This is a genomic window from Stenotrophomonas sp. 85239_Sma, from assembly GCF_056481725.1.
In genome coordinates, this window is record NZ_CM151163.1 from 3,335,904 (window position 1) to 3,393,443 (window position 57,540).

The 57,540-nt window shown below is 66.9% G+C and carries 46 protein-coding genes and 1 riboswitch (2 of these 47 running past the window's edge); of the genes, 19 read left to right on the forward strand and 27 right to left on the reverse strand.

Annotated elements, in window-relative coordinates; translation table 11 throughout:
- Both ACYKG1_RS15645 and ACYKG1_RS15650 read left to right on the forward strand, forming a co-directional pair.
- Positions 1–2,004: the 3' portion of a carbon starvation CstA family protein gene (locus ACYKG1_RS15645; RefSeq protein ID WP_088026772.1), read on the forward strand. 78 nt of this gene lie to the left of the window's left edge; the window shows 2,004 of its 2,082 coding nt (coding positions 79–2,082); its start codon lies beyond the left edge, outside the window; it ends in the stop codon at positions 2,002–2,004.
- Positions 2,004–2,228: a YbdD/YjiX family protein gene (locus ACYKG1_RS15650; RefSeq protein ID WP_005410613.1), complete on the forward strand. Its 225-nt coding sequence runs from the start codon at positions 2,004–2,006 to the stop codon at positions 2,226–2,228. Before ACYKG1_RS15645 ends, ACYKG1_RS15650 begins: the two co-directional genes overlap by 1 nt.
- A gap of 426 nt (positions 2,229–2,654) precedes the next feature.
- On the opposite strand, the gene ACYKG1_RS15655 is transcribed toward ACYKG1_RS15650, so the two are convergent.
- Positions 2,655–3,905: a DUF819 family protein gene (locus ACYKG1_RS15655; RefSeq protein WP_262227514.1), complete on the reverse strand. Its 1,251-nt coding sequence runs from the start codon at positions 3,903–3,905 to the stop codon at positions 2,655–2,657.
- A gap of 134 nt (positions 3,906–4,039) precedes the next feature.
- On the opposite strand from ACYKG1_RS15655, the gene ACYKG1_RS15660 reads away from it, so the two are divergent.
- Positions 4,040–4,432, forward strand: a complete 393-nt coding sequence (locus ACYKG1_RS15660; RefSeq protein ID WP_478470870.1) for a VOC family protein — start codon at positions 4,040–4,042, stop codon at positions 4,430–4,432.
- A gap of 33 nt (positions 4,433–4,465) precedes the next feature.
- On the opposite strand, the gene ACYKG1_RS15665 is transcribed toward ACYKG1_RS15660, so the two are convergent.
- Positions 4,466–5,752, reverse strand: coding sequence for a sensor histidine kinase (locus ACYKG1_RS15665; protein WP_100473579.1), 1,287 nt, complete (start codon positions 5,750–5,752; stop codon positions 4,466–4,468).
- Positions 5,739–6,452 (reverse strand): response regulator transcription factor, encoded by a 714-nt coding sequence (locus ACYKG1_RS15670; protein ID WP_100473580.1) that lies wholly within the window; start codon positions 6,450–6,452, stop codon positions 5,739–5,741. Before ACYKG1_RS15670 ends, ACYKG1_RS15665 begins: the two co-directional genes overlap by 14 nt.
- 113 nt (positions 6,453–6,565) lie before the next feature.
- Here ACYKG1_RS15670 and ACYKG1_RS15675 point away from each other — a divergent pair, with 113 nt between their 5' ends.
- From ACYKG1_RS15675 to ACYKG1_RS15690, 4 genes are all read left to right on the forward strand, one after another.
- The gene (locus ACYKG1_RS15675; RefSeq protein WP_478472758.1) at positions 6,566–8,287 is read left to right on the forward strand and encodes an ArnT family glycosyltransferase; all 1,722 of its coding nucleotides are present in this window, start codon (positions 6,566–6,568) and stop codon (positions 8,285–8,287) included.
- 111 nt (positions 8,288–8,398) lie between these two features.
- Complete coding sequence (locus tag ACYKG1_RS15680; protein WP_478470871.1) at positions 8,399–9,166, forward strand: phosphatase PAP2 family protein; 768 nt, start codon at positions 8,399–8,401, stop codon at positions 9,164–9,166.
- Entirely contained in the window at positions 9,163–10,812 is a 1,650-nt protein-coding gene (locus tag ACYKG1_RS15685; RefSeq protein ID WP_478470872.1) for a phosphoethanolamine transferase, read from the forward strand. The genes ACYKG1_RS15680 and ACYKG1_RS15685 overlap by 4 nt, the downstream gene beginning before the upstream one ends.
- Positions 10,813–11,411: 599 nt before the next feature.
- A complete protein-coding gene (locus tag ACYKG1_RS15690) occupies positions 11,412–13,376 on the forward strand; it encodes a M2 family metallopeptidase (RefSeq protein WP_100473585.1) in 1,965 nt (654 codons plus the stop codon).
- An 82-nt stretch (positions 13,377–13,458) separates the two neighbouring features.
- Here the strand turns inward: ACYKG1_RS15690 and ACYKG1_RS15695 are convergent, their stop codons facing one another.
- The 3 genes from ACYKG1_RS15695 to ACYKG1_RS15705 all read right to left on the reverse strand — a co-directional run bounded on the left by ACYKG1_RS15695 (position 13,459) and on the right by ACYKG1_RS15705 (position 16,184).
- The gene (locus tag ACYKG1_RS15695) at positions 13,459–13,851 is read right to left on the reverse strand and encodes a hypothetical protein (RefSeq protein WP_478470873.1); all 393 of its coding nucleotides are present in this window, start codon (positions 13,849–13,851) and stop codon (positions 13,459–13,461) included.
- A gap of 68 nt (positions 13,852–13,919) precedes the next feature.
- Entirely contained in the window at positions 13,920–14,816 is an 897-nt protein-coding gene (locus ACYKG1_RS15700; protein ID WP_478470874.1) for a siderophore-interacting protein, read from the reverse strand.
- 141 nt (positions 14,817–14,957) lie between these two features.
- A complete protein-coding gene (locus tag ACYKG1_RS15705; protein ID WP_478470875.1) occupies positions 14,958–16,184 on the reverse strand; it encodes a multidrug effflux MFS transporter in 1,227 nt (408 codons plus the stop codon).
- Positions 16,185–16,483: 299 nt separating this feature from the next.
- A riboswitch (glycine riboswitch) is annotated at positions 16,484–16,586 on the forward strand.
- 62 nt (positions 16,587–16,648) lie between these two features.
- On the opposite strand from ACYKG1_RS15705, the gene gcvP reads away from it, so the two are divergent.
- Positions 16,649–19,516 carry an aminomethyl-transferring glycine dehydrogenase gene (gene gcvP, locus ACYKG1_RS15710; protein WP_100473588.1) on the forward strand — a complete coding sequence of 956 codons (2,868 nt, stop codon included), beginning with the start codon at positions 16,649–16,651 and terminating at the stop codon, positions 19,514–19,516.
- 92 nt (positions 19,517–19,608) lie between these two features.
- Here gcvP and ACYKG1_RS15715 read toward each other — a convergent pair whose 3' ends face one another.
- The 3 genes from ACYKG1_RS15715 to ACYKG1_RS15725 all read right to left on the reverse strand — a co-directional run bounded on the left by ACYKG1_RS15715 (position 19,609) and on the right by ACYKG1_RS15725 (position 22,295).
- Positions 19,609–20,019, reverse strand: coding sequence for a VOC family protein (locus ACYKG1_RS15715; protein WP_005418291.1), 411 nt, complete (start codon positions 20,017–20,019; stop codon positions 19,609–19,611).
- 103 nt (positions 20,020–20,122) lie between these two features.
- Positions 20,123–21,490 carry an amino acid permease gene (locus ACYKG1_RS15720; RefSeq protein WP_100473589.1) on the reverse strand — a complete coding sequence of 456 codons (1,368 nt, stop codon included), beginning with the start codon at positions 21,488–21,490 and terminating at the stop codon, positions 20,123–20,125.
- An 82-nt stretch (positions 21,491–21,572) separates the two neighbouring features.
- Complete coding sequence (locus ACYKG1_RS15725; RefSeq protein ID WP_014038112.1) at positions 21,573–22,295, reverse strand: AraC family transcriptional regulator; 723 nt, start codon at positions 22,293–22,295, stop codon at positions 21,573–21,575.
- A 114-nt stretch (positions 22,296–22,409) separates the two neighbouring features.
- Between ACYKG1_RS15725 and ACYKG1_RS15730 the strand changes: the two genes are divergently transcribed.
- Together ACYKG1_RS15730 and ACYKG1_RS15735 are read left to right on the forward strand one after the other, a co-directional pair.
- The gene (locus tag ACYKG1_RS15730; protein WP_262082830.1) at positions 22,410–24,500 is read left to right on the forward strand and encodes a catalase; all 2,091 of its coding nucleotides are present in this window, start codon (positions 22,410–22,412) and stop codon (positions 24,498–24,500) included.
- Positions 24,501–24,521: 21 nt separating this feature from the next.
- Positions 24,522–25,010, forward strand: coding sequence for a hypothetical protein (locus tag ACYKG1_RS15735; protein ID WP_478470876.1), 489 nt, complete (start codon positions 24,522–24,524; stop codon positions 25,008–25,010).
- Between the two features lie 9 nt (positions 25,011–25,019).
- Here the strand turns inward: ACYKG1_RS15735 and ACYKG1_RS15740 are convergent, their stop codons facing one another.
- Complete coding sequence (locus ACYKG1_RS15740; protein WP_478470877.1) at positions 25,020–25,721, reverse strand: serine aminopeptidase domain-containing protein; 702 nt, start codon at positions 25,719–25,721, stop codon at positions 25,020–25,022.
- Between the two features lie 133 nt (positions 25,722–25,854).
- On the opposite strand from ACYKG1_RS15740, the gene ACYKG1_RS15745 reads away from it, so the two are divergent.
- Positions 25,855–26,142, forward strand: coding sequence for a hypothetical protein (locus ACYKG1_RS15745; protein WP_478470878.1), 288 nt, complete (start codon positions 25,855–25,857; stop codon positions 26,140–26,142).
- A gap of 85 nt (positions 26,143–26,227) precedes the next feature.
- On the opposite strand, the gene ACYKG1_RS15750 is transcribed toward ACYKG1_RS15745, so the two are convergent.
- Positions 26,228–28,351: a methyl-accepting chemotaxis protein gene (locus ACYKG1_RS15750; protein ID WP_478470879.1), complete on the reverse strand. Its 2,124-nt coding sequence runs from the start codon at positions 28,349–28,351 to the stop codon at positions 26,228–26,230.
- 233 nt (positions 28,352–28,584) lie between these two features.
- Between ACYKG1_RS15750 and ACYKG1_RS15755 the strand changes: the two genes are divergently transcribed.
- Complete coding sequence (locus ACYKG1_RS15755) at positions 28,585–29,547, forward strand: L,D-transpeptidase family protein (RefSeq protein WP_478470880.1); 963 nt, start codon at positions 28,585–28,587, stop codon at positions 29,545–29,547.
- A gap of 4 nt (positions 29,548–29,551) precedes the next feature.
- Positions 29,552–30,232, forward strand: coding sequence for a M23 family metallopeptidase (locus ACYKG1_RS15760; RefSeq protein ID WP_478470881.1), 681 nt, complete (start codon positions 29,552–29,554; stop codon positions 30,230–30,232).
- On the opposite strand, the gene ACYKG1_RS15765 is transcribed toward ACYKG1_RS15760, so the two are convergent.
- From ACYKG1_RS15765 to hflK, 5 genes are all read right to left on the reverse strand, one after another.
- Positions 30,162–30,824, reverse strand: coding sequence for a hypothetical protein (locus tag ACYKG1_RS15765; protein ID WP_478470882.1), 663 nt, complete (start codon positions 30,822–30,824; stop codon positions 30,162–30,164). The genes ACYKG1_RS15760 and ACYKG1_RS15765 overlap by 71 nt on opposite strands.
- Positions 30,825–30,942: 118 nt before the next feature.
- A complete protein-coding gene (locus ACYKG1_RS15770) occupies positions 30,943–32,235 on the reverse strand; it encodes an adenylosuccinate synthase (RefSeq protein WP_100473596.1) in 1,293 nt (430 codons plus the stop codon).
- A 274-nt stretch (positions 32,236–32,509) separates the two neighbouring features.
- Positions 32,510–32,695: a DUF2065 domain-containing protein gene (locus tag ACYKG1_RS15775; RefSeq protein ID WP_180866219.1), complete on the reverse strand. Its 186-nt coding sequence runs from the start codon at positions 32,693–32,695 to the stop codon at positions 32,510–32,512.
- A gap of 68 nt (positions 32,696–32,763) precedes the next feature.
- Complete coding sequence (gene hflC, locus ACYKG1_RS15780; RefSeq protein ID WP_010482785.1) at positions 32,764–33,627, reverse strand: protease modulator HflC; 864 nt, start codon at positions 33,625–33,627, stop codon at positions 32,764–32,766.
- A complete protein-coding gene (gene hflK, locus ACYKG1_RS15785; RefSeq protein WP_100473597.1) occupies positions 33,624–34,757 on the reverse strand; it encodes an FtsH protease activity modulator HflK in 1,134 nt (377 codons plus the stop codon). Before hflK ends, hflC begins: the two co-directional genes overlap by 4 nt.
- Before the next feature lie 153 nt (positions 34,758–34,910).
- Here hflK and ACYKG1_RS15790 point away from each other — a divergent pair, with 153 nt between their 5' ends.
- Entirely contained in the window at positions 34,911–35,906 is a 996-nt protein-coding gene (locus ACYKG1_RS15790; protein ID WP_100473598.1) for a YhdH/YhfP family quinone oxidoreductase, read from the forward strand.
- An 88-nt stretch (positions 35,907–35,994) separates the two neighbouring features.
- A complete protein-coding gene (gene pilH, locus ACYKG1_RS15795) occupies positions 35,995–36,366 on the forward strand; it encodes a twitching motility response regulator PilH (protein ID WP_005410644.1) in 372 nt (123 codons plus the stop codon).
- 138 nt (positions 36,367–36,504) lie between these two features.
- Here the strand turns inward: pilH and ACYKG1_RS15800 are convergent, their stop codons facing one another.
- A complete protein-coding gene (locus ACYKG1_RS15800; protein WP_180838652.1) occupies positions 36,505–37,398 on the reverse strand; it encodes a DnaJ C-terminal domain-containing protein in 894 nt (297 codons plus the stop codon).
- Between the two features lie 261 nt (positions 37,399–37,659).
- On the opposite strand from ACYKG1_RS15800, the gene ACYKG1_RS15805 reads away from it, so the two are divergent.
- Complete coding sequence (locus ACYKG1_RS15805) at positions 37,660–38,142, forward strand: peroxiredoxin (RefSeq protein ID WP_100473600.1); 483 nt, start codon at positions 37,660–37,662, stop codon at positions 38,140–38,142.
- A gap of 29 nt (positions 38,143–38,171) precedes the next feature.
- Positions 38,172–38,747: a ferritin-like domain-containing protein gene (locus tag ACYKG1_RS15810; protein ID WP_100473601.1), complete on the forward strand. Its 576-nt coding sequence runs from the start codon at positions 38,172–38,174 to the stop codon at positions 38,745–38,747.
- Between the two features lie 72 nt (positions 38,748–38,819).
- Here the strand turns inward: ACYKG1_RS15810 and pbpC are convergent, their stop codons facing one another.
- The 7 genes from pbpC to prpB form a co-directional block, all read right to left on the reverse strand.
- On the reverse strand, positions 38,820–41,201 hold the full coding sequence (gene pbpC / locus ACYKG1_RS15815) for a penicillin-binding protein 1C (protein WP_478470883.1): 2,382 nt from the start codon (positions 41,199–41,201) through the stop codon (positions 38,820–38,822).
- A gap of 49 nt (positions 41,202–41,250) precedes the next feature.
- The gene (locus ACYKG1_RS15820; RefSeq protein WP_478470884.1) at positions 41,251–46,158 is read right to left on the reverse strand and encodes an alpha-2-macroglobulin family protein; all 4,908 of its coding nucleotides are present in this window, start codon (positions 46,156–46,158) and stop codon (positions 41,251–41,253) included.
- A gap of 158 nt (positions 46,159–46,316) precedes the next feature.
- Positions 46,317–47,777, reverse strand: a complete 1,461-nt coding sequence (locus ACYKG1_RS15825) for a bifunctional 2-methylcitrate dehydratase/aconitate hydratase (RefSeq protein WP_478470885.1) — start codon at positions 47,775–47,777, stop codon at positions 46,317–46,319.
- 124 nt (positions 47,778–47,901) lie between these two features.
- Entirely contained in the window at positions 47,902–49,080 is a 1,179-nt protein-coding gene (prpF, locus tag ACYKG1_RS15830; protein ID WP_478470886.1) for a 2-methylaconitate cis-trans isomerase PrpF, read from the reverse strand.
- Positions 49,081–49,131: 51 nt separating this feature from the next.
- Positions 49,132–51,750, reverse strand: coding sequence for a Fe/S-dependent 2-methylisocitrate dehydratase AcnD (acnD, locus tag ACYKG1_RS15835; protein ID WP_262082843.1), 2,619 nt, complete (start codon positions 51,748–51,750; stop codon positions 49,132–49,134).
- A 97-nt stretch (positions 51,751–51,847) separates the two neighbouring features.
- A complete protein-coding gene (gene prpC / locus ACYKG1_RS15840; RefSeq protein ID WP_014038133.1) occupies positions 51,848–53,005 on the reverse strand; it encodes a bifunctional 2-methylcitrate synthase/citrate synthase in 1,158 nt (385 codons plus the stop codon).
- 36 nt (positions 53,006–53,041) lie between these two features.
- The gene (gene prpB, locus ACYKG1_RS15845) at positions 53,042–53,935 is read right to left on the reverse strand and encodes a methylisocitrate lyase (protein ID WP_012511842.1); all 894 of its coding nucleotides are present in this window, start codon (positions 53,933–53,935) and stop codon (positions 53,042–53,044) included.
- Positions 53,936–54,090: 155 nt separating this feature from the next.
- Here prpB and prpR point away from each other — a divergent pair, with 155 nt between their 5' ends.
- Positions 54,091–55,674, forward strand: a complete 1,584-nt coding sequence (gene prpR, locus ACYKG1_RS15850) for a propionate catabolism operon regulatory protein PrpR (RefSeq protein WP_478470887.1) — start codon at positions 54,091–54,093, stop codon at positions 55,672–55,674.
- 136 nt (positions 55,675–55,810) lie between these two features.
- Here the strand turns inward: prpR and ACYKG1_RS15855 are convergent, their stop codons facing one another.
- The 3 genes from ACYKG1_RS15855 to pdxH form a co-directional block, all read right to left on the reverse strand.
- A complete protein-coding gene (locus ACYKG1_RS15855) occupies positions 55,811–56,272 on the reverse strand; it encodes a DoxX family protein (RefSeq protein ID WP_478470888.1) in 462 nt (153 codons plus the stop codon).
- Positions 56,273–56,432: 160 nt separating this feature from the next.
- Complete coding sequence (locus tag ACYKG1_RS15860; protein WP_262082845.1) at positions 56,433–56,792, reverse strand: YqfO family protein; 360 nt, start codon at positions 56,790–56,792, stop codon at positions 56,433–56,435.
- Positions 56,793–56,801: 9 nt separating this feature from the next.
- Positions 56,802–57,401 (reverse strand): pyridoxamine 5'-phosphate oxidase, encoded by a 600-nt coding sequence (gene pdxH / locus ACYKG1_RS15865; RefSeq protein ID WP_100473610.1) that lies wholly within the window; start codon positions 57,399–57,401, stop codon positions 56,802–56,804.
- A gap of 40 nt (positions 57,402–57,441) precedes the next feature.
- On the opposite strand from pdxH, the gene ACYKG1_RS15870 reads away from it, so the two are divergent.
- A protein-coding gene (locus ACYKG1_RS15870; protein WP_478470889.1) for a kinase crosses the window boundary here: on the forward strand, positions 57,442–57,540 show its 5' portion. Its footprint extends 726 nt past the window's final position; 99 of the gene's 825 nt are visible here — the first part of the coding sequence; it begins with the start codon at positions 57,442–57,444; its stop codon lies beyond the right edge, outside the window.

Sequence of the window (57,540 nt, forward strand, 5' to 3'; positions counted from 1 at the left end):
CGCGGCGAACACATCAATGCCCTGTGGATCGTCGTCGCGGCGGTTTCGCTGTACCTGGTCGCCTACCGCTTCTACAGCCTGTTCATCGCCAACAAGGTGATGCAGCTGGATCCGACCCGGGCCACCCCGGCGGTGATCAACAACGATGGCCTGGACTACGTGCCGACCAACAAGCACGTCCTGTTCGGCCACCACTTCGCCGCCATCGCCGGCGCCGGTCCGCTGGTCGGCCCGGTGCTGGCCGCGCAGATGGGCTACCTGCCCGGACTGCTGTGGCTGGTGGTGGGCGTGGTACTGGCCGGTGCGGTGCAGGACTTCATGGTGCTGTTCCTGTCCAGCCGTCGCAACGGCCGCTCGCTGGGCGACCTGGTGCGGGAGGAGATGGGCCAGGTGCCCGGCACCATCGCGTTGTTCGGTGCGTTCCTGATCATGATCATCATCCTGGCGGTGCTGGCGATGGTGGTGGTCAAGGCGCTGGCCGAAAGCCCGTGGGGCATGTTCACCGTGATCGCGACGATGCCCATCGCGATCCTGATGGGTGTGTACATGCGCTACATCCGCCCCGGCAAGATCGGCGAGATCTCGGTGGTTGGCCTGATCCTGCTGCTGGCCGCGATCTGGTACGGCGGCAAGGTCGCCGCCGACCCGGTGTGGGGCCCGGCGTTCACCTTCACCGGCACCCAGATCACCTGGATGCTGATCGGTTACGGCTTCGTCGCCTCGGTGCTGCCGGTGTGGCTGCTGCTGGCCCCGCGCGACTACCTGTCGACCTTCCTGAAGATCGGCACCATCATTGCGCTGGCCATCGGCATCCTGGTGGTGATGCCGGAACTGAAGATGCCGGCGCTGACCCAGTTCGCCGCCAGCGGTGATGGCCCGGTGTGGAAGGGCGGCATGTTCCCGTTCCTGTTCATCACGATCGCCTGCGGTGCGGTCTCCGGCTTCCATGCCCTGATTTCCTCCGGCACCACGCCGAAGCTGCTGGCCAATGAAGCGCACATGCGTTACATCGGCTACGGCGGCATGCTGATGGAATCGTTCGTGGCGGTGATGGCACTGGTGGCGGCCTCGATCATCGATCCGGGCATCTACTTCGCGATGAACAGCCCGGCGGCAGTGATCGGTGCCGATGCGGCCTCGGCGGCGCACTACATCACCAACACCTGGGGCTTCACCATCACCCCCGAGCAGCTGACCGCGACCGCGGCGGCGATTGGCGAGCCGACCATCCTGCACCGCGCCGGTGGTGCGCCGACGCTGGCGGTGGGCATCGCGCAGATCCTGCACCAGGCCATCCCCAGCAGCAGCGACGCGATGATGGCGTTCTGGTACCACTTCGCGATCCTGTTCGAAGCACTGTTCATCCTCACCGCGGTGGACGCCGGCACCCGCGCCGGTCGCTTCATGCTGCAGGACCTGCTGGGCAACTTCGTGCCGGCCCTGAAGAAGACCGAATCGTGGACCGCCAACATCATCGGCACCGCCGGCTGCGTGGCGCTGTGGGGCTACCTGCTGTACACCGGTGTGGTCGATCCGTTCGGTGGCATCCAGACGCTGTGGCCGCTGTTCGGCATCTCCAACCAGATGCTGGCCGGTATCGCGCTGATGCTGGGCACGGTGGTGTTGTTCAAGATGAAGCGTGACCGCTATGCCTGGGTCACCGCGGTACCGGCGGTGTGGCTGCTGATCTGCACCACCTACGCCGGCTTCATCAAGATCTTCGACAGCAATCCGGCGCAGGGTTTCCTGGCACAGGCACACAAGTTCCAGGCCGCGCTCGCCAGCGACACCATCACCGCACCGGCCAAGTCCGTGGCGCAGATGAAGCAGATCGTGGTCAACGCCTACGTCAACACCGGCCTGACCGCGCTGTTCCTGCTGGTGGTGGGCGCGGTGCTGGTGTATTCGATCAAGACCATCCTGGCGGCCCGCCGCAATCCGCAGCGCACCGACCGCGAGACCCCGTACGTGGCGCTGAAGCCGCATGAAATGGTGGATCTGTGATGAGCACGCAACTGGTTCCCGCCGGCCAGTACCAGGCGCACCGCCGTATCTGGCGGCGCCTGGTGCAGACCGCACGGCTGTGCTGTGGCATTCCTGATTACGACAATTACGTCCGGCACATGCTGGAAAAGCACCCGGACCAGGAGCCGATGGACTACAAGACGTTCTTCCGCGAGCGCCAGGAAGCGCGTTACGGCGGGCGCAACGGCGGCCGCTGCTGTTGAGCAGTGAGGTGGGTGCCGGGCTTACAGCCCGGCGCCCGCAGAGGCAACTGCAACTGCAACGGCCAAAGCGTCGGCTCTGGTTTTCCGTGAATTTGGCGGGGTGGTGTCGGATGGCGGGGACGCCGTAAACCCGTCCTTGGGGGCTTGGCCGCGGCATCCATGCCGCGGACACCCCGCCATCCGACACCACCCCACCTTCGACAGATTTCCGGTGACGGCAAGAAGCATCAGGGGGCAGATCCGTTTCCGCGGGGAAACGGATCTGTCCTTTCTTTGTTCATGGATACCCATGAAGTGCATCCACGCATGACGTGGATCTATCCGGTGGCAGGCAAAAAGAAAGCCGAGCGTGGGCTCGGCTCTGCACGGGGAAAGCGTGTCCACGGCAATTACCGTGAACACGCAACATGATCGTCAGCTCAGGACTCAGGCTCCGGCCATCCACTTCAGCATCAGGCCGGTGACATACGCCAGCCCGGTGCCGGTGGCATAACCGACCGTGCCCAGCAGCACGCCCACCGGGGCCAGGGTCGGATGGAATGCCGCTGCCACCACCGGCGCCGACGCCGCAGCGCCGATGTTGCCCTGCGAACCGATCGCGAAGAAGAACAGCGGCGCGCGCAGCAGCTTGGCCACCACCCACAGCACCAGCACGTGCGTGGCCATCCAGATCGCGCCGAGCAGGAACAGCCACGGCCGATCCAGCAGCGACAGCAGGTTCATCTGCATGCCGATGCAGGCGATCAGGAAATACAGGAACACCGTGCCCAGGCGCGACGCACCCGCCGCTTCCAGCCGGCGCGCGCGGGTGAAGCTCAGGCCCAGGCCCATTGCGGTGGACAGCAGGATCACCCAGACGAACTGGCTGTCGAGGCTGAACTGGCTGGCCCAGCTGACATTGGCCTTGAACCAGCCCGCCAGCGGCGCGGCGATGGCATGGGCCAGGCCGACACCACCCAATGCCACGCCAACGATCACCATCAGGTCGGTCATGCTGGGAATGCGCGCGTTCTGTGCCTCGTAGGCACTGATGCGTGCCTTCATCTCGTCGATGGCACGGGTATCGGCACCGTTGCGGGTGTCGATCTGCTGCGCGCGGTTGGCCAGGAACAGCAGGATCGCCATCCACAGGCTGGCGCAGGCCACGTCGACCACCGCGAACTGGCCGAAGGTGGTGGCATCGGTGCCGAACACTTCGCGCATGGCGACCATGTTGGCGCCGCCGCCGATCCAGCTGCCGGCCAGCGCGGCCATGCCGGCCCAGGTGTCACCGGCCACGGTTTCCGGATGGATCAGCTTCATCAGCTGGAACGACACGATGGCGCCGAGCATGATGCCGGCGGTGCCCGCGCAGAACACCAGCAGCAGCTTCGGGCCGAGCTTGATGACGCCCTTCAGGTCGATCGAAAGTGTCAGCAGGACCAGCGCCGCCGGCAGCAGCACGTCGCGCGCGACCGGGTTGTACAGCGAGGTGTTGTGGCCATCGATGACACCGGCGGTGTTGTAGATGGCGGGGATGAAATAGCACAGCAGCAGTGCCGGCACCCAGGCGAAGATCTTCTTCAGCAACGGGGTCGGACCACTGGCGGCCCAGAAGATCAGGGCCAGGGTGGCAGCAATCAGGCCCAGGCCAACGATGTCGTTGCTGATCAGGGCAGTAGCGGGTTCGGTCGGCATGGGATCCTCTGTCGATCGAAAGAGCGGGAAAAAAAAGCGCCGCATAAAGCGGCGCACGATGAGATTAACATTGTCTTCACGCCGGGTCATGCTGCAGTGCCGGCCACGACCACATCCCCTCAGGGAGCCCACTCATGCAGCTTGGCGCCTTTTCGGTCAGCCTCTCGGTGAAGGATCTCGCGGCCTCTCGCGCCTTCTACGAAGCCCTCGGCTTTTCAGTCACCGGCGGTGACCCTGCCCAGAACTGGCTGGTGATGCGTAGCAACGGCACGGTGATCGGACTGTTCCAGGGCATGTTCGAGGGCAACCTGCTGACCTTCAACCCCGGTTGGGACCAGCACAAGCAGGAACTTCCCCGGTTCCAGGACGTGCGTGAGCTGCAGGCCGAGCTGGATGCCAAGGGCATCGCACTGGCAGTACGGACCGATCCCGATGGCCAGGGCACGGGCTATCTGCAGCTGGCCGATCCTGATGGCAATGTGATCCTGATCGACCAGCACGTGGCGCGACCGGCCAACCCCCAGTGAGGCGGGGTTGCCGGCCAGCGGCCGGCACTACCGTCATGTGGGGCGCGAGGCACTGAAGTCGAGCGTTGCGCGCGTTCCGCGCGGTTCGCAGGGCTGCAGCTGCAGGGTCCAGCCCAGGTGGCCGCATAGCCGGGCGATCAGGTCCAGGCCGATGCCACCGCCACGATCGGCGCGCTCGCCGCGGGCCATGCGCGCGTGGATCGCCGCGATCTCCTCCGGGCTCATGCCATGCCCGGGATCCTGCAGGGTCAGTACTGCCGACGAATCCAGCTGCAGCACGATATGGCCACGGCCGCTGTTCTCGATGGCGTTGCGCAGCAGGTTGCCGATGGCGGCCTGCACCACCGCCATCGGCGCAACGATATCCACCGGCGCCGCCTGGATGCCGATGCTCAGGTCCTTGTCGCCGAGCAGGTGGCGATGGTCGTCGACAATCTCCGGCAACAGCTGGTCCAGCGCGATGCGCTCGGCACGCGCGGCCAGGCGCGCCGGATCACGCGCCAGTACCAGCAGCAGCTCGATCAGCTGCTCCACGCTCTGCGCCGTGCGCAGCACCCGCTGCATCTGCTGGCGCGCGCGCTCGGGCAGGCCCGGTTGCTCCAGCGCCAGTTCGGCGGCGCCGGTCATCACCGCGATCGGCGTGCGCAGTTCGTGGCTGGCGGTGCTGATGAAGACCCGTTCACGCTCGACGAACTGCTCATTGCGATCGAGGTAGTCGTTCAGCGCATCGGCGATGGTGTGCAGCTCGGAACTGCCGCGCGGGTCGACATCGATTCGCTGGCCCTGCACGCCCGGCCGCAGAGCGCCGATGTGCTGGGCCAGCAGGCTCAACGGGCGCACCATGCGCTCCATGCCGAAAGACGCCATCAACACGGTGACGAAGATCATGATCACCCCGGCCAGCATCACCCAGCGCGTGGCGAACTGTTCCAGGTCATGGAAATCGGAGATGTCCAGCGCCAGTGCTACCCGTCCCATCGACTGGGTTTCACGCACCATCACCGCCGTCTCGCGGCCCTTGACCATCACTCCGTCATGCAGCCCCGGATGCAGGGTGCGCAGGCTCTCCGGCAGATTGACCGCGTCGAAGCGGTACAGGCTCAGCGTGTCCGAGTCCTGCCAGCGGTAATGAGGCTCGTGCTCGACATGCTCGACGATGCTGTCCAGTTCGGAATTGAGCAGCGCGCGCCACGCGGCGTGCTCGGCGTGTTCGTGCACGTAGTTGCCGACACTGAACACCGCGATCGACAGCAGTGCCAGGTACCCGAGCAGCCACCACACCACCCGCCGGTACAGCGGCCCCGGCTTACGCGCCCTCATCAGCATTCCTGCCGGCGTCGGCACCGTCCATCACCGCCAACCGATAGCCCACCCGCGGCAGCGTATGGATCAGCTTCTCGGCGAACGGTCCATCCACACTGCGGCGCAGCTCGTAGACATGCGAACGCAGCAGGTCGCCATCCGGCGGTTCGTCGCCCCAGAGCGCGAACTCCAGCTGCTGGCGGGTGACCGCGCCCGGGCTGGCGCGCATCAGCACTTCAAGCAGCTTGCGGCAGGCCGGGTACAGGTGCAGCACCTGGCCCTCACGCTGAACCTCCAGCGTCGCCAGATCCAGTACCAAGTCGCCGACCTGCAGCCGTTTGCGCGGGTTGCGCCCCTGCGCACGCAGCAGCAGTGCCTCCAGCCGCACTTCCAGCTCAGGAAGGGCGAACGGCTTGGTCAGGTAGTCGTCGGCCCCGGCGCGGAAACCGGCGATCTTGTCCGGCAGCTCGTCACGCGCGGTCAGCATGATCACCGGCACCTCCGACGCATGTTCGGCGCGCAACCGGCGCAGCACCTCCGGCCCCTCCATGCGCGGCAGCATCCAGTCCAGGATCACCGCATCGTAGGGGTGGCTGCCGGCCAGGTGCAGGCCGGTGATGCCATCCGGGGCCACGTCGAGCACGTGCCCGCGCGACTCGAAATAGTCGAACAGGTTGGCCACCAGCTGGCGGTTGTCCTCGATCACCAACAGACGCATGCACGAAACATCCACGGAAGTTCGTACCATGGTAGCGCCGACCATGTCGGAATGCGGTCGACCTGCGCCCGCTCCGACGCCTTTCCTACCCCTGCCACGTCAGAGTGGCCGTTTTGCTCCCGGAGCCTGCCGTGCCCGTAGCCCTGCCCCGCCGTTGGCGCCTGCCCCTGTTGTGGCTGCTGATCATCGCTGCATTGGCAGCGGGCATCGGCCTTCGGCAGCCGCAGCCGCCGGACGAGCCGCGCTTCGTGCTGGCCGCGCGGACCATGGTCGAAAGCGGGCAATGGCTGCTGCCACACCGTGGCAGCGAGCTGTACGCCGAGAAGCCGCCGGTTTTCATGTGGCTGCAGGCAGCCGCCTACGAGGTGATCGGCAGCTGGCAATGGTCGTTCCTGCTGCCTTCATTGCTGGGCGCCCTGCTGAGCCTGTGGCTGGTGTCGGATCTGGCACGGCGGCTGTGGTCGCCGCGGCATTCCATCTATGCCCTCGGCGCGCTGTTCTGCACCCTGCAGTTCGGCCTGATGGCCAAGCGCGCGCAGATCGACATGGTGCTGGTCGGCATGACCACGGTGGCCCTGTGGGGCTTGATGCGCCACCTGTGCGAGCGCCGCAACCTGCCCGCGCTGTGGCTGGCCGGTTTCGCCGCTGGCCTCGGCACGGTGACCAAGGGCGTGGGTTTCCTGCCGCTGCTGCTGGTGCTGCCCTGGTTCGGCTGGTGGCTGTACCAGCGCCGTCGCGGGCACCGTGTGGAGGGTCCGCACCCGGCAACGCTGCTGTGGCTGATCCCGGCATTCCTGCTGGGCGTGGGCGTGTGGCTGGCGCCGCTGGGCTGGGCCCTGCTGCATACGCCCAGCGCCGAACTGCAGGCCTACGCGCATGAGCTGCTGTTCAAGCAGACCGGCACCCGCTACGCCAATGCCTGGCACCACCGGCAGCCGGCCTGGTACTACCTGCAGGTGATCCTGACCCTATGGCTGCCAGGCAGCCTTCTGCTGCCGATGCTGTTCAAGCCCTGGTGGCGCCGCATCCGTCGTGGCGATCGCCGGCAGTGGCTGCTGCTGGGCTGGGCCGTACTGGTACTGGTGTTCTTCAGTGCCAGCCCGGGCAAGCGCGAGGTGTACCTGCTGCCGATGCTGCCTGCAATGGCGCTGGCCGTAGCGCCGCTGCTGCCGGGCCTGCTGCGCCGGCTGTGCGTGCGCCGCTACCTGTTCGGTTACAGCGTAGTGCTGATGCTGACCACCGGCGTGCTCGGCGTGATCCTGATGACCGAGCATCCGTGGGCCGTGGCGCAACTGGAGCGCCGGGCCATGCCGGATTCGCTGCTGCCGGTGCTGGGGGATGGCTTGCTGACCTTTGCCATTGCCTTGGCCACGCTGATCGTGTGGCTGCGGGTACGCCGTGCCGCAACGCTGGTGCTGCTGACCCACGGCATGCTGTGGATGCTCTACGGCCTGGTGCTGATCCCGGCGCTGGATCCGTATGCGTCGGCGTCGGCGGTAATGCGCCGGGTGGGCGCGCGGATCGGCCCCGACGCAGAGTTGGCACTGGTTGCCTGGCGCGAACAGAACCTGCTGCAGGCAGATCGACCGGTGCGTGAGTTCGGCTTCAAGCGCCCGTGGGCCGAGCAGTGGCATGACGCCGGCCCGTGGCTGGCCGAGGCACCGGGCAAGCGCTGGCTGCTGGTGCTGGACGATGCGATGAGCCCCTGCGTGGACCCCACCAAGGTGATCGACATCGGCATTGCCAACCGGAATCGTTGGCAACTGCTTCCCGGCACGGCCTGGGACCCGCAGTGCCACGCCGAGCGGGCAGGATCGACCGCCGAAGAAGACTGAACGTCGACCCGTGCCGGGCAAGCATTAACCCGGCACGAACGAGCGTCCGACCCTTCTCCGACATGCAGGTGACGAGCATGACCGCGGATTCCCGAACCGCCCCTTCCCAGCATGCCCGTTCGTCCCATCGATTCAGTAGCGCCGCTTGCGACATCGCCACTGGCGTCAAGATTTGCCGTAACTCACCTTTGGCTGCCTGTAGCACTCGGTCTGCCGGTGTTTACGCTGCTGATGGGGATGGGCGGCGATCAATGGGTGGCCGATCACCTGTTCCGCCTTGAAGGCGGCCGCTGGGCGCTGCAGGACGCCTGGATCACCCGCACGGTGGTGCACAAGGTGGGCAAATGGCTGAGCACGGCAGCGGCGCTGGTGGCGATCCTGCTGTGCTTCCATCACTGGCGCAGGGGACGCGATCGCACCCTGCGATGGGCGCTGCTTTACGTTGTGATTGCCATGGCGCTGGGCACCGGCATGATCTCCCTGCTGAAGGCGCTGGTGCCGATGGAATGCCCGTGGGACCTGCTGCGCTACGGCGGGCACCAGCCTTTCATCGGGCTCTTCACGGCACGCCCCGCTGGCATGACCGCACAGGCCTGCTTCCCGGCCGGGCACGCCAGTGCTGGCTATGCATGGTTGTCCCTGTACTTTTTCGCCTTGCTGTGGCGCCCTTCATGGCGCTGGGCCGGGTTGTGGATCGGCCTCGGCAGCGGCCTGGTGTTCGGCATCAGCCAGCAGGTCCGGGGCGCGCATTTCCTTTCGCATGACGTCGCCACTGCATTGATATGTTGGCTGCTTTCGCTGGGCCTGTATCTCATCGTCAAGCGCATCCTGACACGCCGTCAGCTGGACCGTTCCAACCGCCAGGAGGCAAACGCATGAGTGCGTCGGTCCACCGCCTCGCCCGCCTTCCCGCGTTGGCGAGTCTTCGCCGCTGGCGGCCGCAGCTGTCCACCGAAGCACTGATCGCACTGACCAGCCTGTTCTTCGCGGTGGCCGGCAACGGCTTGTTCTGGCACAGCGCGATGGCCAGCCATCCGGGCAGCCTGCGCTATGCGCTTTCGCTGCTGCTGTTGCTGCTGGGTGCACATGGCGTGCTGCTGGGCCTCCTGGTCTGGCGCTGGAGCGCCAAGGTGGTGATCAGCCTGTTGCTGCTGGTGACCGCATTCGCTGCGCACTACATGAGCCGCTACCACATCTACCTGGATGCGGACATGCTGCGCAACGTGCTGGCGACCGACCCCAAGGAAAGCCGTGAACTGATGACCGTGTCGCTGTTGTGGCCGGTGCTGTTGCTGGCGGTGCTGCCGATGATCGTGCTGTGGCGCGTGCAGCTGCGCCGTCGCAGCTGGGGCCGCAGCCTGCTCTGGCGCATCGGTTTCCTGGTGGCGGCGGCGGTAACCGCAGTGGGCGGTGCGCTGATCTCGTTCCAGGATATCTCCGCACTGATGCGCAACCAGCGCGAAGTGCGTTACCTCGCCACGCCGGCCAATGTGCTGCTGGGCTTGCCCCGTGCACTGCGTGGCGACAACCCGGTGCAGCGCGCGCCGAAGCTGCCGATCGGCACCGATGCCAAGGCCACCCCGCGTGCTCCGGCCAGCAAGCCGCGCCTGCTGGTGATCGTCATGGGCGAGACCGTGCGTGCGCAGAACTGGGGGCTCAACGGTGGCCGCAATACCACCCCGGAGCTGGCCCAGGCCAGCGTGGTCAATTTCCCGGACATGCATTCGTGCGGCACCAGCACCGAAGTTTCGCTGCCCTGCCTGTTCTCGCCGTGGGGACGCCACGACTACGACGAGAAGAAGATCCGCGCGCACCAGTCGCTGCTGCATGTATTGAACCGTGCCGGCATCACCCCGCTGTGGCGTGACAACCAGTCCGGCTGCAAGGGCGTATGCGAAGGCCTGGACTTCCAGTCGCTGTCCGATGCCACCACGCCGGGCCTGTGCGCGGATGGTCGCTGCATGGACGAGATCCTGCTGCAGGACCTGGCCACCCAGGTACGTGCGAAACCGGGCGACCGCGTGGTGGTGCTGCACGAGCTGGGCAACCATGGCCCGGCCTACTTCGAGCGCTATCCACCCGCGTTCCGCCGCTTCACCCCGACCTGCGATACCCGTGACATCGGCCGTTGCTCGCGCGAAGAGATCACCAACAGCTACGACAACGCCGTGCTGTACACCGATCACTTCCTGACCAAGACCATCGGCACGCTGCAGGGCATGCAGGACTACGACACGGCGATGATCTACCTGTCCGACCACGGCGAGTCGCTGGGCGAGAAGGGCCTGTTCCTGCACGGCGTGCCGTACGCCATTGCCCCGGCCGAGCAGACCCGGGTACCGATGACGATGTGGTTCTCGCCGGGCTTTGCCAGCAGCCGCGGATTGGACCTGCAGTGCGTGCGCAAGCGTTCGGCGGCGTACACGGACCATGACAACCTGTTCCCGTCGGTGCTGGGCCTGATGCAGGTGAAGACCTCGCTGTACGAGCGAGACCGCGACGTGTTCGCCAACTGCGAGAGTTGAGGATTGTTCGGCAGGGCTTGCAGCCCTGCACCCGCAGAGGCAACGGCAACTTCAACGACCGAAGCAACAGCAACAGCGGGGTATCCGTGGGATGGCGGGGTGGGTCCGGTGGCGGGAGACGCCGTAAACCCATCCCTGGGGGCTTGGCCGCGGCATCCATGCCGCGGACACTCCCGCCACCGGAACCATCCCGCCTTCGACAGTTTTCCGCGATCTGTTGGAACGACCTTGGGGTCGGATCCGTTTTTCCTTCGGAAAACGGATCCGACCCCATTTTTGTTTGTCGATACCTGACAGATGTGTCGACCAAGGTCGACACCTACCGACAGCACACGGAATCTGTCACAGGTGGGGCGGTGTCGGCGTGCGGGGTGTCAGCCGCATGGATGCGGCTGCCAAGCCTACATGGACGTACTTGCGGCGTCCCCGCACTCCGACACCGCCCCGCCCCCCCACGGAATCCTCGCTTTTGAAGTTGACGTTGTCCTTGCTTGAAAGCCTCTGCGGGTGCCGGGCGCCGGCCGGCCGACTTCCGCCACTTGCGGTGACAGCGACGGCCCACTAGCCTTCGGCCGTCGTTCACCACCCAAGGACCGCCCGTGAAACACCGTCATCTCCTGCTGGCCTCGGCAATCGCCGCCGCCACGCTGGCCCTGGTCGCCTGCAAGAAGGAAGCTGCCCCAGGTACCGATACCGCCAGCAGCAGCGCCCCGGCCGGCGAAACCGCCGACCAGTTCGTGGCCCGCATCAATGCCGAATTCAAGGCCGCCTACCCGGAGATGACCTCGGCGCAGTGGCTGTCCTCCACCTACATCAACAGTGATTCCGAACGCATCGCGGCCAAGGCCAACGAGCGTTCGCTGACCCAGCTCAACAGCTGGATCGAACAGGCCGCCAGGTTCGACGGTAAGCCGATGAGTGAGGACAGCAAGCGCGCGATCCACCTGCTGAAGCTGATGTCGTCGATGCCGGCACCGCGCGATCCGGCCAAGCTGGCCGAGCTGACCCAGATCGCCACGCGCATGGAAGGCAGCTATGGCGCCGGCAAGTACTGCACCGATGCCAACGATCCGAACTCCTGCCGCCAGCTGGGCGAGCTGGAGCAGGTGCTGGCGCGCAGCCGCGATTACGACCAGCAGCTCGACGCCTGGCAGGGCTGGCACAGCACCACCAGGAGCATGCGCGGCGACTACCAGAAGTTTGTCGGGCTGGTGAACGAAGGTGCCAAGGGCATGGGCTTCACCGATGCCGGGCAGATGTGGCGCAGCGGCTACGACATGCCGCCGGAGCAGATCGGCCCGGAAACCGACCGCCTATGGGAGCAGGTCAAGCCGATGTACGAGCAGCTGCATTGCTATGCACGCGGCAAGCTGGACAAGACCTACGGCAAGGACAAGGCCGAAGTGGGCAACGGCCTGATCGCCGCGCACCTGCTGGGCAACATGTGGCAGCAGGACTGGTCGAACCTGTGGGACCAGCTGGAACCGTACCCGGGTGCCGGCAGCCTGGACATCACCGCGGCGCTTGAAAAGCAGTACCAGGCCAACCTGAGCGCAGCGCTGGCCAAGGCCGGCAAGGACGCCAACGTGGCGGCGCAGTACAAAGCGCAGCGCGAGGCCGAACTGCGTACCGCCAAGCAGATGACCGAACGCGCGCAGGACTTCTACGTGTCGCTGGGCATGCCGTCGCTGCCGCAGTCGTACTGGGAGAAGACCCAGTTCATCAAGCCCGATGACCGCGACGTGGTCTGCCACGCCAGCGCCTGGGACATGAACATGGAAGGCGACGTGCGCACGAAGATGTGCATCAAGCCGAACGAAGAGAACTTCACCACCATCTACCACGAGCTGGGCCACATCTATTACGACCTGGCCTACAACCCCCTGCCGCCGCTGTTCCAGGGCGGAGCCAACGATGGCTTCCATGAAGCGATCGGCGACACCATCGTGCTGGCCATGACGCCCAAGTACCTCAGCTCGATCGGCCTGGTCGATGCGCCGACCGAAAGCCGCGAGGCGGTCATCAACAACCAGATGCGCATGGCACTGTCGGGTGTGTCGTTCCTGCCGTTCGGGCTGATGATCGACCGCTGGCGCTGGGGCGTGTTCGACGGTTCGATCACCGCCGACAACTACAACAAGGCATGGTGGGACCTGAAGGCCAAGTACCAGGGCGTGGCACCGGCCAGCACCCGTGGCGAAGAATTCTTCGACCCGGGCGCGAAGTACCACGTGCCGGGCAACACCCCGTACACGCGTTACTTCCTGGCGCGCATCCTGCAGTTCCAGTTCTACAAGGGCCTGTGCGACGCGGCCGGCTACAAGGGCCCGCTGCATGAGTGCACCTTCTACGGCAACAAGGAAGCCGGCCAGAAATACTGGGCGATGCTGAGCAAGGGTGCCAGCCAGCCGTGGCAGGCCACGCTGAAGGAGCTGACCGGCACCGACAAGCTCGATGCCGGCCCGATGATCGAGTACTTCACCCCGGTCAATGAGTGGTTGAAGCAGCAGAACGAAGGCCAGATGTGCGGCTGGCAGGCCAACGCGGCCCCGGCGGCGAAATGAAAAAAGGGGCGGATCCGCAAGGATCCGCCCCTTTCAGGTGTTGTAGAGCCGAGCATGGCTCGGCTCGACGGTTTGGCAGCGATCAGCTGCCCTTCTTCGCCGCCATCGCTGCAGCCAGTTCGGCCTTGAATTCCTCGAAGGTCTGGCCCTTCTCTTTCGCTTCGGCCTGCGCGGCATCGCGCAGCGCATCGGAGTACATCAGGCGCACTGGCGTGCCGTTGCGCTCGTGCAGCTCACCGGCCTGCATGATCAGCGCCAGTACCTGCGCGGCAGAATCACTGTGGCCGGCGATGCGGCCATCCATGCCCAGCACCCATTCGCCATCACGGCGCACGACACCGGCCAGCAGGGTGCGCTGCGCGTCGCGCAGTTCGGCATGCGGCTCCACCGGCGAGGCCTGGGCAGCGGCCTTGTTGGCGGCCTGCTTTTCCTGGCGACGGCGCTGGTCGCGGCGGGTCTTGGAGCTGGTGGACATGGTGCGGTACCGCTGCGAGGGGGGCGCAAGGATAGCGCACCCCGCCCGCAGCGCCGCTTCACGCCACCTCAGTCCAGCACTTTGCCGTGCCGCCAGTAGCCCATGAAGGTGATCGCACGATGGTCCAGCCCGCAGTCGCGGACCAGATGGCGACGGATCGCCATCACGGCCCCGGCCTCGCCTGCCACCCAGGCGTACAGCGGCCCGGCCACGCGGGTATCGGCCTGCTCCCAGAGGATCTGCGTATCGACGTCGATCTCCTCCAGCGCATCGCCGGCAGCCACACCCGAGGCCGCGGCCAACCTTGCCTGGACTGCATGCAGCAAGGGCTGCCCGAACGCCGCCTGCCCGCGCGGCAACCAGACCAGCTCGGCCGTGGCCGGCGCCTTCAGGGGAACCGCATCACCGGCCTGCGCCACTTCCAGCAGGGCCAGCGTACGCGGCGGATCCACCATGGCCGCCAGTTCCTCGAGAATGCCGGCCACGGCCGGCAGCGCGGTCTCGTCAGCCACCAGCAGCACCTGGCCAACGCCGGCCGGCGGCTTCCATTCCCAGCCCTCGCTGCTGTCGGCGCAGTCGGCATCCGGGGCCAGCAGCACCACACGGTCGCCCGGCCGTGCATGCATGGCCCAGCGCGAGGCGGGGCCGGTCACGCCGTGGATGACGAAATCGACGTCGACCTCGCCCTGCTCTGCACGCAACTGGCGGATGGTGTAGGTGCGCATCGGTGGGCGCTGGTCGTCCGGCAGGGCCCGATAGCGCGGGTACCAGTCCTCGCCGCTGGGGACCTGCGGCACCTCCTGGCCGGGCAAGGGGAAGAACACCTTGATGCGCTGGTCCGGGCCTTCGGTCTTCATCCGCGCCACGTCGGCACCGGTGAACACCATGCGGTCCAGGGAAGGGGAAAGAACGCGGCGCTCCTTCAGCGCCACCTCGAACAGGCGGTAGGTCTGCTGCGCAGCCATGGGGGTACCTCATGCAACGACAGTGGATCGGCTGGCTGTCGTGCACCCGTGCACCGGCTGGCTGGAGTACCCAGCCTAGTCCGGTGGTTTCCCGTCGCAAGTGCTGCGGGCGTCACGGCCCGCCCTACCCCTGCACGCTGCTCAGTGACCTGTGCTGGCCGCCTGCGCCGTGTGTTCGCGCTGGTGTTCCCAGTACCAGAACACGAAGCCGGCGCCGAAGAACGCCGCCTGGCCCAGCGCCAGGTGCAGCGGGCTGGCGCTGAGCAGCGGTGACACCACGCCGGCCACCACGGTGCTGATCATCAGCTGCACGAAGGCCTGCAGCGACGAGGCCAGGCCGCGCTGGTGCGGGTACATGTCCAGCACCGCCAGCGCCAGGATCGGGAAGATTAATGCCATGCCCATGCCGCCCAGGAAGATCGGCAGCACCGCCCACGGCAGCACGAACTGCGGCGCCAGCGCCACGTAGCCGACGTTCAGCAGCACCGACAGCGCGCACAGGCCGAAACCGATGGCGACCTGGCGGGTGGGCGTGGTGTGCCCGGCCATGCGCCCGGACAGGAACGAGCCGGTGGTCATGCCGCCGATGGTGGGGATGAACAGCCAGGCGAAGCCGCCCTCGCCCAGATGCAGGTGCTGCATCACGAACACCGGCGCCGAGGCGATGTACAGGAAGATGCCGCCGAAACCGATGCTGCCGGCCAGCGCCAGGCGCAGGAAGCGCGGGTTGAAACCGATGCGCACGTAATCACGCATCAGCACGCGCGGCGACAACGGCACCCGGGCCTCGACCGGGTGGGTTTCCGGCAGGTAGCGTGCGGTGGCTGCCAGCAGGACCAGTGCGAACACCACCAGGAACCAGAAGATCAGCGGCCAGCCAGCACCGCTGAGCAGGATCCAGCCGCCGATGATCGGCGCGATGGCCGGGGCGATGCCGAACAGCATCGACACCTGGCTCATCAGCCGCTGCGCGTCATGGCCGTGGTACAGGTCGCGGATCACCGCCCGGCCGACGATCATGCCGACGCCTGCAGACAGGCCCTGCAGCGCGCGGAACGCCAGCAGCGTGGTCAGGTCGGTGGACAGCGCACAGCCGACCGAGGCGCCGACGAAAATCACCAGGCCACCGAGGATCACCCGCTTGCGTCCCCAGGCGTCAGACAGCGGGCCATGCGCCAGGCTCATCAGGCCGTAGAACAGCAGGTACACGCTGATGGTCTGCTGCACCGCCACCTCGTCCACCGCCAGGCGCTGGGCCAGCTGCGGGAACGCCGGGAAGATGGTGTCTATCGAGAACGGGCCGAACATGGCCAGGCCGGCGAGCAGCAGGGCCATGCGGCGGGTGGAAGGAGCAACAGCGGCGGTCATGGGGAAGGCGTCCGGCAGGGCCATGCGCAGCACGCACGGCGGGCGCCGATCCCCTTCTGCAGGGACGGCGCCAGATCAATTCGGGTATCCGCCCATCATAGGTGGGGATTGCGCCTGATGCCATGCAGCGGTGCACAAAACGCACGGCCGGGCCATCGGCCATTCAGGCGCAACGGCCGGGCCCGGAGGCGGCTGGCGCGCCCGCAACGGGCTATAATCGGCGGGCAACACGGTGGGAGAAGCGGAACACCGCTGCCGAAGGCGCAACGCCCGTAATCGCTCAGGCCCGATACCACCCGTAACACAACTCTGGAGAGACCGGTTCGATCCGGCGCCGAAGGGGCACGAAGCTGCGGTCCGCCGCGCTTTTAAACTCTCAGGCAAAAGGACAGAGGGGCGCCCCGCAGACCGCCGACCGGCGGCTTGTGCCCGTGCGTGTGCCCTTTCCTGACGGATCCTTCGCCATGTCCCAGAACACCCCTTCCCTGCGTGAGCTCGAGCATCATTCCGCGTTCGTCGAGCGCCACATCGGCCCCAACGATGCCGAGATCGCGCAGATGCTCGACGTCGTCGGCCACGCGTCGCTGGATGCGATGACCGATGCCATCGTACCGGCCAAGATCAAGTCGCCGGCGCCGCTGGCACTGCCGGAGTCGATGACCGAAGTGCAGGCGCTGGCGAAGATCCGTGCGATCGCCGACAAGAACACCGTGCTGCGCAGTTTCATCGGCCAGGGCTACTACGGTACCCACACGCCGAACGTGATCCTGCGCAACATCCTGGAAAACCCGGCCTGGTACACCGCCTACACCCCGTACCAGGCGGAAATCTCGCAGGGCCGCATGGAAGCGCTGATCAACTTCCAGACCCTGTGCGCCGACCTCACCGGCATGGAAATCGCCAACGCCTCGCTGCTGGACGAAGCCACCGCCGCCGCTGAAGCGATGACCCTGGCCAAGCGTTCGGCCAAGTCGAAGTCGGACACCTTCTTCGTGCACGACGCCGTGCACCCGCAGACGCTGGAACTGCTGCGTACCCGCGCAGAACCCATGGGCATCGTGCTGCGCGTCGGCACCCCGGCCGAAGCACTGGAAGCGGAAGCCTTCGGCCTGCTGCTGCAGTACCCGGATACCTTCGGCCAGGTCGGCGATTACAAGGCGCTGGTCGACGCCGTGCACGCACGCGGCGGCCTGGTGGCCGTGGCCACCGACCTGCTGGCCCTGACCCTGCTGGCCGCCCCGGGCGAATGGGGCGCGGACATCGTGGTCGGCAACAGCCAGCGTTTCGGCGTGCCGTTCGGCTTCGGTGGTCCGCACGCGGCCTTCATGGCCTGCCGCGATGCCTACAAGCGCTCGATGCCGGGCCGCCTGATCGGCGTCTCGGTCGATGCCCAGGGCAACCCGGCCTACCGCCTGACCCTGCAGACCCGCGAGCAGCACATCCGCCGCGAGAAGGCCACCTCCAACATCTGTACCGCGCAGGTGCTGCTGGCAGTGATGGCCTCGATGTATGCCGTCTACCACGGCCCGGACGGCCTGACCCGCATCGCCCGCCGCACCCATCGCCTGGCCTCGATCCTGGCCGCCGCGCTGCGCAACGCCGGCGTGCAGGTCGGTGGTGACTTCTTCGACACCCTGCACGTCACCGGCGTGCATGCCGATGAAATCCACGCCAAGGCCCGCGCCGCCGGTTACAACCTGCGCGCGATCGACAGCGACTCGGTCGGCATCAGCCTGGACGAGACTGCCACCCGCGCCGACGTGGTCGCGCTGGCTGCCGTGTTCGGTGCCCAGGCCGACGTCGACGCGCTGGATGCCAGCACCGCCGACGCACTGCCGGCCGGCCTGCTGCGCCAGTCCGCGTTCCTGACCCATCCGGTGTTCAACACCCACCACAGCGAGCACGAACTGCTGCGCTACCTGCGTTCGCTGGCCGACAAGGACCTGGCGATGGACCGCACGATGATCCCGCTGGGCTCGTGCACCATGAAGCTCAACGCCACCGCCGAGATGATCCCGGTGACCTGGCCGGAGTTCTCGCAGATCCACCCGCTGGTGCCGGCCGACCAGGCGCTGGGCTACAAGGAACTGATCGACACGCTGGAAGCGATGCTGGTGGAATGCACCGGCTACGACGCGGTCAGCCTGCAGCCGAACTCCGGCGCGCAGGGCGAGTACGCCGGCCTGCTGGCGATCCGCGCCTACCACCGCTCGCGCGGCGAAGACCACCGCGACATCTGCCTGATCCCGGACTCGGCGCACGGCACCAACCCGGCCTCGGCGCAGATGTGCGGCATGAAGGTGGTGGTGACCAAGACCGATGCCAACGGCAACGTCGACGTGGAAGACATCCGCCTCAACGCCGAAAAATACAGCGACCGCCTGGCCGCGATCATGATGACCTACCCGTCCACGCACGGCGTGTTCGAGGAAGAGGTGGTGGAGATCTGCGAGATCATCCACAAGCACGGTGGCCAGGTGTACACCGACGGCGCCAACATGAACGCCCTGGTTGGCGTGGCCAAGCCGGGCAAGTGGGGTTCGGACGTTTCGCACCTGAACCTGCACAAGACCTTCTGCATCCCGCACGGCGGTGGCGGTCCGGGCGTCGGCCCGTGCGCGGTCAAGGAGCATCTGGCCCCGTTCCTGCCGGGCAAGCTGGGTGACAACGGCCCGGTCGGCATGGTCAGCGCAGCCAGCTTCGGCAGCGCCTCGATCCTGCCGATCAGCTGGATGTACATCGCGATGATGGGCCGCGACGGCCTGCGCAAGGCCACCCAGGTCGCGCAGCTCAACGCCAACTACATCGCCAAGCGCCTGGCCCCGCACTTCAAGACCCTGTACACCGGCCGCAACGGCCTGGTGGCACACGAGTGCATCCTCGACGTGCGCCCGTTGGAGAAGACCAGCGGCATCGGTGCCGAGGACGTGGCCAAGCGCCTGATCGACTTCGGCTTCCACGCCCCGACCCTCAGCTTCCCGGTGGCCGGCACGCTGATGGTGGAGCCGACCGAGAGCGAATCGCTGCACGAACTGGATCGCTTCATCAACGCGATGATCCAGATCCGCGAGGAAATCACTGCGATCGAAGACGGCCGCCTGGACCGCGAGGACAACCCGCTGAAGAACGCGCCGCACACTGCCACCGCAGTGACCGCCAGCGAGTGGACCCACGCCTACCCGCGCGAACTGGCCGCCTTCCCGCTGGCCAGCCTGAAGCAGAGCAAGTACTGGCCGCCGGTGGCGCGTGTCGACAACGTGTACGGCGACAAGAACGTGATGTGCGCCTGCATCCCGGTCGATGCCTACAAGGATGATGAAGTCGAGGCGTGATTCCTCACTGCATCGGTGACGAAAACGGCCCGCGCGAGCGGGCCGTTTTCGTAAGGGCGCGTGGACCAAGGCCCGCACCCACACACATCGGATCACGGGTCAGGCATCTGCCCCAGGCTCAACTGCCATGACACGCCGAAGCGGTCCTGCACCCAGCCGTAGCGGTTGCTGAAATCGTAATCGCCCACCGGCATCAGCCAATGGCCGCCCTCGCCCAGCACGCGTGCGGCTCGTTCGAACTGCTCGGCGCCGGAACACTCGACGAACAGCGAGATCGACGGCGAGAAGGTGAAATCGTGCACGTCCAGGCTGTCGAAGCACAGGTAGTGGGTGCCACCGAGCAGGAAGATGGCCTGGCGGACCTGCCCGGGCACGCCAGCGCCGGCCCCCTCGGGGTGGCGTTGCAGGGCCAGCAGGCGGAAGTCGGCAAAGGCTTCGGCGTACAGGGCCAGCGCGGCCTCGGCCTGGCCGGTGAACATCAGGAAGGGACGGCTGCGCAGCATGCGGTGCTCCTGTTCGACGGGCCGATGACGGCCCATGCGATCAGGATGGCACGGCGGATGTGCAGCCCCCGTGGTAGTGCCGGCCGCTACCCGGCAGCTTCCATCAAGCCTCGCGCATGCGCCGTGCGATGGCGCTGCTGGCGGCGATCGTGGCAGTCAGCGCCACCATCGACAGGAACTGCAGCCGGGTATGCGCTTCACTCAGCAGCAGCCCGAAGATCAGCGCCAGGATCGCCAGCGCACACACGGTCAGCCACGGGAAGCCGGCCATGCGGAATGGCAGGCGGGTACCCAGGCGATCCGCACGCCTACGCAGCACCAGCTGCGAGACCAGCGACAGCGTCCACACCAGCAGGCAGGTGGAGCCGACGATGTTCAGCAGCACCGGCAGCACCTTGTCCGGGAAGAGCAGCTCCATCACCGTGGCGGCAAATCCGAACAGCACGCTGGCCAGCACGGCGATCACCGGCACCTGGCGCGGGTCGGTCCAGCCAAGCACGGCCGGGGCTTCGCGGCGCTGCGCCAGCGAATACATCATGCGCGAGGCGCCGTAGAGGTTGGCATTGAGCGCCGACAGCAGCGCGATCACTGCAATCAGGGTGATGGCGGTACCGGCGCCCGGGATGCGGGCGATGTCCAGCACGGCGGCGAACGGCGACTTCAGCGCCTCGCTCGTCCACGGCACCACGGCGATGATCACGCTCAGCGAGCCGATGTAGAACACCAGGATGCGCCAGGCCACGGTGCGGATGGCACGGGCAATGCTGCGCTCGGGATCTTCGGTTTCAGCCGCCGCAACGGCCACGATCTCAGTTCCGCCAAAGGCAAAAACGACAACCAGCAGCGCCGCGCCAATCCCGGCCAGGCCCTTGGGTGCAAATCCGCCGTGCTCGGTGAAGTTGCTCAGGCCTGGCGAGGTGACCTGCGGCAGCCACCCCATCAGCAGCGCCACACCGATGGCGATGAAGGCCAGGATCGCCGCCACCTTGAGGATGGCGAACCAGAATTCGAACTCGCCGAAGTTCTTCACCCCGAGCAGGTTGATCGCGGTGAAGAACAGCATGAACGCCAATGCCGCCATCGGTACCGGTATCGCCGGCCAGACGGTAGCCAGCAGCCCGGCGGCGCCCACCGCTTCGGCGGCGATCACGATCACCAGCTGCACCCACCACAGCCAGCCGACCGTGGCGCCGGCCGTGGCGCCCATGGCATCGGCGGCGTACACCGAGAACGCACCGCTGGTCGGCTTGGCCGCCGCCATCTCGCCCAGTGCGTTCATCACGATGATCACCAGCGCACCGGCTACCAGATACGACACCAGCACCGCCGGGCCTGCGGCCTGCACACCCACGCCCGAGCCGAGGAACAGGCCGGCACCGATGGCGCTACCCAGGCCCATCATGATCAGCTGGCGGGGCTTGAGCGAATGTCCGAGGCGGGACGGCGAAGCGGTCGGAATCGAGTTGGGCATCGGCGGGGCTGGCGGCGGGCTACAGGGGCGACACCTTACCCTGTCCCGTGCCCACGGGGATAGGCACAGCGCAGCAGGCGGCTCAGGCCAGCGCCGGCTCGCCGACGTTCCCACCGATACGGGCACGGTAGGCGCGTGGCGAAAAACCGGTTTCAGCCTTGAACTTGCGGGTAAAGGCACTCTGGTCGCTGAAACCGCAGGCCTGGCCGATGCAGGCGATGCTGTCGTCGCCATGCAGCAGGTGCATGGCCATCTGGATCCGCAGCCGGGTGAGCACCTGCTGCGGGGTCATCTGGAACACCTTGCGGAAACTGCGCTCCAGCTTGGACAGCGAGAAGCCGGTGATGTCCAGTAGCGTCTGCATGCGCACGTTCTCGGCGTAGTGCGCGTTGAGATGGGCCAGCGCCAGCCGCAGCTGCTCGTACTGGGTGCCCAGGCTGTCCTTCTGTCCCAGGTCGCGGGAGATGCCGATCAGGCCCTCTATGGCCCCGTCGACCACCAGCGGGCGCTTGCAGGTCAGGCACCAGCCCGGTTCGCGGTTGGCGAACAGGTGCAGCTCCATCAGGTTCTCGATCACCTCGCCGGACAGCACGCGGGCATCCTGGTCGACGTAGTCCGCACTGAGGCCGGTCGGGTAGATCTCGGCCGCGGTACGGCCGATCACGTCCTTGCGCGCGCGCAGGCCCAGCCGCCGCAGCATGGTCTGGTTGACGTGGGTATAACGCCCCTGGCGGTCCTTGATGAAGAACAGCACATCCGGGATGGCGTCGAACAGGGCTTCGATGTCGGCGGGCTCGACTCGCATGTAGCAAGCATACCCGAGCCTGCTTTTGCCTGTACGTTCACCTTTGCCGGACCTTGGTTTAACGGGTCCGGTTCCAGTGTCGTGGTTCCCTTTGATGATCCGGAGCCACCATCCATGGCCGCCAGCAAGCCGACCGGCAAGCGCGCAACCGCCCAGACCGAGAACGATCGCCGGGGCAATGGCGATGAACTGCACCAGCAGGCCGGGGGCAGCCACCCGGCGATGACCACCGACCAGGGCATCCCGGTGGCGGACAACCAGAACTCCCTGCGGCAGGGACCTCGGGGACCCACACTGCTGGAGGACTTCATCCTGCGGGAGAAGATCACCCACTTCGACCATGAGCGCATCCCCGAGCGCATCGTGCACGCACGTGGCAGCGCGGCACATGGCTACTTCGAGTTGACCCGATCGCTGGCGGCCCACAGCCGTGCACGCATCCTGACCGAGGTAGGCGTGAAGACGCCAGTATTCACCCGCTTCTCGACCGTGGCCGGTGGCGCGGGCTCGGTGGATACCCCGCGCGACGTGCGCGGCTTTGCGGTCAAGTTCTATACCCGGGAAGGCAACTGGGATCTGGTCGGCAACAACATCCCGGTGTTCTTCATCCAGGACGCGATGAAATTCCCGGACCTCGTGCATGCGGTGAAGATGGAGCCTGATCGTGCCTTTCCTCAGGCCGCCTCCGCCCACGACACTTTCTGGGATTTCATCTCGCTGATGCCCGAATCGATGCACATGATCATGTGGGCGATGAGTGATCGCGCCATCCCGCGCTCGCTGCGCATGATCGAGGGTTTTGGCGTGCACAGCTTCCGCCTGCTGAACGAGGCGGGTGACTCGACCTTCGTGAAGTTCCACTGGCGGCCAAAGCTGGGCATCCAGTCCACGGTGTGGGACGAAGCGCTGAAACTGCAGTCGGCCGACAACGACTTCCATCGCCGCGACCTGTTCGAGGCCATCCAGCGCGGCGACTTCCCGGAATGGGAACTGGCAGTGCAGCTGTTCACCGAAGAACAGGCCGACAGTTTCCCGTTCGATCACCTGGATCCGACCAAGATCATTCCCGAATCGCTGGTGCCGTTGCAGGTGATCGGGCGCATGGTGCTGGACCGATGGCCGGACAACTTCTTCGCCGAGACCGAGCAGGTGGCGTTCTGCCCGGCCAATGTGCCACCGGGCATCGACTTCAGCAACGACCCGCTGCTGCAGGGCCGCCTGTTCTCCTACCTGGACACCCAGCTGCTGCGTCTGGGCGGGCCGAACTTCCACCAGATCCCGGTGAATGCCCCGAAGTGCCCATTCGCCAATCACCAGCGCGACGGCCACATGCAGATGCAGGTGCCCAAGGGCCGCGTCGCCTACGATCCCAGCTCGCTGCAGGACGACACACCGCGCGAGACCCCGAGCGGCTTCCGCAGCCACGCCAGTGCGGACGACGGTCGCAAGGGGCGCACCCGCGCGGAGAGCTTCGCCGACCACTACAGCCAGGCGCGCATGTTCTTCCGCAGCCTTGAAAAGCCGGAGCAGGCGCACCTGGCATCGGCGCTGGTGTTCGAACTGTCGAAGGTGGAAACGCTGAAGGTGCGGGTACGGACCGTCAGCCATCTGCGCAACATTGATGACGCATTGGCGCAGCGCGTGGCCGATGGACTGGCGCTGCCTGCCCTGCCCGACCCGGCGCCCACCGCCACCCCGGCACGCGACATGCCGCCGGCCCCCGAGGTGCGCGTGATCGGCCGCACCAAACCCACCCTGCAGGGGCGCTGCATTGGCATCCTCTTCGATGAAGGTTCTGACGCCCGCATGATTGCCAGCCTGAGCAAGGCCGCGCGGAAGGCGGGTGCGGACGTGAAGCTGGTCGCGCCGAAAGTGGGCGGCGCCACGCTCAGCGACGGCACGTTGCAGGCGGCCGATGGACAATTGGCCGGCACCCCATCGGCTGTGTTCGATGCGGTAGCCGTGGTGCTGAGCCTGGAGGCGTCGAAGGCGTTGTCCAAAGAGAGTGCCGCCATCGAGTTCGCCAGCCAGGCGTGGGCTCACCTGAAGGCCATCGCCAGCGACACGGGCGGCCAGGCGCTGCTGAAGGCAGCAAGAGTCGGCAACGACGCCGGCATCGTCGAAGCGGAGGACGTCAAGGGGTTCCTGGCGGCGGCCGCCACCCGCCAGTGGGCCCGCGAACCCAAGCTGCGACTGCTGGCCTGACCACACGACAGGAGAACCGTCATGCCCCGTGGTGACAAATCCGCCTATACCGAGAAGCAGAAGCGCCAGGCCGAGCACATCGAGCAAAGCGAGCGTGATCGTGGCGCAAGCGAAGGCACGGCAGAACGCATTGCCTGGGCCACCGTGAACAAGCAGGACGGTGGCGGCAAGCGCAGCGGCAGCGCACGCAAGGGTGCGAAGAAGGCGACCCGCAAGACGCCTGCCAAGAAGGAGCCCGCCAGGAAGTCGGCCACGAAGAAGGCCACAACCAAGACGACGGCGAAGAAGGCACCTGCGAAGAAGACGGCAGCCAAGAAGGCGGAGGCAAAGAAGGCACCGGCTCGCAAGACAGCCACGAGGAAGGCCACAAAGAAGACGGCGGTCAAGACGGCGAGTTCGGCCGCCTCGCGCAGTGCTGCCGCAAAGAAGGCGGCGAAGACCCGTGCGGCGAAGAAGACCGTCCGCAAGGTGGCGGCGAAGAAAGCCGCGCGTACCCGCGCGCGCGGCTGAGCCTGCCGATCAGGACGACAGCGTTCTCATCCACGCGGCGACTTCGGCTGCGGCTGCGTCAGCGCGTGCCTGAAGCAGCAGATGCGGCCCCTCCAGCGAAACATGCCGGGCGCCGGGCAGCAACACCTGCAGCTCGGCCACGCTGGGTGGCCACAGCAGGCGGTCCTGCAGGGCATGCAGGCATAGCGTCGGCACCACCAGTTCCGGCAGCAGTGCACGAACATCCACCTGCAGCGTTGTCGCAGCACGCTGGCGCAGGGTTGCAGCCGGTACCTGCGCGATTGCCAGGCCCAGCTCACGCTGGTTCGCGCGCGTCCGCCATCGCCCCAGCAGCAACCGGGCCATCAACGTGAGTGGCGGCAACGGCCACGCCGGAGCCAGTATCCGGGCGCTCGCCGCAGGCAGCGGCACCGGCCGCCGTGCGAAGGTCGCACTCAGTACCAATCCATGCAATCCAGGCTGCCCGGCCGCCGCCAGTTCGATGGCCAGTGGTCCGGCGAACGATTCGGCCAGCAGCACGAAAGGAGATGCCGGAAGCTGCGGGCGCAGGATCGACGCCAACGTGGTGGAGTCCTGTGGCCCCTGCACGGGCATCGACAATATCCGCACCTGCATGCCGTGCGCCTGCATCGCCTCTACGAAACGTGCCGACAGCAGGCCGGTGCCATCCAGGCCTGGCAGCATCACGACCGGCGGCAGCAGTGCATTCATCACGTCGACCATCCTTCATGCCTTCCCGTGGGAATCACTGCCCTGCAGCTTCACCCATCGGCCCGACCTTCGGAAGTGCACAGCCGCGAACGCCGCGCTACGCTGCTGGCCCCGACGGAACGGAGAAGGCGGCATGCGCAAGCCACGCTGGCTCAGCTGGACCGGCATTGCCGTGTGCGTACTCTATCTCGCACTGACGGTCTGGTGGGTCCACGATGCCCAGGCCTACAGCGATCCCAAGAGCACCTACATCTTCATGCAACTGCCGGTGATGCTGCAGACCGTTGCGCTCGACGCCGTCGGCATGGGCGCATGGCTTTCCGGAAAGAGCTGGACAACCATCTACCTTCTGGTGATGCCCCCCACCCTGGCTGTGCTGTATGTACTGGGGGCCATGCTCGGCAGCGTTCTGGAGCAATGATGGCCGTGCTTCCCACTGCCTGCGCCGGCCATTGAAATACGGCCGCCCAGGGCGGCCGTATTCCTGTCACTGCGCTGGCAGCAGCTCAGGCTGCGCGACGCGGCACAACCGACGCTGCTTCGCCTTCCACCTTGAACACCGACACCGAGGTGGTCAGCGCATGCGCCTGTTCTTCCAGCGCGCGGCTGGCGGCGGTGGCTTCTTCCACCAAGGCGGCGTTCTGCTGGGTCACCTGGTCCATCTGCACCACCACCTGGTTGACCTGCTCGATACCGGCGGCCTGCTCCTTGCTCGCCGCAGCGATGTCGCTCATCAGCTGGGTCGTACGCGAACTTGCCTGTGCCACGCGCGCGATCGCGGCTTCGGATTCAACGGTCACTGCCAGGCCGCTCTTCACCTTGGCAGCGGCGTCTTCGATCAGCTCCTTGATCTCCTTGGCGGCAACACCGGCTCGCTGCGCCAGCGTGCGCACTTCGCTGGCGACCACGGCAAAACCGCGGCCCTGCTCACCGGCACGTGCGGCTTCCACCGCCGCGTTCAGCGCCAGGATGTTGGTCTGGAACGCGATGCCGTCGATCACCGTGGAGATCTCCGAGATGCGTGCCGACGACTGGTCGATCTCGCCCATCACCGACGCCATCTGCGCCATCGCCTGCTCGGTCTCGCGCACCGCGGCACCGGCGGCATGCGCTTCACTGTCGGCCTGACGGGCCAGTTCGGCATTCTGGCGCACGGTGGAGGTCAGTTCCTCCATCGATGCAGCGGCCTCTTCCAGGTTCGCCGCCTGCTGCTCGGTGCGGCGCGACAGGTCGTTGTTGCCGGCGGCCAGTTCCTGTGCCGCATTGTTGATGCTGTCGGCAGCCACCTGGATGCCCCGCACGATGCCGGTCAGCTGCGCGGTGGTGGTGTTGGCGTCGTCGCGCATGCGGGCGAACACACCGTCGTACTCGCCGTCCATGCGTGCGGTCAGGTCACCGTGCGAGATCGCGCGCAGCACGTCGGAGACATCGGCGATGCTGGCCTGCGAACTGGCCATCATGCCGTTGAGGTGCTCGACCATCGCCTTGAACTGGTACTGGAACGCAGCGGCATCCCCGCGCATGCTGAAGTCGCCGGCGCGCGCGGCGCGGGCCAGTTCATCGATCTGCGCGTTGATCGCCATCAGGCTCTGCTTCACTGCCGCCAGGGTGTGGGTCAGCGTGCCCTTCTCGCCCGGGTAATCCGGCAGGTCGCGGCTGAGGTCGCCGATGGCGTAGCGCTGCATCACCTCGGCCATCAGCAGTTCCACCTGCACGTGTGATTCGACCAGGCTGTTGGTCGCCTGGACCATGCGGCCGAAGTCACCGGGGAACGCACCTGCATCCATGCGATAGCGGATCGCGCCGGCCTCATGCTGCTCGGCCATCTGCAGCTGCGCGCCGATCGCGGCCTGCACACTCTGCCGCACGCTGGCCATGGCTTCACCCAGCTGGGTCAGTTCGTCACGACCGCCCAGGCGGAACTCCTGGTCCAGCTGGCCCTTGGACAGGCGCTCGGCCAGGTTCACCGCGCGGGCCAGCGGGCCGGTCAAGCTGCGGCCGATCATCACCGAGGCACCGATGCCGACCAGCAGCGCGACGCTGCCCAGCACCAGCAGCTGCAGCAGGCTGCGCTCACCCAGGCGGATCGCCTCGGCGGCCGCATCGCGGCTTTCCTTCTCTTCGAAGTCCACGCCATCGGACAGGGCCTTGTTCCAGCCGTTGGCCGCGTCCTGCACCGGGCCCAGGGTCAGCGCCACGGCGCCCGGGTAGTCGCCCTGCTCCATCAGTTCGCTGGTCTGCTTGTTGAGCGGGCGCGCGATGGCACGCTTGGCGGCGATGGTTTCGGCGATGGCCTTGCCGTCGGCGTCACTGGGCAGGGCCTGGTAGGCGGTCCAGCTGGCCTCGTAGCGTTTGACCAGATCGGCGATGCGCTGCTCGTCGCGGCCACGCTCGTCACCCTGGCGGATCAGCATCTCGCGGCGCACCACCATCATCTGGTTGTTGGCATCGAGCATCTGCGACAGCAGGCGCACCTTGGCCACGCTGACGTCGACCACCTGCTGCATCGCGCGCTTCTGCACGACACTGGCGGTCGCGCCAGTGGCCACCACGGCAGCAACCAGCAGCAGCAGCAGGCCAAAGCCCAGCCCAAGACGCCAGGCAACCCTGACGTTCCTCAAGTAGTTCATGGGGGTATCCAAAACGGGGGGATGCGCCCTTATCGGCGACACGGCAGGCAATCTTGATCGCTGCCCATCGATGGCGTCGGCCACTGTTCACCTTGGTGAGCGTCCGCCCTGCGGCACCTGTCCGCAGGAACCGGCCGCAATGGCCATGGCTGCTCATGCGGGCATCAGATGCCTTTCACGGTGGCTCGGCGCCGGCTGCGTGCAAGGTGGTGGCGTACCTGCTGGAGATCCCAATGCCCTCATCTGTGTCCCGATCCACCTTGCTCGCAATCTCGCTGCTGGCGTCGCCGGTCTTCGCGCAGGCGCCGCCGGCCAACTTGCCCGCCCCCATCGCCGAAAAGGCCGGACCGGACACCGCCCCGCGCTCCGCGCTGCATGCCCAGGTACTGCTGGATCGCGCGAATTTTTCCCCCGGCCAGATTGATGGCGAGGTGGGTAGCAACCAGCGGCGCGCGGTGTCGGGCTTCCAGGCGGCGCATGGGCTGACCGTCTCGGGTGAACTGGACGACGCCACCTGGAAGGCCCTGCAGGCTGATACGGTCGGGCCGCTGGCCAGCTATACGCTGACTGCTCAGGATGTTGCCGGTCCGTTCCAGGCCACACCGAAAGGGCCCGCCGCCCAGGCCAAGCTCAAATCGCTGGGCTACGGCAGTGTGGAAGAGGCCCTGGGCGAGCGTTTCCATGCCTCCCCTGGTCTCCTGAAACTGCTCAACCCTGGCGTGGATCTGAGCAAGGCGGGCAGCCGCATCCAGGTACCCAACATCGCGCCAGGCGCATTGCCGAAGGCCGCGAAGATCGTGGTCGACAAATCCGACTCCACCCTGCAGTTGCTGGATGCACAGGGCAAGGTGATCGCGCAGGTGCCGGTGTCATCCGGCAGCCAGCATGACCCGCTTCCGATCGGCGAATGGAAGATACTCGGCGTCTACCGCGACCCGCCGTTCCACTACAACCCCAAGCTGTTCTGGGATGCGCGCAAGGGCGAGAAGAAGGCCACGCTGCCGCCAGGCCCGAACAATCCGGTCGGCCGCGTCTGGATCGACCTCTCCAAGCCGCACTATGGCCTGCACGGTACGCCCGAACCCGGCCATGTCGGCAAGACTGAATCGCATGGCTGCGTGCGCATGACCAACTGGGATGCGCTGCGTGTGGCCGATGCAGTGGATACCTCGGTACCCGTGGTGATGCAGGAGTGAGCCGATGCGTCTTTCGCAGCTGATCGTGCTGGGCGTTCTGCTGGGGCTGGGTGCAGGTTGGTGGCTGCGCCGCGATGCGGGTGAACCGGTAGCCGCCTCGCTGCCGGCAGCGCCATCGACGGTGGCCGCTGCACCGGTGAAGCAACCTGTCGCGCCACGCGCAGTGGCCCCACCTGCCATCGCTGCGCCGTCGGCCACGCGGGCTGCGGATGCACCGTCCGGGCTGCTGCTACCGGTACAGGGCGTGGCTGCCTCACAGCTGCGCGACACTTTCACCGAAGCCCGCAGCGAAGGGCGTGTGCACGACGCGATCGACATCATGGCCGACGCTGGAACGCCGGTGCTGGCGGTGGCTGATGGCACCGTGGAAAAACTGTTCGACAGCGCGCGTGGTGGCCTGACAATCTACCAGTTCGAGCCCAGCGGGCGCTGGTGTTACTACTATGCACACCTGCAGCGCTATGCCGATGGCCTGGCCGAGAAGCAGGTGGTCAAGCGCGGGGACGTCATCGGCTATGTGGGCAGCACAGGCAATGCCAGTGCCGACGCGCCGCACCTGCATTTCGAGGTGCACGTGCTGGGGCCGGAAAGGCAGTGGTGGAAGGGAGAGTCGCTCAACCCCTATCCCCTGCTGAAGTCGGCAGCACTGATGCCTGGCGCTGCCAGCGCCGCAACGCCCAAGTGAAGACAGCCAACGCAGCCCCTGCAATCAGCAAAAACAGTGCCGCCATCTTCCAGAAGAAGAACGGCCACAGCCAGACGTAATCCAGGTCGGCCAGCTTCAGCAGATCCAGCGGTGGCTGCAGCTCGATGTCTGCCGCGTGCCCCGCCAATGCCGGGTCCACCTCCAGCACGGTGACCCGCAGCCAGGAGCGGCCACGTGGCAATGCATCGCCGCGGCCGTATCCAAAGTAGGACGCCGTGAGGCCGCTGGACTCAACCGATGCCAGCGGGCGGTTGATGCCCTGCCCGGCCACGCCCGAACGCGCCCCTGCGCGGAAGGCTCCATGAGCGGTCGGAGTTTCGATGCGCAGCAGTACATCGGGGTCAGCCTCCGTACCGTCTGCGGCATACCGCAGGCGCAACCGCAGACGATCATCGATGAGGCGATAGACGGTGATCTGGGCGGTTGCACCAGGACTCATCGCCAGCGGCACCGTCTGCGTGCGCGAAGCCAGGGCATTGGCGGCTGCACCCAGCAAGAGCGCCAGGCAGGCGATGCCCCACAGGCTCCACAACACCCACAAGGTGACCCGCACTACCGTCTCGCCCTTCACGCTGACATCCTGGTCATCGCTTCGCCGCTCCGCCGGCCCCGCAGCAACAGTAACGAAAAAGCCCCGCTTTTGCGGGGCTCCTTCTTGCAGCGGACGCCGGGCATGGCCCGGTGCCATCTCAGGCGAACGGATCCTGCAGGACCATGGTGTGGTCGCGATCCGGGCCGGTGGAGACGATGCTGATCGGGCAGCCGGCCAGCTCTTCCAGCGAACGCAGGTAGGCGCGTGCGGCCGGCGGCAGGTCATCCCACTGGGTGATGCCGTGGGTGTTCTCGCTCCAACCCGGGAACTCCAGGTACACCGGGGTGCAGTCTTCCCAGCCCTGCGCGTCCAGCGGCGCGTACTCGGTGCGCTTGCCGTTGTATTCGTAGGCGATGCAGACCTTCAGCTTTTCCATGCCATCCAGCACGTCCAGCTTGGTGATGCACAGGCCGCTGATGCCGTTGATGGCCACGGCGCGCTTCAGCGCGACGATGTCCATCCAGCCGCAACGACGCGGACGGCCGGTCGAGGCACCGTACTCGGCGCCGCGGTCACGGATGCCCTGGCCGACTTCGTCGTCCAGCTCGGTCGGGAACGGGCCGCCGCCGACGCGGGTGGCGTAGGCCTTGGCGATGCCCAGCACGTAGTCGATCGAATCGGCACCGACGCCGGAACCGGCCAGTGCACCACCGACGGTGGTGTTGGAGCTGGTGACGTACGGATAGGTGCCGTGGTCGATGTCCAGCAGCGCACCCTGCGCGCCTTCGAACAGCACGCGCTTGCCCTGCTTGCGCAGGTCGTGCAGGATGCCGGCCACGTCGGACTTCATCGGCTGCACGTATTCGCCAAAGGCCAGTGCTTCGTCGAAGGTCTTCTGGAAATCGACCGCATCGGTGTTCAGATACTTGGTCAGCACGAAGTTGTGGTAATCCAGCGCCGTGCGCAGCAGTTCTTCCAGCTGCTTCGGGTAATGCAGGTCGGCGATGCGGATGCCGCGACGCGCCACCTTGTCTTCGTAGGCCGGGCCGATGCCACGGCCGGTGGTGCCGATCGCCTTGCCACCGGCAGCGCGCTCGCGCGCCTGGTCCAGGGCGATGTGGTACGGCATGATCAGCGGCGCGGCCGGGGAGATCTTCAGGCGCGAACGCACTTCCACGCCGGAGGCTTCCAGCTCGGCGATTTCCTTCTGCAGCGCGGCCGGCGAGATCACCACGCCGTTGCCGATCAGGCACAGCGCATCGTCACGCAGGATGCCCGACGGGATCAGGTGCAGGACGGTCTTCTTGCCGTTGATGACCAGGGTGTGGCCGGCATTGTGGCCGCCCTGGAAGCGCACGACGGCGCCGATTTCCTCAGTGAGCAGATCGACGATCTTGCCCTTGCCTTCATCGCCCCACTGGGCACCAAGCACTACGACAGACTGACCCATGACGGGCTCCTCATATGTTGCGGCCATCGGGGCCGCGGACGGTTGAACCGTGGCGGGGCTGGCCAGCACCTGGAGGGCGGCTCCAAACGGGGAGCAGCCGGCGATGGAAGGCCCAGACACGGAAAAAGCCGAACGGGGAGGCCCGTCCGGCTTTTGTGCATTATCCGGGTTTCCGGGGTCGGGTGCCACCTTTCCGACGGACGGCTTCACCCAGCGGTCAGCGGGCCCGAAACGGGGTCAGATCCCTTTCCTGCGGAAAGGGATCTGACCCCTGCTAATGCCGCACCCACCACAGCAGGCTCAGGCCGGCCAGCAGCACCAGCCCGCCGAAGCTGCGCAGGGCCGGGCTGGGCATGTCCAGCAGGCGTTCGGCCATGCGTTTCCAGGCGAACGGGGCGACGAACAGGAACAGGCCTTCCAGCACCGCCACCAGGCAGACGGCGGCGAACAGATCTTTCATGGGGGACTCCGGAAAAAAACACGGGGCCCGGCATCTGGCCGGGCCCCGTGGGGTACTGCCCTGCGACCTCAGCGGTCGTTCTTCAGGTACTGCAGGAACGGGTCGTTCTTGTCCAGCACGATCACGCCGTTGCCGTCGGTCATGGAGCCACGGTAGGCCTCCAGGCTGCGGTAGAACGCGTAGAACGACGGATCGGCCGAGCCGGCCTTGCCGTAGATGCGGGCCGCATCGGCATCGCCTTCACCGCGCAGGCGCTGTGCATCACGCTCGGCCTCGGCGATCAGCACGGTGCTGTCACGGTCTGCCTGGGCACGGATGGTCAGCGACTGCTCCTCGCCCTCTGCACGCAGCTTGGCCGCTTCCTGCTTGCGCTGGGCGCGCATGCGCTCGTACACGTCGTTGATCACCTGGCTGTCGGTCGGCAGGTCCACCTGCTTGATGCGCAGGTCGATCATCTGCATGCCCAGGCCGGCCACGGCTTCGTTGATCCCCTTCAGCTGCTCGGCGATCAGCTCGCTGCGGTCGCCGGAAACCAGCTGCTGCAGGGTGCGCGAGTTGATCTGGTTGCGCAGCGAGTCGGTGATGATCGGAGCCAGGCGGGCATTGGCAATGCGCGGATCGCCGCCGGTGGCGCGGAAGTAGTCACCTACGTTGGAGATGTAGCCGATGGCGAAGAAGTCGACGCTGACGTCCTTCTGCTCGGCGGTGAAGTAGCGCGCCGGCGCGGTGTCGAGCACCTGGAAGCGGCGGTCGAAGACCTTCACCGTTTCCACCACCGGCACCTTGAAGTGCAGGCCCGGCTTGATGTCCGAACGCACCACCTTGCCCAGGTTCAGCACCATGGCGGTCTGGTCCTCACGGACCACGTACACCGAGCCGAGCAGGCCCAGCACCACCGCCACGATCACGGCGATCCAGATAGGACTTTTCATCGGCTGCCCTCCTCACGGCCGCTCGGTCGCCCGGTCGGGCGGCCCACCGGCCGGCCCGGATCACGGGAAGCTTCCACCGCTGCACCCGGCAGCGACGGCATCACCACGTCCGGGTTCGCCACTGCGGCCGGGGCCGACGTGCTGGGACGGGTGTCGCCGGTCATCGGCACGTAGATCAGCTGGCGGCCATCGCCCCCGATCACCTTGCGGTTCTCGCTCAGCACCTGCTGCACGGTCTCCAGCCACAGGCGCTTGCGGGTCACTTCCGGCGCGTCCTTGTACTGGGCCTGCAACAGGCTGAAGCGCTGCGCGTCACCCTCGGCCTTGGACACCACGGCCTGCTTGTAGCCTTCGGCGGTGGTACGGGCACGCGAGGCCTGGCCTCGGGCTTCCGGCACGACCTTGGCGGCGTAGGCCTGGGCTTCGTTGATCAGGCGCTCCTTGACCTGCTGGGCACCGTTGACCTCGTCGAAGGCCGGCTTCACTTCTTCCGGCGGACGGGCGTCCTGCAGGGTCAGGCCGGTCACGGTCAGGCCGGTCTTGAACGCCTTCAGCAGCGCCTGCAGGCGCTCCTCGGCAGCCACGGCCAGCGGGCCACGGTTGTTCAGTACCGCATTGAGGTCGGCGCGGCCGACTTCCTCGCGCACCGCGCTCTGCGCCGACTGCTCCAGCACCTGGTTGGCATCGACGGTGCCGAACAGGTACAGCTGCGGGTCGTCGATGCGGTACTGGACGTTCAGCGAGACGTTGACGATGTTCTCGTCGCGGGTCAGCACCGGCACCTGGATCGAGAAGGTCTTGATCTCGGTGGCGTTGACCTTGGTGACCGATTCGATCGGCCACGGCAGCTTGAAGTTCGGGCCGGGCTGCAGGATGCGCGAGAACTGGCCGAAGCGCAGCACCACGCCGCGCTGCTGTTCGCCGATCAGCTGGAAGCTGGAGAACAGCACCAGCAGCACCACGGCCGCCACCACCCAACGCACGATGCCGCCGTCGAACAGGTCCTTCAGCGGCCCGGGCAATCCGCCCCAGCCACCACCATTGCCACCGCCGCGCGACCCGAACGGCCCGCGTCGATTGTCCTCGGGGCCTTGTCCGCCCTTGTTGCCGCCGGGTGTATTCCAGGCCATGCACGCTCCATCAAGATTTGGGCTGCGGCGCGGGCCCTTCCCGCGGCGCCAGCCGTGAAACCATCACCGATCATACAAGATGGGGCGGATCGGCAGGATCGAAAGGGGGGCGACGGGGTAAGGTGGCGTTTTCCTCGAAGTCAGGCAACGCCGATGGCCCCCACCACCCCGTTCACCGCCTTCCGCATCGAAAACGACGACGCCGGCTACCGCAGCGGCCTGGCCCAGCTCAGTGTCGACGACCTCAACCCCGGCCAGGTGCTGATCCGCGCCCACTGGTCCTCGGTCAACTACAAGGACGCCCTGGCCGGCACCGGCAAAGGGAAGATCCTGCGCCGCTTCCCGCTCGTGGGGGGCATCGACGTGGCCGGCACCGTGGTCGCCAGCACCGACCCGGACTGGCGTGAAGGTGACGCGGTGCTGGCCACCGGCTGCGGCCTCAGCGAGACCCGTGACGGCGGTTACAGCCAGTATGTGCGGCTGGAGTCGCGTGCGGTGATCGCCCAGCCGGCCGGGCTGAGCCCGCGTGAGGCGATGGTGCTGGGCACCGCCGGCTTCACGGCGGCGCTGGCGCTGCTGCGCATGCAGGACAACCGGCAGGCTCCGGAGCTCGGCCCGCTGGCAGTGACCGGTGCCAGCGGCGGTGTCGGTGCGCTGGCGCTGTCGATCTTCAGCCGTGCCGGCTACACCGTGCACGCGGTCAGCGGCAAGCCGGACCAGGCCGATTTCCTGCGCGGCATCGGTGCCAGCGAGGTGCTGCCGCGCGAGGCGTTGGCCGATACCGGACCACTGCAGTCGGCGCGCTTCGGCGGTGGCCTCGACAATGCCGGCGGCGGAATGCTGGCCAGCCTGCTGGCGCAGACCGTGCCCTACGGCAGCGTGGTCAGCGCCGGACTGGCAGCCAGCCCGGCGCTGGACATGACAGTGATGCCGTTCATCCTGCGCGGCGTATCGCTGCTGGGGGTCTCCTCGGCCAATGCGCCGCGAGGGCTGCGCGAGGAGGTGTGGGCGCGGCTGGGGGATGAGTGGAAGCCGCAGCAGCTGGACCGGATCTGCACCGCCGAGGTCGGCCTGGATGGCCTGCCGGCCGTGTTCGAGCGGATGCTGGGCGGTGGCTCGCTGGGGCGCACGGTGGTGCGGATCGACTGAACGTCGCAGGCAGGCGACGGACGGCAACCGCGCCCCTCCCGCCGGTAATGTGCCCGCACTACACTGCGGGCATTACATGGGGAACAACATGGCACGCATTCTGATCGTCGACGACTCACCGTCGCAGCTGTTGGGGATACAGCGCATCGTCGAGAAGCTCGGGCACCAGATCCTGACCGCCACCGATGGCGCCGCCGGGGTCGAAACCGCCAAGGCCGAGCTGCCCGACCTGGTCCTGATGGACGTGGTGATGCCCAACCTCAATGGCTTCCAGGCCACTCGCACCCTCGCCCGCGACGAGGCGACCCGGCATATCCCGGTGATTCTGGTGACCACCAAGGACCAGGACACCGATCGCATGTGGGGCATGCGCCAGGGCGCCAAGGCCTACATCACCAAGCCATTCTCGGAGGACGAGCTGTCCGAGGTGCTGGAGCGGGTGTTCGCCGGGCAGGGCTGAGGCTCGCCCCCGCAGGTGCCGACCTTGGTGGGCACGCTCTGAACGACCGCAAGGCGTGCGGACCAAGGTCCGCACCCACCAGTATCCATCTCAGATCGTTTCGCCGACGGCGCACGCCGCCGGCGCTCCTCCGGCCACTCAGATCGTCTCGCCGAACGCCTTGGCCAGGTTCCGGTACGCCTTCTTCTGCGCCTCGTCGGTCGCGGCCGGGGCCACGATCTCGATTTCGACGATCTGGTCGCCGTCCGGGCTGCCCGGCAGGCCGCGGCCACGCAGGCGCAGTTTGCGGCCGGCATCGGAGTCGGCCGGGATCTTCAACTCCACCGCACCGCCCAGGGTCGGCACGCTGATGCTGGTACCCAGCGCGGCCTGCCACGGCGTGACCGGCAACGTATAGAGGATGTTGCGGCCATCGACCTCGAACTGCGGGTGCGCGGCGTACTCCACTTCCAGCAGCAGGTTGCCGCCATGGTTGCCCTGCCCCGCCAGGCGGATCACCTGGCCCGGACGGATGCCCTTGGGCACGCGTACGTCCAGCTGCTTGCCGTTGACGGTGATGCGCAGGCTGTCACCGCTGTAGGCCGCTTCCAGCGGAACCGACAGCTTGGCGCGGGTGTCGCGGTTGGGCGCATGCCCCTGGCTGCTGAAGCCCGGCCCCGGACCAGCGCCGCCACCGCCACGCTGGCGCGCGAACAGGCTTTCGAAGAAGTCGCTGAAGCCGCCATTGGGGCCACCGCCGCCGAACACTTCCTCGAAATTGAAACCACCGGCGCCGCCGTAGTTCGGCGGCACGTTGAACTCCTCGCCCGGGCGGTAGCCCTGTGCGCGCAGCTGGTCATATGCCGCCCGCTTCTCCGGATCGCGCAGTGCCTCGTAGGCCTCGTTGACCGCCTTGAACTTGTCTTCGGCCCCGGCCTCCTTGCTGACGTCCGGGTGGTACTTGCGTGCCAGCCGGCGGTAGGCCGTCTTGATCTCCGCCTCGCCCGCGCTTGGTTCCACCCCCAGGGTGGCGTAGTAATCCTTGAATTCCATCCAGCTACCTCGATTCGCTTCGGCCGCGCCGGTGGCGCCGCCCCGGGTTCATTCTACGCGCCGGCGATGCTACGCCGCCTCTCGTGCGGCCCCGGTGAGGCCGACTGATCCTGCGCAATGCGGCTGCCATCCCGATACCCCAGGCTGTGGCTGGAAGCCCCTGCCGCAAAGCCCGAAGATGGGGCCTGCACACGGGTTTTCCAATGTCTTGACGCCCCTGTCCCATCCGGCCCACTAGCCTGCCCCAGCAAGGAGTTCCCCATGACCATCCATGTCGGCGACCGCATTCCGGAAGTGACCCTCAAGCGCATCCGCGAGGGCATCGAAACGCTCGATACGCACTCGCTGTTCGACGCGCGCAAAGTGGTGCTGTTCTCCGTGCCCGGCGCGTTCACCCCGACCTGCTCGGCACGCCACCTGCCCGGGTACGTCGAGAAATTCCAGGCCTTCCGCCAGCGCGGCATCGACGTCTACTGCATGGCCGTCAACGATCCGTTCGTGATGAAGGCCTGGGCCGCCGACCAGAGCGTGCCCGACAGCCTGCTGATGCTGTCCGACGGCAATGCCGAACTGACCCGCGCCCTGGGCCTGGAGCTTGATGCCAGCGCGTCGGGCATGGGCATCCGCTCGCGCCGCTTCGCCCTGTACGTGGTTGACGGCGTGGTTCGCGCGACGTGGATCGAAGAGCCCGGCCAGTTCGAGGTGTCTTCGGCCGAGTACGTGCTGGAGCACCTGCCTACCTGATTCCCCACCGCAAAAGGAAACGGCCAGCCATGTCCAGCAAGCCAGCCAAAGCTCCCAAGCCCGCCGCTGGGGTTCCCGGCATCAGCGATCGCAAGAGCCTGCGCGAGCGCGCCAGGCGCAATATCGAGGACGGTGCGATCACCGACAGCTACAGCGCCGACCGCAAGGTGGTGATCAAGCTGCTCAACGACGCACTGGCCACCGAGTACGTGTGCGTGCTGCGCTACTACCGGCATTACTTCATGGCCAAGGGCATGCTGGCCGACGCGGTCAAGGCCGAGTTCCTCGAGCATGCGCAGCAGGAACAGGCGCACGCCGGCAAGCTGGCCGAGCGCATCGTCCAGCTCGGCGGCGAACCCGACTTCAACCCGGATACGCTGACCGCGCGCTCGCATGCCGAATACAAGGAGGGCAGCGACCTGCGCGACATGGTGCGCGAGAACCTGGTGGCCGAACGCATCGCCATCGACAGCTACCGCGAGATGATCAACTTCATCGGCGACCGCGATACCACCACCAAGCGCATCCTCGAAGAGATCCTCGCGCAGGAAGAGGAACACGCCGACGAGTTTGCCGACCTGCTGGATGGGTGGATCGGGGAGTAGCGGCCCCGCATACACCTTGGTAGATGCCCACCTTGATGGGCGGATTCATCGCGTGCCAGCCCAGGTTGGCACCTACCGGAGGACGTTGAACCGCACCTGCGTCCATGCGCCATCGGCTGCCAGTGCGGTCAGCGTGTGTGCACCCGGCTCGGAGAATTCGCGCTGCATCAACTGCGCACCGTGGGTCTGCGCGATCCAGCGGCCATCCAGCAACCAGTCCACCGCCTGCTCGCTGCCCAGTGCACGCAACTGCAGGCGCACGCCGTGTTCCGAATTCGGCGCGCGCGCCAAGGTAGCGCCATCATTGAGCCCGTCCACATGCAGCGCGACACTGGCTTCGCGCCCATCGTCGCGGCAGTCCGGCGACAACGCCGGCAGCTGCGAAGCCTCGCGCGTGGCCTTGGGCAGCCACGGTGACAACAACGCCGGCCAACGCGCGATCTCACGCGCGACTTCCTCATGTGGCGCGCGGCAATCAGCGGATACGCGCAGACCGGTCCGCGCGTCGGCCAGGTAACGCTGCCGCCCCGGTTGCCAGCGCCGCGCTTCGCGCTCGGGGAAGGTCGGCGGCGCCGCGCCGTCCAGCAGATAGGCCGGCATCCGCCGCTGGCACAGCGCCGCTGGCAGGCCCTCGGCGCGTTCGCCGGTGGGCCAGCAGATGTCCTCCTGGCTGACACTGCCCGGCATCGGTGCGGCCGCCGAATCGCCGCGCTGGCGCGGCAGGCTGTCGACCACTTCGAACATCAACGGCAGCGCCGTGACCGCGCCGTACTGGCCCGGCAATGGGGTGCCATCCGGCCGGCCCACCCACACGCCCACGGTGTAGTGGCGCGTGCTTCCGATCGCCCACGCATCGCGATAGCCATAGCTGGTGCCGGTTTTCCACGCCACGCGCGGGCGGCCACCAACATCGAAGGTGCCGACGCTGTAACCCGGGCGTGGGTTCGATTCCAGCATCTCGCGCACGATCCAGCTGGCGCCGGGCGAGGCCAGGCGCCGCTCGATCATCGGTTCGTCATCGGTGTAGCGCACGCGTCCGGCAATACCGTTGCGGTTGAGCGCGGCGAATGCGCCGACCAGATCTTCCAGCCGCGCTCCGGTACCGCCCAGGATCAGCGACAGGTTGGGCGTGCTTCCCGGGGGGAAGCGCAGCTGGATGCCGGAGTGCGACAGGCGCGCGGCGAAGCGCGCGGCCCCGACCCGTTGCAGCAGGTCCACCGAGGGCACGTTGAGCGACAGTCGCAATGCACTGGAGGCACCAATCGGCCCATTGAAGGCCATGTCGAAGTTGCCGGGGCGGTAGCTGCCGAAACTCTGAGGCGCATCGACCAGCAGGCTTTCCGAATGGATCAGGCCATCGTCCAGCGCCATCGCATACAGGAACGGCTTGAGCGTGGAGCCCGGCGACCGCCAGGCCTGCACCATGTCCACGTGGCCCAGCCGCTGGCGGTCACCGAACGCCAGGGTACCGACATAGGCACGCGCCTGCAGGGTCTGGTTGTCGACCACCAGCAAGGCGGCCGAGGTGCGTTCGGGCAGCGTCGAGAAATAGCTGGCCACGCGTTCTTCCAGCGTGCGTTGCAGGCCGATGTCGATGCTGCTGTGGATGCGTGCCTGGCCCGGGTGCGCCGAGTGCAGTCGCTGCGCCAGCAGTGCGGCATGCAATGGCGGCCGCAGCGAGCGCGCCACCACATTCTCGATGCGCGCGTCCTCCACCTCTTCCGGTGTCCACGCGCCCAGTTCGGCCATGCGTGACAGCACCTTGTCGCGTGCCTTCTGCGCGGCTTCCGGGTGACGATCCGGGCGCAGCCGGCTCGGCGCCTGTGGCAGGACCGCCAGCAACGCGGCTTCGGCATGCGACAGCTGCGCCGCCGGCTTGCCCAGGTAGGCCCAACTGGCCGCTTCCACGCCTTCGATGGTGCCGCCGTAGGGCGCCCGCTCCAGATACAGGGCCAGGATCTGCTGCTTGCTCAGGTGCACTTCCAGCTGCACCGCGCGCAGCATCTGCTTGAGCTTGCCCCAGGGGGTGCGCGTATGCGGGTCGAGGATGCGTGCGACCTGCATGGTCAGGGTCGAGCCACCGGACACGATGCGGCCACCGCGCAGCAGCTGGCCGCTGGCACGCAGGATCGCCAGCGGGTTGATGCCTGGATGCCGCCAGAACCAGCGGTCCTCGTAGGTCAGCAGTGCCTGCAGGTACAGCGGCGAGACGCTGTCGATCGATGCCGGATAGCGCCACACGCCCTCGGCATCGGCAAACGCGCGCAATGGCGTGCCGTCGGCAGCGACCACCAGGGTGCTGGTATCGCGCTGCTTCGGCAGCGGTGGCGGGAAGGCGAAATCCAGCGCCAGCAGCAGTGCCAGCGTGGCGGCCGTCCCCCAGCGCAGCCACGGCCACAGCGGCCGCAGCCGGCGGCGCAGGGCCGCCAGCCGGGTCGTCATCGTCTTCTTCATGGCCTGTTGCCAGCAGGACGGGCCGCGCCGTCGCGGCCCGTCCGCGCGGTCACGGCTGCACCACCGTGATCGTGGTCGGGTTGCTGCGGCCAACGCCACGCAGCTGTGGCCGGTACATGTCCTCCACCAGCGGTGGCGGCACCGAGTAGGTTCCCGGGGTCACCGCGCGCACCAGATAGAACACGTTGGCCTTGCTGCCGCGCGAGAGCTTCAGCGCGGCCACATAGCGGTCGTCGCGGAACTCTTCGTGCTTGGTGTCGGCAGCTTCACCGCGGTCGCTGATGGTGATGCCATCGACCACCACATCGGCCCACTGCTTGGCATCGCCCAGGTTGAAGTTCTCGATCTCCAGGCCCGCCGGCAGCAGGTCGGTCAGCAGTGCATCGGGCATCGTGGTGTCGGCGGTGACGGTGACGCGCACGATCAGTGCTTCGCCCTCCTTCAGCGGACGCGGCGACCACGGCTTGCCATCGGTGCCGTAGTAGCTGCGCTCGACGCCCAGCACGCTGTTGTCCGGCGCCGGCGCGCTGCGCGGGATGCCGGCCACGTCGATGCTGGCGAACATCGGCGGCTGCCCCTGCGGGGTGAAGCGCACGCCGCTGGCCAGCTCGCTGGCGCTGAAGTTGCGGCCGAACAGCTTGCGCTCGCCGATCGCTTCGGTCGTGCCGCCGATCACCAGTTCACCGGCCACCAGCGCCTTCTGGTTGGCGGCAAGGGCCTTGCCGAGGCGGGCGATGGCCACCTGCTCCTGCGTGCTCAGCCACATCCAGCCGGCGTTGCGGCGCGCATCCAGGCCACGCCCCAGATCGACCGCGCGGGCATCCCAGGCCGGCTTGGCCAGCTTGTTTTCGTGGGTCAACGCGATCATCAGCGCGTCATCGCGGATCGCACTGCCGTAGTCGCCGAAGTACGACGGGCGTTCGCTGCTGGACTTGGCGAAGGCCGCCGCCAGCGCGGCCTGGCCACGCTTGGCATCGCCCTGCAACGACAGCGCCACGCCCAGATGGACCAGCGACAGGCCGCCGACCGCCTTGCTGCGCTCGTTGTCGTACAGCGTACGCAGGGTACCCAGCGGCGCACGGTTGACCCGGGCCAGCACGTAGCCCGAATACGCCTGGTTGGCGAACTTCAGTTTCTCGCGATCCTCCTGCCCGTAGAACGGGTTGCCACCGGACAGCAGGTCTTCGCTGAGCCGGTTGAGTGCCTTCTGCAGCACGTTGTCCGGCACCGCGAAACCGGCGTCCTTGGCATCGAGCAGGAACTCGGTGATGTACGGGGTCAGCCACGGGTTCACGTAGCCGTCGTCACCCCACATCGAGAAATTGCCATTGGCCACCTGCATCGACGCCAGCCGGCCGAACGCGCCTTCCATGCGCTCGCGGCGGGTCTTGGCATCCAGGCCGTCGGCACCGAGCATCGACGATGTCGCCTGGTCCAGGATCAGCGCGGCGTAGCCCTTGCTGGTGGTCTGCTCGGCGCAGCCATACGGGTAGTTCAGCGCGCCCTGCAGTGCACTGGCGAACGGGATCGGCGGCAGCGGGCTGACCAGCAGGCGCGCGTTCACCGACTCGGACATCAGCCCATCGGTCAGGCTGTTGTCGAGGCTGACCGCCGCCAGCGGGTCGAGCGTGCGCACCTGCGAACGCAGCACCTGCGGCCACGCCGCACGCACCGGCAGGTCGTAGCGGCGATCAGCCTTGAAGCCGTTGCCGTCCACCCGCACGCGCACCTTGGCCACGCTGTGGCCCTCGCGCGCCGACAGCGGGAAGCTCAGCGTGGTCTTGGCATCGGCATTCAGCTGCACGCTGCGGCTGCCTTCGCCGAGGCTCAACGGGCCCTCGGTGTCCACCTTCACGCTGAACTGGCCCGGCTTGCCGGTGAAGTTCTGCACGTCCAGGGTCACGGTGCTGCGGTCGCCCGGGGCCAGCACGCGTGGCATGCTGGCTTCGGCCAGGATCGGCGCGCGCACAATGGTTTCCACATCGCGCTTGCCGTACTGGTCATCGCTGTAGACCAGCGCCGACACGCGCAGCGTGCCGTTGAAGTCCGGCACCTTCAGGCGGATGCGGGCGTTGCCCTTGGCATCGAGCTGCACCGGGCCGGAGAACAGGTCCACGGTCTGCACGCGTGCCGTCGGGCGCTTGGCCTGCGGCAATGCCTGCAGCGCCATGTCACCACCGAACTTCAGCTTGCCGCTGCCACCATCAAAGCTCTCGATCACCCGGCTGTAGATGTCATAGGCATCGATGCCGAGGCGGCGCTGGGCGAAGAAATGCGCACCGGCGTCGGGCACCGGGAAACGGGTGATGTTGAGGATGCCCACGTCCACCGCCGAAACGGTAACGTGCGCCATCTTGCCAGCCAGCTGCGGTGCGCTGACCGTCACCGGCAGGTCCTGTTCCGGCCGCATCTGCTTGGGCGCGACCAGGCCGACGGCCACGGTGCGGCCCTTGCGGTCCATCGGCACGTGCACCACGCCTACGGCACGGGCCGGGGTGATCTTGCTCGGCGCACTGCCGCCGCGGAACACCAGCGCGGTGATGTAGACGTCGTGGCGTTCCCAGTCGGCGGTGACCGGAATCTTGAAGGTCGAACCCGGCTTGGCCTCGATGTCCTGCACGTACAGCATGCGATCGGTCTCGACCATCAGGATGCCCTTGCCGGCATGCGGCGGGGTCACCGTCACTTCCAGGGTGTCGCCGGCCTTGTAGCTGGTCTTGTCCAGGCCCAGCTTGACCTTGTCCGGGCGTGCGTCCAGGCCGCGGTTGTCATCACCCCAGCTCCAGCCGGCGCGGAACGGATAGCGGCTGGTCAGGCCGGTGGACGGATCGAACACGTCCACCCGGTACTCCCCCCACTCCACCGGGAAATCGAAGGCAACCGCGCTGCTGCCGGCATCGACGGTGCGGGTTTCCTTGTTCTCGAAACGGCGGGTGAAATCGTAGTCCCAGCGGTTGTCGTTGAAGGTCCAGTGGTAGTCGCGCAGCTCGCGCACCAGGGTGATCTTCAGGCCCTTGGCGGGCTGCGGCGTGCCGGCGGCATCCACGCGCATCAGTTCAAAACGTGCATTGCCGTTGGAATCGGCCCCATCGTCTGGGTTGAACAGCGGGCGCACGCCGACCAGCGCGTTGGCCGGCCACATCACCCGCTTCAAGGTGCGGGTGACCGTACGGCCACCGGTTTCATACAGGCTGCCGGACAGCACCACGGCAATGGGTGCCTTGGCCTTGGCCGCCTCTTCCGGCAACGCCACGTCCTCACGCAGCTGGCCATTGGCCGGCAGCGTGGTATCGATCACGTCCTTGGCTTCGCGCGGCAGCTGCAGGGTCGGGTCACCGAAGAAGTAGCCCGGCAGGCCGTCCACCGGCTTCTGCTCGGCGGCCACCGCCAGGCGCGCGGTGAAGCGGTTGCCATCGGCCGGCGCGCCGTACAGATAGGCACCATTGGCCTGCAGGCGCAGCTCCTCGCCCGGCTTCAGCGTCTTCTGCGCGCTGTCCAGGTCCAGCTTCATGCGCTCGGGCAAGAATTCCTCGATGCGCAGGGTCATGCCCTGGATCGCTTCCTTGCTGGCCGGATCGGTGCGGAACTCGACCTGCCAGCGCCCGGTCGGCGCTTCAGCGGGAATGACCTGCTCGAAGTTGATGTAGCCCTGCTCGCCCGGCTGCAGGCGGGTTTCGCGGAAGGTCTTGCCGTCGGGCTGCTTCAGGCGCAGGAACACCGGTTGCGCCTTGACCGGCTTGCCATCGTTGTCGCGCAGCAGGGCGGACAGGCGCACGGTCTCGCCCGGGCGGTACAGGTCGCGCCCGGACCAGGCATAGACGTCGAACCAGGCGTTGTCACGACCGGCCACTGCGAATTCGCTCAGGTCCAGCGCCGGCTGGTTGAACGGCAGGAAGCTGGTGTCCTTGCCAGTGCTGGCGACCAGCACGTGGGTGGCATCCAGGGTGTAGTTCAGCAGCGCGTTGCCATTGCCGTCGGTGCTGCCCTTCAGCACCACCTCGCCCTTGGCGTCGAGCACGCGCAGGTCGATGCCCTTCAGCGGCGCACCGTCCTTGAGGCCGGCGGTGTGCACGAACAGCTTGTCCTTGTAGGCGCGGGTATGCAGGCCGATGTCGCTGACCGAGAAGAACGCGGTATCGAACTCGCCTTCGTAGTCACCGGTGCGCTTGAGCAGGGCGAAGTACAGGCCCGGCTCCTGCAGTTCCTTGATGTCCTGGGTCGGCAGGTAGGTCAGCACCCGCTCGTTCTTCTTGCCGCCGAGGATGAAGCGGTTGACGTAGACCGGCTCGGCCAGCTTGTTGATCGGGCTGCGCTCGTAGTCGCTGCTCAACTCCCAGCTGCCGCGGCGGCCACCGCGCTGGTACTGGCTGAAGAAGGTCGGCAGGTCCTTCTCGCGCACGCGCAGGAACTCGACGTCGACCTCCGGTACGTTCACCGAGACCACCGGCAGGCCGCGGCTGTCCTTGGCCGGCAGCACGCTGCCCTGCGAAGCGAAACCGACCACCGGCTTCAGCTCGCCGCTGAACACCTTCTGCTTCAGCTCCTTGCCGAGGCGGCTGCCATCGGCCGCCAGCAGGTCGGGCGAAACCACCAGGCTGAACTCCTTGCCGGCCTCGACGAACGGATAGCGCAGGGTCAGGCCGTCATCGGACAGGGTCCAGCTGCTGTCGTCGGTGCCGACCTTCTCCTCGAAGCGCACCAGCTTGTCGAAGTCCTGGGTACCGACCAGCGGCCGCGAGAATTCCAGCGCAAGCGACAGGCCGTCATTCTTCTGGTCCGGGTAAGCGCGCAGCAGGGTGAATTCCTTCACCTGCTCGGCCTGGGTGGTGATCGCCTCACCACTGGCCTTGGGCAGCTGCCCGCTGTCGTTGCGGCAACCGGCCAGGCCCAGCAACAGGCCTCCTGCCAGTACCGCCGCCGCCCATCCCCACCGCTTCCGCCGTGCCGGACCGCTCATGTCGTCACTCCTTGATCGAGGCAGCCATTATAGGCAGGCCGCGTCAAGGCGTTGACACCCCGGCGGTCGGAAAGCCGGTCCCGCCCGGGACCTGGTTGCCGCCAACCTTGGTTGGTGCCCCCCCATGCCAACCAAGGTTGGCATCCACCAGAGCGGCCTCACCCCGGCAGGTACAGGTCCACGTAGTCGGTCACCGGCATTGCCGCCAGCGCCACCGGGTCCAGCGATGCGGCCAGGATGCGCTGCTGCTGGGTGGTCGGGAAGCGGTGGGCCAGGTGCCGGCGGAACTTGTCCATCAGCAAGGGGATTCCCTCCTCGCGGCGACGGGCGTGGCCGAGCGGGTACTCCACCAGTACCTCCGGCAGTTCGCTGCCATCAGCGAAGCGCACGCTCAGGCCGTTGGCGATGCTGCGCTTGTCCGGGTCCAGGTAGTCGGCGCTGAGCTGCGGATCCTCATGGCAGGCCATCTTCGCGCGCAGTGCGTCGATGCGTGGATCCGCCGCCACGTCGTCCTCATAGTCCTCGGCCACCAGCCGCCCATGCAGCAGCGCGATGGCGACCATGTACTGCACGCAGTGGTCGCGGTCGGCCGGGTTGTGCAGCGCCCCCTGCTTGTCGATGATGCGGATGCAGGCTTCCTGGGTGCGGATCGCGATGTGCGCGATGTCCTCGACCCGCCGCCCCATCGCGCGCAGCTGCTGGTGCAGCGCGATCGCTGCCTCCACCGCGGTCTGGCCGTGGAACTCGGCCGGATAGCTGATCTTGAACAGCACGTTCTCCATCACGTAGCTGCCCAGCGGTCGCCCCAGCGTCAGCCTCTGGCCATGCATGGACACCGCCTCGAAGCCCCAGGTCGGCGCGCTCAGCACGCTGGGATAGCCCATCTCGCCACTGGCCGCCATCAGCGCCAGGCGCACGCCACGGCTGGTGGCGTCGCCGGCCGCCCAGCTCTTGCGCGAACCGGTGTTGGGCGCATGCCGGTAGGTGCGCAGCGCCTGGCCATCGACCCAGGCCAGCGACAGCGCATTGAGCATGCGTTCGCGATCCAGGCCAAGCAGCTGCGCTACTACTGCGGTAGTAGCCACCTTGACCAGCACCACGTGATCCAGCCCGACCCGGTTGAAGGAATTCTGCAGGGCCAGCACGCCCTGGATCTCGTGTGCCTTGATCATCGCCAGCAGCACGTCATGCAGGGTCGGCGCTGGGCGGCGCATAGCCTGTGCGTTGCGCCCCAGCCAATCGCACACGGCAAGAATGCCGCCCAGGTTGTCCGACGGATGGCCCCATTCGGCGGCCAGCCAGGTGTCGTTGAAATCCAGCCAGCGCACCATCGCGCCCAGGTTGAAGGCCGCCTGCACCGGGTCCAGCTCGTAGTGCGTACCCGGCACGCGCGCACCGTTGACCACGCTGATGCCCGGCACCAGAGGACCGAGCAGCTTGCTGCAGGCCGGGAAGGACAGCGCTTCCAAACCGCAGCCCAGCGTGTCAAGCAGGCAGTGGTGCGCGGTCTGGAACGCCAGGGGTGAGTCGATGCGCGCGTCGCGCACGTAGTCGACGATGTCCACCAACAGCGCATCCCACGCTGCACGCTCGTTGGAGGGGGGGCGGCTGTCAGACATCGTCGATCTCCTCGTTGCGGTGCACGGTTGCCCGTGCACCATGCCAACCAGGGTTGGCAGCTACCAAAGCAATCGGTCTCTGCGGCTTGGTAGTCGCCAACCCTGGTTGGCGACTACCAATGCATCATTCGGCCGGCACCCGCACCTTGCCTTCCATCAGCACGCGGGCGCTGCGGCTCATGATGGCCTTGGTCACCGTCCACTGGCCGTCAACGCGCCCGGCCTGGGCGCCCACGCGGAGCGTGCCGGAGGGGTGACCAAAGGTCACCGCTTCGCGTTCACCACCACCGGCCGCGCGATTGACCAGCGTGCCCGGAATCGCCGCCGCGGTGCCGATCGCCACGGCGGCGGTGCCCATCATCGCGTGGTGCAGCTTGCCCATCGACAGCGCACGCGCGTGCAGATCGATGGCCGAGGCCGCAATGGCCTTGCCACTGGACGACACGTAATCCTGTGCAGGTGCCACGAAGGCGACCTTCGGCGTGTGCTGGCGGGTCGCCGCGTCTTCCAGTTTCGAGATCAGGCCCATGCGCAGCGCGCCGTGCGCGCGGATGGCCTCGAACTTCTGCAGGGCCGCCTTGTCCTCGTTGATCGCCGGCTGCAGCTCGGTACCGGTGTAACCCAGATCCGCCGCATTGAGGAAGATGGTCGGAATGCCGGCGGTGATCATCGTCACCTCGAAGCTGCCCACGCCGGGGACATCAAGGGTGTCCACCAGATTGCCGGTCGGGAACATCGCGCCAGCATCGCCGTCATCGGAGGGATCGATGAATTCCAGCTGGATCTCGGCGGCGGGGAAGGTCACGCCATCCAGCTCGAAATCGCCGGTCTCCTGCACTTCGCCATCGCGCATCGGCACGTGGGCGATGATGGTCTTGCCGATGTTGGCCTGCCAGATGCGCACGGTGCACAGGCCGTCGCGCGGCACGCGGGCCGGATCGATCAGGCCATTGGCAATCGCGAACGGGCCCACCGCGGTGCTGAGATTGCCGCAGTTCCCGCTCCAGTCGACGAAGGCGGTGTCGATGGACACTTGGCCATACAGGTAATCCACATCGTGATCCGGCACCGAGGCGGTGGAAATGATCACGCACTTGCTGGTACTGGAGGTGGCGCCGCCCATGCCGTCGGTCTGCTTGCCATACGGATCGGGCGAGCCGATCACGCGCATCAGCAGTGCGTCGCGTGCGGCACCCGGCACCTGCGCCGCTCCGGGCAGGTCCTGCAGGCGGAAGAACACGCCCTTGCTGGTGCCGCCGCGCATGTAGGTGGCGGGAATACGGAGTTGCGGGAGGAAGGTCATGGATGTGTTCCTTGCAAAGAATGACGGCCCGTTGCCGGGCCGTCGGATGTCTCACGCCACCTTGGCGCCTTCCAGGAAGTCCTGGGCGAAGCGCTGCAGCACGCCACCGGCTTCGTAGATCGCCACTTCCTCGTCGCTGTCCAGGCGGCAGGTGACCGGCACCCTCACGTCCTGGCCGTCGCGGCGGTGGATGACCAGGGTCAGGTCGGCACGCGGGGTGCGCTCGCCGACCACGTCGAAGGTCTCGGTGCCGTCGATGCCCAGGGTCAGGCGGGTGGTGCCGGGCTTGAACTCCAGCGGCAGCACGCCCATGCCGATCAGGTTGGTGCGGTGGATGCGTTCAAAGCCTTCGGCCACGATCGCTTCCACGCCCGCCAGACGCACGCCCTTGGCCGCCCAGTCACGCGAGCTGCCCTGGCCGTAGTCCGCGCCGGCAATGATGATCAGCGGCTGCTTGCGGTCCATGTAGGTCTCGATCGCTTCCCACATGCGCATCACCTTGCCTTCCGGCTCCACGCGCGCCAGCGAACCCTGCTTCACGCTGCCGTCGTCGTTGCGCACCATCTCGTTGAACAGCTTCGGGTTGGCGAAGGTGGCGCGCTGCGCGGTCAGGTGGTCACCGCGGTGGGTGGCGTAGGAATTGAAGTCCTCTTCCGGCAGGCCCATCTTCGCCAGGTATTCACCGGCGGCACTGGACGCCAGGATCGCGTTGGACGGCGACAGGTGGTCGGTGGTGATGTTGTCCGGCAGCACCGCCAGCGCGCGCATGCCAGACAGCGTGCGCTCACCGGCCAGTGCGCCCTCCCAGTACGGCGGACGGCGGATGTAGGTGCTCTGCGGGCGCCAGTCATACAGCGGGCTGACCGCCGCGCCATGCTCCACGCGCACGTTGAACATCGGGTTGTAGACCTTGCGGAACTGCTCAGGCTTCACCGAAGCCTTCACCACCGCATCGATCTCGGCGTCACTCGGCCAGATATCCTTCAGGCGCACGTCGTTGCCATCGGCATCCACGCCCAGCACGTCCTTCTCGATGTCGAAGCGCACGGTGCCGGCGATGGCATAGGCGATCACCAGCGGCGGCGAGGCCAGGAAGGCCTGCTTCGCATACGGGTGGATGCGGCCATCGAAGTTGCGGTTGCCCGACAGCACGGCGGTGGAATACAGGTCGCGATCGATGATCTCCTGCTGGATCGCCGGATCCAGCGCGCCACTCATGCCGTTGCAGGTGGTGCAGGCGAAGGCGACGATACCGAAGCCGAGCTTTTCCAGATCCGGCAGCAGGCCAGCTTCTTCCAGGTACAACTGCACCGCCTTCGAGCCCGGCGCCAGTGACGACTTCACCCAGGGCTTGCGCAGCAGGCCGCGTTCATTGGCCTTGCGCGCCAGCAGGCCGGCGGCGATCACGTTGCGCGGATTGGAGGTATTGGTGCAGCTGGTGATGGCGGCAATGATCACCGCGCCATCAGGCATCAGGCCCTGCGCCTGCTCGGCCTTGCCCGCTTCCAGCTTGGCTTCGTCGGCAATGCCGCGCTCGGCCAGTTCGGCCACCGGCAGGCGGCGATGCGGATTGCTCGGGCCAGCCATGTTGCGCACCACGCTGGACAGGTCGAAGCGCAGCACGCGCTCGTACTGCGCGGTGGCCAGGTCGTCGGCCCACAGGCCAGTGGTACGCGCGTAGTTCTCCACCAGCGCCACCTGCGATTCCTCGCGGCCGGTCAGGCGCAGGTAATCGATGGTCTGCCCGTCGATGTAGAACATCGCGGCGGTCGCGCCGTACTCCGGGCACATGTTGGAGATGGTGGCGCGGTCACCGATGGTCAGTGCCGCGGCACCCTCGCCGAAGAATTCAAGATATGCACCGACCACGCGCTCCTTGCGCAGGAACTCGGTCAGCGCCAGTACCACATCGGTGGCGGTGATGCCCGGCTGCGGCCTGCCGGTCAGCTCGACACCAATGATGTCCGGCAGGCGCATCCACGACGCGCGGCCCAGCATCACGTTCTCCGCCTCCAGGCCGCCGACACCAATCGCGATCACGCCCAGCGCATCCACGTGCGGGGTATGGCTGTCGGTACCCACGCAGGTATCCGGGAAGGCCACGCCGTCCTGCACGTAGACCACCGGCGACATCTTCTCCAGGTTGATCTGGTGCATGATGCCGTTGCCCGGCGGAATCACGTCCACGTTCTGGAACGCCAGCTTGGTCCAGTCGATGAAGTGGAAACGGTCTTCGTTGCGGCGATCTTCGATGGCGCGGTTCTTCTCGAACGCCTGCGGGTCGTAGCCACCGCACTCCACCGCCAGCGAATGGTCGACGATCAGCTGCACCGGCACCACCGGATTGACCTTGGCCGGGTCACCGCCCTTGTCGGCGATCGCATCACGCAGGCCGGCCAGGTCGACCAGTGCGGTCTGGCCGAGGATGTCGTGGCACACCACGCGCGCCGGGAACCACGGGAAGTCGAGGTCCCGGCGGCGCTCGATCAGCTGCTTCAGCGAATCGCCGAGCGTGGCCGGATCGCAGCGGCGCACCAGGTTCTCGGCCAGCACGCGCGAGGTGTACGGCAGGGTGGCGTAGGCGCCGGGCTGGATCGCATCGACGGCGGCGCGCGCGTCGAAATAATCCAGCGCGCTGCCGGGGAGGTTCTTGCGGTAATCGGTATTCATGGGCTGGCGGAGTGCTTGGGGCGGGCCGGGTGCCGGCGGTGCGGCGGCGAAAGCATCCGGCCGGCACGCGGCCGGCCGGATGGATACAGCAGGTGGATCAGACGCGCTTGTCGATGGCGACGAAGTCGCGGTCTTCCGGGCCGATGTAGTTGGCGCTCGGGCGGATGATCTTGCCGTCGATGCGCTGCTCGACGATGTGCGCGCTCCAACCAGCGGTACGGGCGATCACGAACAGCGGGGTGAACATGGCAGTCGGCACGCCCATCATGTGGTAGCTGACGGCGCTGAACCAGTCCAGGTTCGGGAACATCTTCTTGATGTCCCACATCACCGATTCCAGGCGCTCGGCGATGTCGTACATCTTCATGCTCGACTGCTCTTCGGACAACTCGCGGGCCACGTCCTTGATCACCTTGTTGCGCGGATCGGACACGGTGTAGACCGGGTGGCCGAAACCGATCACCACTTCCTTGCGCTCGACGCGGGCCTTGATGTCTTCCTCGGCCTCATCGGGATTGTCGTAGCGCTTCTGCACTTCGAACGCCACTTCGTTGGCGCCGCCGTGCTTCGGGCCGCGCAGCGCGCCGATGCCACCGCAGATCGCGCTGTACATGTCGCTGCCGGTACCTGCGATGACGCGGCAGGTGAAGGTCGAGGCGTTGAACTCGTGCTCGGCGTACAGGATCAGCGAGGTGTGCATCGCCTTCACCCACGATTCCTGCGGCTTCTCGCCGTGCAGCAGGTGCAGGAAGTGGCCACCGATCGAGTCATCGTCGGTTTCCACGTCGATGGCGCGGCCGTTGTGGCTCCAGTGGTACCAGTACAGCAGCATCGAACCGAGGCAGGCCATCAGCTTGTCGGCGATGTCGCGCGCACCCGGATGGTTGTGGTCATCCTTCTCCGGCGCCACGCATCCGAGCACGGACACGCCGGTGCGCATCACGTCCATCGGGTGCGCCGACGGCGGCAGTTCTTCCAGCGCCGCCTTCACCGCAGCCGGGATGCCACGCAGCGACTTCAGCTTGGCCTTGTACGAAACCAGCTCGGCGCGGGTCGGCAGCTTGCCGTGCACCAGCAGGTAGGCGATTTCCTCGAACTCGCTGGTGTTGGCCAGGTCCAGGATGTCGTAGCCGCGGTAATGCAGGTCGTTGCCGCTGCGGCCCACGCTGCACAGCGCGGTGTTGCCGGCAGCGGTGCCGGACAGGGCGACGGACTTCTTCGGCTTGAAGGTCGGGGTTGCGGTCGTATCGTTCATGTTTCCCTCCGAAAACTTGATGGTGCAGGGTACTGCTTATTTCTTGGCGGCGAACAGTGCGTCGAGCTGCTGCTCGAAGGCGTGGTAGCCGATGCGGTCGTACAGCTCTTCGCGCGTCTGCATGCTCTCCACCACATTGCGCTGATGGCCATCGCGGCGCACCGCCTGGTAGACGTTCTCGGCGGCCTTGTTGGCCGCACGGAAGGCCGACAGCGGGAACAGCTGGATGGCAACGCCAGCCGAAGCAAGTTCATCGCGGCTGAACAGCGGGGTGGCACCGAATTCGGTGATGTTGGCCAGCACCGGCACCTTCACCGCGTCGACGAAGCGGCGATAGGTGTCCAGATCGTAGGCAGCCTCGGCAAAGATGCCGTCTGCACCGGCCTCGACACAGGCGATGGCGCGCTCGATGGCCTTGTCCACGCCGTCCACCTGGATGGCGTCGGTGCGTGCGATCAGGAAGAAGTCCGGATCGGTCTTGGCATCGGCGGCCGCCTTCACCCGATCGACCATTTCACCCTGCGAGACGATCTCCTTGCCCGGGCGGTGACCGCAGCGCTTGGCGCCGACCTGGTCCTCGATGTGGCAAGCGGCCGCGCCGGCCTTGATCAGCGACTTCACGGTGCGCGCGATGTTGAACGCGCTCGGGCCAAAGCCGGTGTCGATGTCGACCATCAGCGGCAGGTCACACACATCGGTGATGCGGCGCACGTCGATCAGCACGTCTTCCAGGGTGTTGATGCCCAGGTCCGGCAGGCCCAGCGAGCCCGCGGCAACGCCGCCACCCGACAGGTAGATGGCGCGGAAGCCGGCGCGCTTGGCCAGCAGGGCGTGGTTGGCGTTGATCGCGCCGATCACCTGCAACGGCGATTCGGCAGCCAGCGCCTCACGGAAGCGGGCACCGGCGGAGAAAGGGGCGGAAGCAGTCATGCGGCAATCCAGGTTTGAAGAACGACGGGGTAGGCGCAAGCACCATGCCAAGCTGCAAGCCATTGATTTCACGGGGATGACGCTCACGCAACAGTGAAACATATGGAACGTTGAAACAGATGTATCATGAAACACCCCGATCACCCCTCTCCGTCATGTACCTGCCCCGCTCGCCCCTGCGCCACGCCGATGCCGACCCCGGCCGCCCGGTGATCTGGACCGTCAGCGTCTCGCGGTTGACCGGCCTGCTCGGCGACGTCATTCCCGAGTTCGACCGCCGCGCGCGCATCGAGCAGATCAACCTCGGCTTCGAGGAAGCGGTGGAGGTGATCGGCCAGCGCCTGCGACGCGAGCACTGCGACGTGGTGATCGCCGGCGGCTCCAACGCCGCCTGGCTGCGCGGCAGGCTGGAGCTGCCGCTGGTGCCGATCCAGGCCAACGGCTTCGACCTGATGGAGGCGCTGGCCCGCGCCCGCCGCATCGCCAGCCGCATCGGCCTGGTCACCCACGCCAGCGACGTACCGGTATTCAGCAATTTCCAGCAGAGCTTCGGCCTGGATATCGAGCATCGCCGTTTCGTCACCCGCGAGGATGCGCGCGACTGCATCGCCGACCTGCGCGCCAACGGCATCGAGGTGATCGTCGGCACCGGCATGGCCATCGACCACGCCGAACAGGCCGGCCTGCCCGGGGTGCTGCTGTATTCGGCCGACTCGGTACGGCAGGCGTTCGAACATGCGCTGGAACTGACCCAGGCCCTGGCACGTTCCGGCAGCCACCGCCCTGCCCCGCGCCGGCGCCCGGCAGCGCGTGCCGATGCGCATGAACTGCTCGGCGACAGCGATGCGATGGCGCAGGTGCGCGCGCAGATCGCGCTCTACGCCCCACATGACAGCACCGTGCTGGTCAGCGGCGAAACCGGCACCGGCAAGGAACTGGTCGCGCGCCAGCTGCACGCCGCCAGCGGTCGTCGTGGACGCTTCGTCGCGCTGAACTGCGGCGCGATCAGCGAATCGCTGCTGGAGGCGGAATTGTTCGGTTACAGCGATGGCGCCTTCACTGGCGCACGCCGTGGGGGGCGTGTCGGCCTGGTCGAAGCTGCAGATGGCGGCACCCTGTTCCTGGATGAAATCGGCGAGCTGCCGCTTCCGCTGCAGACCCGGCTGCTGCGCGTACTGGAGGAACGTGAAGTGCTGCGCGTGGGTGCCACCGAGCCGACGCCGGTGGACCTGCGCGTGGTGGCCGCCACCCTGCAGTCGCTGGAACAGCGCGCGGCAGCCGGCAGCTTCCGGCGCGATCTCTACTACCGCCTGGCAGCGCTGCGCATCGCGCTGCCGCCGCTGCGTGCGCTGCGTGCGGACATCCCGCTGCTGGCCCAGCATTTCTTCCGCCAGCTGCGGGGCATCGATGCACCACTGGATGAGGACGCACTGGCGATACTGACCACCGCCGAGTGGCCCGGCAACGTGCGTGAGCTGCGCAACCTGGTGGATCGGCTGCGCATCCACTGGCAATCCGGCGAAGGATTGATCGACGCGGCCCGGTTGCTGCAGCTGGCGCCCGAGCTGGTCAATGAGGGCATCGCTGCACTGCCCGTGGAAAGCAGCGGCAGGCGTCCGCCACGCGCTCAGTTGGAAACACTGCTGCAGGAGCACCGCAATGACCGCGAAGGCATGGCGCAGGCGCTGGGCGTGTCACGCACCACGCTATGGCGCTGGCTGCGCGCGGAGGGGTTGTGACCACTCGTTGTCTGGTGGGTGCGGCCCCTGGTTCGCACCGCTCTTCCGTCAAGCATCTCATCCACGCATGGCGTGGAGCTACCGGAACACGCCAGATGCTGCAGACGCGCTCCGGCTGCGTGCGGACGAGGCACGCTCACCGCGCCCAACGTGCCTCGAAGGCGAACCGACCGCTCCCTGCCGCCGCAACCCATAACAGCAGCACCCCAAGCGGCACTTCGCTCAGGTAGAAGAACCAGCTCAGCCAATCCGGCACGCTCAGTCCCGCAGGAATGCGCGTGATGCCATCGGTCAGTGCTGCTACCGCACAGATGCCCGCCAGCAGCAAGGCCGAGGGGCGGCTCAACAACCCCAGCACCAGCAGGCCGCCGGCGATCCATTCAATCGCACCCAGTATCGGCGCACTGGACACCGGGAACGGAATGCCCGCGTCGACCAGGGTATGCACCATGCGCTCACGCCCCGCGTCGGTGAACAGCTTGTTCCAGCCGGACACACAGAACATCACCCCGGCCACGATGCGGGCGAGCAACAGCAGGAAGGCTTCCACGCCACGGCGCGGTGAAGGCACGGCAAACAGGCAACGCCAGGAGGGCATGGCAACTCCGGAAGTCGGGGGCATTCGTCGGAGTGTGCCGGTCGCTGGCCTGCTCGCAGATGAAGCGAACCGGTTGGTTCGGCCAGCCTGCTCCCGTAGTGCCGAGCCATGCTCGATTGCCTTCCCTGCCGGGACAACAGCAGCCGCGCAGGGCTCCACTCTACGGCAGCAGCCCGTCGGCCAACAGGACCTCGATTTCCTCGACCTGCACCACCGGCACCTGCCAGGGATGATGCGGCACGATGCCCTGCTCGAAGATGCACTGCAGCCGCTGCGGATCACGCGGCAGGCAGAGTTCCAGGCGCACGCTGCCGACCACTTCGGTGCGACCCGCCACACCCTGCACGGGCGACGCGCCCACGCGCGGGCGGAACTGCTCGAACCCCGGCGCCGACCACCACATCCCGTGCTCGTAGTCACCGGCGGCCAGCGCGTCCACGGCGAGGATGCCCTGCTTCACCGCGTCCAGTGCTACCGATGGCACGAATACCACCACGCGGTACATCGGCAGGCGTTGCATCGCGCAGCCTTACGGGTAGAGCAGGCGCTTGCTCCAGCGCCCCTCGGCGCCGGCCTCATAGCACCAGCGTTCATGCAGCCGGAACTGCGCGCCGTACCAGAATTCGATGCGGTCGGGTACCACGCGCAGACCGCTCCAACCGTCCGGGCGGGGCACGTCCTTGCCTTCGAAGCGGGCTTCGATCTCGGCCACGCGGGCGTCGAACTCCTCGCGCGTTGCCAGCGTCTTCGACTGCTGCGAGGCCCAGGCGCCGATCTGGCTCATGCGTGGGCGGCTGGCGAAATAGGCATCGGCCTCGGTGTCGGCCACCTGCTCGACACGGCCCTCGATGCGCACCTGGATGCCGGCCTCGCGCAGGCTGCGCCACAGGAACAGCAGCGCGGCCTGTGGGTTGGCCTGCAGTTCCCGGCCCTTGTGGCTGTCCAGGTGGGTGTAGAACACGAAGCCACGCTCATCGAAGGCCTTCAGCAGCACAGTGCGCGCCGAGGGACGGCCCCGTGTATCGGCGGTGGCCACGGTCATCGCGTTCGGCTCGACCTCGCGGCTCTGTTTGGCCTCTTCGAACAGGCCGGCAAACGTGGACAGGGCTTCGGCGTACAGGTCGCTCATGATTGCGGTCTTCTCACACGGATTGGGCTATTGTGGCTGCATGGCCGCTGCTGCGTATATGCCCCAGGTGAAAGGATTCCCCGAAACATTGGCCGAACAGGTGCTGGACGATGCACTGGGCAGCGGCGCAGCAGTGCCA

What these genes read in the sequence shown, in the direction of transcription:
- ACYKG1_RS15650 (WP_005410613.1), top strand. Translation starts at nt 2,004, where the DNA reads ATGAGCACGCAACTGGTTCCCGCCGGCCAGTACCAGGCGCACCGCCGT.
- ACYKG1_RS15655 (WP_262227514.1), bottom strand. Translation starts at nt 3,905, where the DNA reads ATGCCGACCGAACCCGCTACTGCCCTGATCAGCAACGACATCGTTGGC.
- ACYKG1_RS15660 (WP_478470870.1), top strand. Translation starts at nt 4,040, where the DNA reads ATGCAGCTTGGCGCCTTTTCGGTCAGCCTCTCGGTGAAGGATCTCGCG.
- ACYKG1_RS15665 (WP_100473579.1), bottom strand. Translation starts at nt 5,752, where the DNA reads ATGAGGGCGCGTAAGCCGGGGCCGCTGTACCGGCGGGTGGTGTGGTGG.
- ACYKG1_RS15670 (WP_100473580.1), bottom strand. Translation starts at nt 6,452, where the DNA reads ATGCGTCTGTTGGTGATCGAGGACAACCGCCAGCTGGTGGCCAACCTG.
- ACYKG1_RS15680 (WP_478470871.1), top strand. Translation starts at nt 8,399, where the DNA reads ATGCCCGTTCGTCCCATCGATTCAGTAGCGCCGCTTGCGACATCGCCA.
- ACYKG1_RS15685 (WP_478470872.1), top strand. Translation starts at nt 9,163, where the DNA reads ATGAGTGCGTCGGTCCACCGCCTCGCCCGCCTTCCCGCGTTGGCGAGT.
- ACYKG1_RS15695 (WP_478470873.1), bottom strand. Translation starts at nt 13,851, where the DNA reads ATGTCCACCAGCTCCAAGACCCGCCGCGACCAGCGCCGTCGCCAGGAA.
- ACYKG1_RS15700 (WP_478470874.1), bottom strand. Translation starts at nt 14,816, where the DNA reads ATGGCTGCGCAGCAGACCTACCGCCTGTTCGAGGTGGCGCTGAAGGAG.
- ACYKG1_RS15705 (WP_478470875.1), bottom strand. Translation starts at nt 16,184, where the DNA reads ATGACCGCCGCTGTTGCTCCTTCCACCCGCCGCATGGCCCTGCTGCTC.
- gcvP (WP_100473588.1), top strand. Translation starts at nt 16,649, where the DNA reads ATGTCCCAGAACACCCCTTCCCTGCGTGAGCTCGAGCATCATTCCGCG.
- ACYKG1_RS15715 (WP_005418291.1), bottom strand. Translation starts at nt 20,019, where the DNA reads ATGCTGCGCAGCCGTCCCTTCCTGATGTTCACCGGCCAGGCCGAGGCC.
- ACYKG1_RS15720 (WP_100473589.1), bottom strand. Translation starts at nt 21,490, where the DNA reads ATGCCCAACTCGATTCCGACCGCTTCGCCGTCCCGCCTCGGACATTCG.
- ACYKG1_RS15725 (WP_014038112.1), bottom strand. Translation starts at nt 22,295, where the DNA reads ATGCGAGTCGAGCCCGCCGACATCGAAGCCCTGTTCGACGCCATCCCG.
- ACYKG1_RS15730 (WP_262082830.1), top strand. Translation starts at nt 22,410, where the DNA reads ATGGCCGCCAGCAAGCCGACCGGCAAGCGCGCAACCGCCCAGACCGAG.
- ACYKG1_RS15735 (WP_478470876.1), top strand. Translation starts at nt 24,522, where the DNA reads ATGCCCCGTGGTGACAAATCCGCCTATACCGAGAAGCAGAAGCGCCAG.
- ACYKG1_RS15740 (WP_478470877.1), bottom strand. Translation starts at nt 25,721, where the DNA reads ATGAATGCACTGCTGCCGCCGGTCGTGATGCTGCCAGGCCTGGATGGC.
- ACYKG1_RS15745 (WP_478470878.1), top strand. Translation starts at nt 25,855, where the DNA reads ATGCGCAAGCCACGCTGGCTCAGCTGGACCGGCATTGCCGTGTGCGTA.
- ACYKG1_RS15750 (WP_478470879.1), bottom strand. Translation starts at nt 28,351, where the DNA reads ATGAACTACTTGAGGAACGTCAGGGTTGCCTGGCGTCTTGGGCTGGGC.
- ACYKG1_RS15755 (WP_478470880.1), top strand. Translation starts at nt 28,585, where the DNA reads ATGCCCTCATCTGTGTCCCGATCCACCTTGCTCGCAATCTCGCTGCTG.
- ACYKG1_RS15760 (WP_478470881.1), top strand. Translation starts at nt 29,552, where the DNA reads ATGCGTCTTTCGCAGCTGATCGTGCTGGGCGTTCTGCTGGGGCTGGGT.
- ACYKG1_RS15770 (WP_100473596.1), bottom strand. Translation starts at nt 32,235, where the DNA reads ATGGGTCAGTCTGTCGTAGTGCTTGGTGCCCAGTGGGGCGATGAAGGC.
- ACYKG1_RS15775 (WP_180866219.1), bottom strand. Translation starts at nt 32,695, where the DNA reads ATGAAAGATCTGTTCGCCGCCGTCTGCCTGGTGGCGGTGCTGGAAGGC.
- hflC (WP_010482785.1), bottom strand. Translation starts at nt 33,627, where the DNA reads ATGAAAAGTCCTATCTGGATCGCCGTGATCGTGGCGGTGGTGCTGGGC.
- hflK (WP_100473597.1), bottom strand. Translation starts at nt 34,757, where the DNA reads ATGGCCTGGAATACACCCGGCGGCAACAAGGGCGGACAAGGCCCCGAG.
- ACYKG1_RS15790 (WP_100473598.1), top strand. Translation starts at nt 34,911, where the DNA reads ATGGCCCCCACCACCCCGTTCACCGCCTTCCGCATCGAAAACGACGAC.
- pilH (WP_005410644.1), top strand. Translation starts at nt 35,995, where the DNA reads ATGGCACGCATTCTGATCGTCGACGACTCACCGTCGCAGCTGTTGGGG.
- ACYKG1_RS15800 (WP_180838652.1), bottom strand. Translation starts at nt 37,398, where the DNA reads ATGGAATTCAAGGATTACTACGCCACCCTGGGGGTGGAACCAAGCGCG.
- ACYKG1_RS15805 (WP_100473600.1), top strand. Translation starts at nt 37,660, where the DNA reads ATGACCATCCATGTCGGCGACCGCATTCCGGAAGTGACCCTCAAGCGC.
- ACYKG1_RS15810 (WP_100473601.1), top strand. Translation starts at nt 38,172, where the DNA reads ATGTCCAGCAAGCCAGCCAAAGCTCCCAAGCCCGCCGCTGGGGTTCCC.
- pbpC (WP_478470883.1), bottom strand. Translation starts at nt 41,201, where the DNA reads ATGAAGAAGACGATGACGACCCGGCTGGCGGCCCTGCGCCGCCGGCTG.
- ACYKG1_RS15820 (WP_478470884.1), bottom strand. Translation starts at nt 46,158, where the DNA reads ATGAGCGGTCCGGCACGGCGGAAGCGGTGGGGATGGGCGGCGGCGGTA.
- ACYKG1_RS15825 (WP_478470885.1), bottom strand. Translation starts at nt 47,777, where the DNA reads ATGTCTGACAGCCGCCCCCCCTCCAACGAGCGTGCAGCGTGGGATGCG.
- prpF (WP_478470886.1), bottom strand. Translation starts at nt 49,080, where the DNA reads ATGACCTTCCTCCCGCAACTCCGTATTCCCGCCACCTACATGCGCGGC.
- acnD (WP_262082843.1), bottom strand. Translation starts at nt 51,750, where the DNA reads ATGAATACCGATTACCGCAAGAACCTCCCCGGCAGCGCGCTGGATTAT.
- prpC (WP_014038133.1), bottom strand. Translation starts at nt 53,005, where the DNA reads ATGAACGATACGACCGCAACCCCGACCTTCAAGCCGAAGAAGTCCGTC.
- prpB (WP_012511842.1), bottom strand. Translation starts at nt 53,935, where the DNA reads ATGACTGCTTCCGCCCCTTTCTCCGCCGGTGCCCGCTTCCGTGAGGCG.
- prpR (WP_478470887.1), top strand. Translation starts at nt 54,091, where the DNA reads ATGTACCTGCCCCGCTCGCCCCTGCGCCACGCCGATGCCGACCCCGGC.
- ACYKG1_RS15855 (WP_478470888.1), bottom strand. Translation starts at nt 56,272, where the DNA reads ATGCCCTCCTGGCGTTGCCTGTTTGCCGTGCCTTCACCGCGCCGTGGC.
- ACYKG1_RS15860 (WP_262082845.1), bottom strand. Translation starts at nt 56,792, where the DNA reads ATGCAACGCCTGCCGATGTACCGCGTGGTGGTATTCGTGCCATCGGTA.
- pdxH (WP_100473610.1), bottom strand. Translation starts at nt 57,401, where the DNA reads ATGAGCGACCTGTACGCCGAAGCCCTGTCCACGTTTGCCGGCCTGTTC.